The organism is Novosphingobium sediminicola (assembly GCF_014196525.1).
GTDB classification, from domain to species: domain Bacteria; phylum Pseudomonadota; class Alphaproteobacteria; order Sphingomonadales; family Sphingomonadaceae; genus Novosphingobium; species Novosphingobium sediminicola.
In genome coordinates this window covers 287,252-344,088 of the sequence record NZ_JACIDX010000002.1, presented here as the reverse complement: position 1 = coordinate 344,088, position 56,837 = coordinate 287,252, and the positions used below count along the sequence as shown (strand labels likewise).

The 56,837-nt window shown below is 63.2% G+C and carries 50 protein-coding genes (2 of these 50 running past the window's edge); 21 read left to right on the top strand and 29 right to left on the bottom strand.

What is annotated here, in order from left to right; genetic code table 11:
* From GGR38_RS03990 to GGR38_RS03960, 7 genes are all read right to left on the bottom strand, one after another.
* On the bottom strand, positions 1–1,320 hold the 5' portion of the coding sequence (locus GGR38_RS03990; RefSeq protein ID WP_183622878.1) for an alginate export family protein. The gene continues 39 nt to the left of window position 1, outside the view; only the first 1,320 of its 1,359 coding nucleotides appear in the window; it begins with the start codon at positions 1,318–1,320; the stop codon falls past the left edge of the window.
* Complete coding sequence (locus tag GGR38_RS03985) at positions 1,313–1,756, bottom strand: DoxX family protein (RefSeq protein ID WP_183622876.1); 444 nt, start codon at positions 1,754–1,756, stop codon at positions 1,313–1,315. The genes GGR38_RS03990 and GGR38_RS03985 overlap by 8 nt, the downstream gene beginning before the upstream one ends.
* A gap of 3 nt (positions 1,757–1,759) precedes the next feature.
* A complete protein-coding gene (locus tag GGR38_RS03980; RefSeq protein ID WP_183622874.1) occupies positions 1,760–2,635 on the bottom strand; it encodes a glyoxalase in 876 nt (291 codons plus the stop codon).
* A 31-nt stretch (positions 2,636–2,666) separates the two neighbouring features.
* Positions 2,667–4,514: an amidohydrolase gene (locus tag GGR38_RS03975; RefSeq protein WP_183622872.1), complete on the bottom strand. Its 1,848-nt coding sequence runs from the start codon at positions 4,512–4,514 to the stop codon at positions 2,667–2,669.
* A 23-nt stretch (positions 4,515–4,537) separates the two neighbouring features.
* Entirely contained in the window at positions 4,538–4,783 is a 246-nt protein-coding gene (locus tag GGR38_RS03970) for a XapX domain-containing protein (RefSeq protein WP_183622870.1), read from the bottom strand.
* A gap of 71 nt (positions 4,784–4,854) precedes the next feature.
* Complete coding sequence (locus GGR38_RS03965) at positions 4,855–5,514, bottom strand: hydrolase (RefSeq protein ID WP_183622868.1); 660 nt, start codon at positions 5,512–5,514, stop codon at positions 4,855–4,857.
* A gap of 147 nt (positions 5,515–5,661) precedes the next feature.
* Positions 5,662–6,585: a LysR family transcriptional regulator gene (locus GGR38_RS03960; RefSeq protein ID WP_183622866.1), complete on the bottom strand. Its 924-nt coding sequence runs from the start codon at positions 6,583–6,585 to the stop codon at positions 5,662–5,664.
* 129 nt (positions 6,586–6,714) lie between these two features.
* Here GGR38_RS03960 and GGR38_RS03955 point away from each other — a divergent pair, with 129 nt between their 5' ends.
* Together GGR38_RS03955 and GGR38_RS03950 are read left to right on the top strand one after the other, a co-directional pair.
* Positions 6,715–7,413 carry a pirin family protein gene (locus GGR38_RS03955; RefSeq protein ID WP_183622864.1) on the top strand — a complete coding sequence of 233 codons (699 nt, stop codon included), beginning with the start codon at positions 6,715–6,717 and terminating at the stop codon, positions 7,411–7,413.
* A gap of 88 nt (positions 7,414–7,501) precedes the next feature.
* Positions 7,502–8,353: an alpha/beta fold hydrolase gene (locus tag GGR38_RS03950; protein WP_183622862.1), complete on the top strand. Its 852-nt coding sequence runs from the start codon at positions 7,502–7,504 to the stop codon at positions 8,351–8,353.
* Between the two features lie 53 nt (positions 8,354–8,406).
* Here GGR38_RS03950 and GGR38_RS03945 read toward each other — a convergent pair whose 3' ends face one another.
* Complete coding sequence (locus GGR38_RS03945; protein WP_183622860.1) at positions 8,407–9,021, bottom strand: flavin reductase family protein; 615 nt, start codon at positions 9,019–9,021, stop codon at positions 8,407–8,409.
* Complete coding sequence (locus tag GGR38_RS03940; protein WP_183622858.1) at positions 9,021–9,962, bottom strand: carbon-nitrogen hydrolase family protein; 942 nt, start codon at positions 9,960–9,962, stop codon at positions 9,021–9,023. Before GGR38_RS03940 ends, GGR38_RS03945 begins: the two co-directional genes overlap by 1 nt.
* Before the next feature lie 139 nt (positions 9,963–10,101).
* On the opposite strand from GGR38_RS03940, the gene GGR38_RS03935 reads away from it, so the two are divergent.
* Both GGR38_RS03935 and GGR38_RS03930 read left to right on the top strand, forming a co-directional pair.
* The gene (locus GGR38_RS03935) at positions 10,102–11,226 is read left to right on the top strand and encodes a cupin domain-containing protein (RefSeq protein ID WP_183622856.1); all 1,125 of its coding nucleotides are present in this window, start codon (positions 10,102–10,104) and stop codon (positions 11,224–11,226) included.
* Between the two features lie 29 nt (positions 11,227–11,255).
* Positions 11,256–12,167 carry a fumarylacetoacetate hydrolase family protein gene (locus tag GGR38_RS03930; protein WP_183622854.1) on the top strand — a complete coding sequence of 304 codons (912 nt, stop codon included), beginning with the start codon at positions 11,256–11,258 and terminating at the stop codon, positions 12,165–12,167.
* Positions 12,168–12,216: 49 nt separating this feature from the next.
* Here GGR38_RS03930 and GGR38_RS03925 read toward each other — a convergent pair whose 3' ends face one another.
* The 4 genes from GGR38_RS03925 to GGR38_RS03910 all read right to left on the bottom strand — a co-directional run bounded on the left by GGR38_RS03925 (position 12,217) and on the right by GGR38_RS03910 (position 16,015).
* Complete coding sequence (locus GGR38_RS03925; RefSeq protein WP_183622852.1) at positions 12,217–12,669, bottom strand: MarR family winged helix-turn-helix transcriptional regulator; 453 nt, start codon at positions 12,667–12,669, stop codon at positions 12,217–12,219.
* Between the two features lie 85 nt (positions 12,670–12,754).
* Positions 12,755–13,159, bottom strand: a complete 405-nt coding sequence (locus tag GGR38_RS03920) for an acyl-CoA thioesterase (protein WP_183622850.1) — start codon at positions 13,157–13,159, stop codon at positions 12,755–12,757.
* A 12-nt stretch (positions 13,160–13,171) separates the two neighbouring features.
* Complete coding sequence (locus GGR38_RS03915) at positions 13,172–15,478, bottom strand: bifunctional salicylyl-CoA 5-hydroxylase/oxidoreductase (protein WP_246404211.1); 2,307 nt, start codon at positions 15,476–15,478, stop codon at positions 13,172–13,174.
* Positions 15,479–15,550: 72 nt separating this feature from the next.
* Positions 15,551–16,015, bottom strand: a complete 465-nt coding sequence (locus GGR38_RS03910) for a MarR family winged helix-turn-helix transcriptional regulator (protein WP_183622847.1) — start codon at positions 16,013–16,015, stop codon at positions 15,551–15,553.
* 319 nt (positions 16,016–16,334) lie between these two features.
* Here GGR38_RS03910 and GGR38_RS03905 point away from each other — a divergent pair, with 319 nt between their 5' ends.
* Both GGR38_RS03905 and GGR38_RS03900 read left to right on the top strand, forming a co-directional pair.
* Complete coding sequence (locus tag GGR38_RS03905) at positions 16,335–18,551, top strand: TonB-dependent receptor (RefSeq protein WP_183622845.1); 2,217 nt, start codon at positions 16,335–16,337, stop codon at positions 18,549–18,551.
* A 13-nt stretch (positions 18,552–18,564) separates the two neighbouring features.
* The gene (locus GGR38_RS03900) at positions 18,565–21,147 is read left to right on the top strand and encodes a glycoside hydrolase family 3 C-terminal domain-containing protein (RefSeq protein WP_183622843.1); all 2,583 of its coding nucleotides are present in this window, start codon (positions 18,565–18,567) and stop codon (positions 21,145–21,147) included.
* Positions 21,148–21,191: 44 nt separating this feature from the next.
* Here GGR38_RS03900 and GGR38_RS03895 read toward each other — a convergent pair whose 3' ends face one another.
* From GGR38_RS03895 to GGR38_RS03870, 6 genes are all read right to left on the bottom strand, one after another.
* A complete protein-coding gene (locus GGR38_RS03895; protein WP_183622841.1) occupies positions 21,192–21,602 on the bottom strand; it encodes a RidA family protein in 411 nt (136 codons plus the stop codon).
* Between the two features lie 12 nt (positions 21,603–21,614).
* On the bottom strand, positions 21,615–22,103 hold the full coding sequence (locus tag GGR38_RS03890; RefSeq protein WP_183622840.1) for a VOC family protein: 489 nt from the start codon (positions 22,101–22,103) through the stop codon (positions 21,615–21,617).
* Between the two features lie 101 nt (positions 22,104–22,204).
* A complete protein-coding gene (locus GGR38_RS03885) occupies positions 22,205–23,572 on the bottom strand; it encodes an FAD-dependent oxidoreductase (RefSeq protein ID WP_183622839.1) in 1,368 nt (455 codons plus the stop codon).
* Positions 23,569–23,862, bottom strand: coding sequence for a 2Fe-2S iron-sulfur cluster-binding protein (locus tag GGR38_RS03880; protein WP_183622838.1), 294 nt, complete (start codon positions 23,860–23,862; stop codon positions 23,569–23,571). The genes GGR38_RS03885 and GGR38_RS03880 overlap by 4 nt, the downstream gene beginning before the upstream one ends.
* Positions 23,859–25,052 (bottom strand): NAD(P)/FAD-dependent oxidoreductase, encoded by a 1,194-nt coding sequence (locus GGR38_RS03875; protein WP_183622836.1) that lies wholly within the window; start codon positions 25,050–25,052, stop codon positions 23,859–23,861. Before GGR38_RS03875 ends, GGR38_RS03880 begins: the two co-directional genes overlap by 4 nt.
* 3 nt (positions 25,053–25,055) lie before the next feature.
* Positions 25,056–25,982 carry a dihydrodipicolinate synthase family protein gene (locus tag GGR38_RS03870; RefSeq protein WP_183622834.1) on the bottom strand — a complete coding sequence of 309 codons (927 nt, stop codon included), beginning with the start codon at positions 25,980–25,982 and terminating at the stop codon, positions 25,056–25,058.
* 179 nt (positions 25,983–26,161) lie between these two features.
* Between GGR38_RS03870 and GGR38_RS03865 the strand changes: the two genes are divergently transcribed.
* The 6 genes from GGR38_RS03865 to GGR38_RS03840 all read left to right on the top strand — a co-directional run bounded on the left by GGR38_RS03865 (position 26,162) and on the right by GGR38_RS03840 (position 33,239).
* Positions 26,162–27,082, top strand: coding sequence for a LysR family transcriptional regulator (locus GGR38_RS03865; RefSeq protein WP_246404210.1), 921 nt, complete (start codon positions 26,162–26,164; stop codon positions 27,080–27,082).
* Positions 27,083–27,188: 106 nt separating this feature from the next.
* Positions 27,189–27,404 (top strand): DUF3311 domain-containing protein, encoded by a 216-nt coding sequence (locus tag GGR38_RS03860; protein WP_183622832.1) that lies wholly within the window; start codon positions 27,189–27,191, stop codon positions 27,402–27,404.
* The gene (locus tag GGR38_RS03855; protein WP_183622830.1) at positions 27,401–28,846 is read left to right on the top strand and encodes a sodium:solute symporter family protein; all 1,446 of its coding nucleotides are present in this window, start codon (positions 27,401–27,403) and stop codon (positions 28,844–28,846) included. Before GGR38_RS03860 ends, GGR38_RS03855 begins: the two co-directional genes overlap by 4 nt.
* Before the next feature lie 59 nt (positions 28,847–28,905).
* Complete coding sequence (locus GGR38_RS03850; protein WP_183622828.1) at positions 28,906–29,676, top strand: cyclase family protein; 771 nt, start codon at positions 28,906–28,908, stop codon at positions 29,674–29,676.
* 2 nt (positions 29,677–29,678) lie between these two features.
* Positions 29,679–31,811: a ferredoxin family protein gene (locus GGR38_RS03845; RefSeq protein WP_183622826.1), complete on the top strand. Its 2,133-nt coding sequence runs from the start codon at positions 29,679–29,681 to the stop codon at positions 31,809–31,811.
* 12 nt (positions 31,812–31,823) lie between these two features.
* On the top strand, positions 31,824–33,239 hold the full coding sequence (locus GGR38_RS03840; RefSeq protein WP_183622824.1) for an indolepyruvate oxidoreductase subunit beta family protein: 1,416 nt from the start codon (positions 31,824–31,826) through the stop codon (positions 33,237–33,239).
* Positions 33,240–33,280: 41 nt separating this feature from the next.
* Here GGR38_RS03840 and GGR38_RS03835 read toward each other — a convergent pair whose 3' ends face one another.
* On the bottom strand, positions 33,281–34,693 hold the full coding sequence (locus GGR38_RS03835) for an amidohydrolase family protein (protein ID WP_183622821.1): 1,413 nt from the start codon (positions 34,691–34,693) through the stop codon (positions 33,281–33,283).
* A 2-nt stretch (positions 34,694–34,695) separates the two neighbouring features.
* Positions 34,696–36,111, bottom strand: coding sequence for a metal-dependent hydrolase family protein (locus GGR38_RS03830; RefSeq protein WP_183622819.1), 1,416 nt, complete (start codon positions 36,109–36,111; stop codon positions 34,696–34,698).
* A gap of 187 nt (positions 36,112–36,298) precedes the next feature.
* Here GGR38_RS03830 and GGR38_RS03825 point away from each other — a divergent pair, with 187 nt between their 5' ends.
* From GGR38_RS03825 to GGR38_RS03815, 3 genes are all read left to right on the top strand, one after another.
* The gene (locus GGR38_RS03825; RefSeq protein ID WP_183622817.1) at positions 36,299–37,606 is read left to right on the top strand and encodes a metal-dependent hydrolase family protein; all 1,308 of its coding nucleotides are present in this window, start codon (positions 36,299–36,301) and stop codon (positions 37,604–37,606) included.
* On the top strand, positions 37,607–38,059 hold the full coding sequence (locus tag GGR38_RS03820) for an Lrp/AsnC family transcriptional regulator (RefSeq protein ID WP_183622815.1): 453 nt from the start codon (positions 37,607–37,609) through the stop codon (positions 38,057–38,059). It abuts the gene before it with no gap.
* Positions 38,060–38,189: 130 nt separating this feature from the next.
* Positions 38,190–39,359 carry a PrnB family protein gene (locus GGR38_RS03815; RefSeq protein ID WP_183622813.1) on the top strand — a complete coding sequence of 390 codons (1,170 nt, stop codon included), beginning with the start codon at positions 38,190–38,192 and terminating at the stop codon, positions 39,357–39,359.
* A gap of 56 nt (positions 39,360–39,415) precedes the next feature.
* Here the strand turns inward: GGR38_RS03815 and GGR38_RS03810 are convergent, their stop codons facing one another.
* On the bottom strand, positions 39,416–40,480 hold the full coding sequence (locus GGR38_RS03810; protein ID WP_183622811.1) for a cupin domain-containing protein: 1,065 nt from the start codon (positions 40,478–40,480) through the stop codon (positions 39,416–39,418).
* A gap of 40 nt (positions 40,481–40,520) precedes the next feature.
* Positions 40,521–40,817: a hypothetical protein gene (locus GGR38_RS03805; RefSeq protein ID WP_183622809.1), complete on the bottom strand. Its 297-nt coding sequence runs from the start codon at positions 40,815–40,817 to the stop codon at positions 40,521–40,523.
* A gap of 92 nt (positions 40,818–40,909) precedes the next feature.
* Here GGR38_RS03805 and GGR38_RS03800 point away from each other — a divergent pair, with 92 nt between their 5' ends.
* Positions 40,910–43,297, top strand: coding sequence for a TonB-dependent receptor (locus GGR38_RS03800; RefSeq protein ID WP_183622807.1), 2,388 nt, complete (start codon positions 40,910–40,912; stop codon positions 43,295–43,297).
* A 109-nt stretch (positions 43,298–43,406) separates the two neighbouring features.
* On the opposite strand, the gene GGR38_RS03795 is transcribed toward GGR38_RS03800, so the two are convergent.
* From GGR38_RS03795 to GGR38_RS03785, 3 genes are read right to left on the bottom strand one after another with little or no spacing between them, the layout of a single operon-like run.
* Positions 43,407–44,930, bottom strand: a complete 1,524-nt coding sequence (locus GGR38_RS03795; RefSeq protein ID WP_183622805.1) for a M20/M25/M40 family metallo-hydrolase — start codon at positions 44,928–44,930, stop codon at positions 43,407–43,409.
* A gap of 14 nt (positions 44,931–44,944) precedes the next feature.
* Positions 44,945–46,102, bottom strand: coding sequence for an aminotransferase class V-fold PLP-dependent enzyme (locus GGR38_RS03790; protein ID WP_183622803.1), 1,158 nt, complete (start codon positions 46,100–46,102; stop codon positions 44,945–44,947).
* 28 nt (positions 46,103–46,130) lie between these two features.
* Positions 46,131–47,501, bottom strand: a complete 1,371-nt coding sequence (locus GGR38_RS03785) for a sodium-dependent transporter (RefSeq protein ID WP_246404209.1) — start codon at positions 47,499–47,501, stop codon at positions 46,131–46,133.
* 140 nt (positions 47,502–47,641) lie between these two features.
* Between GGR38_RS03785 and GGR38_RS03780 the strand changes: the two genes are divergently transcribed.
* Both GGR38_RS03780 and GGR38_RS03775 read left to right on the top strand, forming a co-directional pair.
* Entirely contained in the window at positions 47,642–48,109 is a 468-nt protein-coding gene (locus GGR38_RS03780; protein ID WP_183622801.1) for a MarR family winged helix-turn-helix transcriptional regulator, read from the top strand.
* Positions 48,109–48,525 carry a VOC family protein gene (locus tag GGR38_RS03775; RefSeq protein WP_246404208.1) on the top strand — a complete coding sequence of 139 codons (417 nt, stop codon included), beginning with the start codon at positions 48,109–48,111 and terminating at the stop codon, positions 48,523–48,525. The genes GGR38_RS03780 and GGR38_RS03775 overlap by 1 nt, the downstream gene beginning before the upstream one ends.
* 11 nt (positions 48,526–48,536) lie before the next feature.
* Here the strand turns inward: GGR38_RS03775 and GGR38_RS03770 are convergent, their stop codons facing one another.
* A complete protein-coding gene (locus GGR38_RS03770; protein WP_183622799.1) occupies positions 48,537–49,433 on the bottom strand; it encodes a LysR family transcriptional regulator in 897 nt (298 codons plus the stop codon).
* Positions 49,434–49,566: 133 nt separating this feature from the next.
* Here GGR38_RS03770 and GGR38_RS03765 point away from each other — a divergent pair, with 133 nt between their 5' ends.
* Together GGR38_RS03765 and GGR38_RS03760 are read left to right on the top strand one after the other, a co-directional pair.
* The gene (locus tag GGR38_RS03765) at positions 49,567–51,909 is read left to right on the top strand and encodes a TonB-dependent receptor (RefSeq protein ID WP_183622797.1); all 2,343 of its coding nucleotides are present in this window, start codon (positions 49,567–49,569) and stop codon (positions 51,907–51,909) included.
* 23 nt (positions 51,910–51,932) lie between these two features.
* A complete protein-coding gene (locus GGR38_RS03760) occupies positions 51,933–53,366 on the top strand; it encodes a sulfatase family protein (RefSeq protein ID WP_183622795.1) in 1,434 nt (477 codons plus the stop codon).
* 19 nt (positions 53,367–53,385) lie between these two features.
* On the opposite strand, the gene GGR38_RS24530 is transcribed toward GGR38_RS03760, so the two are convergent.
* The gene (locus GGR38_RS24530; protein WP_183622793.1) at positions 53,386–54,759 is read right to left on the bottom strand and encodes an ATP-binding protein; all 1,374 of its coding nucleotides are present in this window, start codon (positions 54,757–54,759) and stop codon (positions 53,386–53,388) included.
* Positions 54,756–55,460, bottom strand: coding sequence for a response regulator transcription factor (locus tag GGR38_RS03750; RefSeq protein WP_183622791.1), 705 nt, complete (start codon positions 55,458–55,460; stop codon positions 54,756–54,758). Before GGR38_RS03750 ends, GGR38_RS24530 begins: the two co-directional genes overlap by 4 nt.
* Before the next feature lie 233 nt (positions 55,461–55,693).
* On the opposite strand from GGR38_RS03750, the gene GGR38_RS03745 reads away from it, so the two are divergent.
* Positions 55,694–56,837 carry the beginning of an efflux RND transporter permease subunit gene (locus tag GGR38_RS03745; protein ID WP_183622789.1) on the top strand. 1,982 nt of this gene lie beyond the right edge of the window, so the window shows 1,144 of its 3,126 coding nt (coding positions 1–1,144); its start codon is at positions 55,694–55,696; its stop codon lies off the right edge, out of view.

Genomic DNA, 56,837 nt, shown 5'->3' with positions numbered 1-56,837 from the left:
GGTGCGGCTCGATCCGGTTTCGCGCAGGAAAGCGCCGGGCGCAAATACCGAGAAGGAGGAGGACAATTCCAGTTCGGCGGTGGCCTGCCATGCCACCGTGGCCTCGCCGCCGCCGCCGACGAAGCGGGAATGGCCAAGGCCGGGGGCGCGGATCAGATTGCCCGGAATGTCATAGATCCCATCGCCGCGTGAATAGCGCCAGAAGGCCATGGCGGCCAGACTGGCCGAAACCTTGCGCGAGAGTTGGGCGCTGAGGCGTGGGTTGAGGTTGACGATGTTGGCGGGGCCTACGGGCGAGAGTTCGCCGAAATATTTGCCCTTGGGAAACAGGGCGTTGAAGGTGCCAAGATGGCTGTCTCCCGCTTTGCCGTCGCCGCTGATGATGTTGACGCGCATGGTTGCATCCATCGCATGGGGCAGGGTAAGGCCGACCTCGCTGCCCAAGGTCCATGCGCCGATGGATTGGCCCGCGAATTGGCCGAATTGGGCAATACCCTCGACATTCCAATGCAACCGGCCGTGCGCGCCATGGCTGCGCAAACCGATGGAATGGCGTAGTTCATGGCCCGTGATCCCGCCGAAACGGGCGTTGCGGTTGCGATAGGCCAGATAATAGACATCCCAGCCCGGCAGCACCGCATAGGCGCCCCACAGGGCCTTGGTAGAGGAGGTGTGGTCATCGAAATCGCGCAGGCCAGCCTGCACCGGATGCAGCGCCAGCAGGCTGACCGAGGCCGCGCCCACGTGCACCATCGCCCGCGCCCCGTCAAAGGCCAGCGGCGTGTTGGGGCCATAGCGCGTGCCGATCAGGCGTTCCGTGCCCAGCGAGACCATCTGTCGCCCGCCGCGCAGGGTGATGGGGCCAAGATCGGCTTCGGCAAAGGCCTGAAGCAGGTCGAGGCGGCTTTGGTCCGTGGGGCCGGACGCCGGTTCAACCCCGGCGGCGAATGTGGCCATCGGTTGCACAAAGGCGCGGAGGCGGCCAACATGCAGATCGGCATAAGGCAGGGCGCGTGCCCAGAGATAGGTCTGGTCGGGCGCGCCGCCCCATTGGTTGCCCGATAGGCTTTCGCTGCGCAGGCGCAATTCCGCGCCCGTGGACAGCCATACATCGTCGGCCACCGGGATATATTTGAACGGGCCGGTCCAATGATGGGCGCGCTTTTCGGCATCGGCCAGATCGGACCAGTCCTCGTCATAGCGGGTGATCGAAAGGGTGGGAGCCTGCCAAGCCTCACGCGCCGATTGGGCCGAGGCGGGGCTGGCACCCCATAAGGCAGTCGGCAGCGCGAAGAAGGCAAGGCCCCATGACTTACGCATGACGCGTCCCATCCCTGCGCTGGGCCCGTTCCGAAACCAGCGCGACCAGCACGAAGCCGCCGATCAGGCCGATATGTTCAAAAAAGGCATTGGTGGCCATGAAGCGGTCCTGACCCACGGGCATGGCCCAGAACGCATTGGCCACACAGGCCGCCAGCAGCGTGAACACGCCCAGCATCCCCGCCCCCAGCCAGACCAGACGGCCCGACAGCACCAGCAAAGGTCCGATCAGTTCGACCGCAATCGTGATCGCGGCCCAGAGCGAGGGTGGGGTCAGCCCGAAATGCGCCTGTTCGGCGGCTGCGGCGGGCAGGTTGGTCAGCTTGACCACCCCGCCCAGCAGATAAGGCCCGACCAGCGCGAGACGGGCGATGGTCCATGTCATCGGCCATTCGAGAATGGCGTCGATCATGGCGGGGTCGTGGCGGGTGTCCATGGTTTATGCACCCTGATGCACTTCGGCGATATAGCCGCCGGGGAAACGGACAATCGCGCTCTGGCGCGCGCCCACGGTAAAGGGCGCGATCAGCACTTCGGCGCCATTGGCCTTGGCCTTGTCCAGCGTGGCGGACAGATCCGTGACCTGATAGCCGGTCATGTCGCGGCCATAGGGCCAGGGCAACTGGCCGTCCGAGACAAAGACCACCATCTTGCCATAGTTGCTGGTCAGCGAAACGCGGCGGATGGTCTTTGTCGGCTGGCCCAGTTCGGTGCCGGGGGCTTTGCGGTCGTCGGCCGTGATGCGGGCATGAGCATAGCCGCTCCAGCTTTTCAGGAAAGCGCCCGCTGCGTCCGCGGTCAGATAGATGCGGTTTTCCGGCACGGTGGCGAGCGGCGCGTAATGCGGTGTGGCCGTGTGCCAATAGAGCTGCATATTCACCCCGCCCGGCCATTGGATGACCACATCGCGCCCGATGGGATCGGGGAAATCATTGAGACGGCGGATCGCGCCATGACGCCGTGCGGCCACCACGGCCTTATCCATATCGGTGACGAGATAGCCGGTGCGTTCATCGCCAAAGGGATAGGGGATGGGCGTTTTAAAGCCGAACACCGAGACAGTGCCCGCAGGCGTCAGCACCAGTTGCGATTTGGTGAGTGAAGGCGTGGGTGTGACCTGAAACGCGCCTTGCTTGCTGGTGGTGCCGCCGAAAGTGGCGGAAAAACTAGCCACGAAGCGGTCGAAATCGCCTTCGGGAACATAGACATGGGTGGTGTCATATTGCGGGGCGACGCCAACGTCCGGGGTGGCGACAGGCTTTGCGATGGCGGGGGTGGCCAGAACGAGGGCGATGGTAAAAGCGAGAGATTTCATGGCGGGGACTCCAGTGAAAAAGGGAAAAGGATCAGACGGCCCAGCAGCCGCAGCCAAGCGCGCCCCAGAAGCTTTGGGGATCACCGGCAGGGACGCTGGCGCCAAGGGCGGCGGCATGGTCATGGCCGTGGATGCCGCAGGAGGAATGGCACCCGCAGGCCGAGGCCAGTTTCGCGCGGGCCTCGCGGGTCTTGTGATATCCGCCAAAGGTGGCGACCGGCGACCAGTCGGGCATCGGGCGCGGCAATGCGGGGGCCAGCGGCTCATACTTGCCCTCGCCATGGACCACCTTGCCGCCCAGCAGGGTCAGGACAGAGCGGATATGGACGATCTCATGTTCGGGCACGGTGAAATAATCGTCGGACAGGATGGCAAGATCGGCGAGTTGGCCCGCCTTGATCTGGCCCTTCTTGCCCACTTCATTGGAAAACCATGTGTTTTCATGGGTCCACATGGCCAGAGCCTTGTCGCGCGAAACGCGGTTGGCCGAAGGATAGAGCCGCAATCCGCCCAGCGTGCGCCCCGTGACCAGCCATGACAGCGAGACCCATGGGTTATAGCTGGCCACGCGGGTGGCGTCGGTGCCGGCTCCCACCGGGATGCCCGCCGCGATCATTTTGTTGATCGGGGGGGTGCGTTCGGCGGCCTTGGCGCCATATTGTTCGACGAAATATTCGCCCTGAAACGCCATGCGGTGCTGTACCGCGATGCCGCCGCCAAGGGCCGCGATGCGGTCAATGTTGCGGTCGCTGATGGTTTCGGCATGGTCAAAGAACCAATTGATGCCGGTCAGCGGAATATCGCGGTTCACCTTTTCATAGACGTCCAGCGCGCGGCTGATCGTCTGGTCATAGGTGGCGTGCAGGCGCCATGGCCAGCGGTGTTCGGCCAGCAGGCGGATGACGGGTTCGAGATCGCCTTCCATGCTGGGGGGCATGTCGGGGCGGGGCGCGCGGAAATCCTCGAAATCGGCGGCGGAATAGACCAGCATCTCGCCCGCACCATTGTGGCGATAGGTGTCATCGCCTTGCCCCGGCGTCACCTGCTTCGCCCAGCCGGAGAAATCGGCCAGTTCCTCTTTCGGCTTTTGCGTGAAGAGGTTGTAGCTGATGCGGACCGTCAGTTGGTCGTCCTGATGCAGCTTTTCGATGATCTCGTAATCGTCGGGATAGTTCTGCGATCCGCCACCGGCATCGATCACACCCGTCACGCCCAAGGCATTGACATCCCGCATGAAATGACGGGTCGAATTGAGCTGATAATCCTGCGGCAGCTTCGGTCCCTTGGCCAGCGTCGAATAGAGGATCGTCGCATTGGGCTGGGCCAAAAGAAGCCCGGTGGGGTTGCCCATGCTGTCGCGCACGATCTCGCCGCCCGGAGGGTTGGGCGTGTCCTTGGTATAGCCCACCACCCGCAGCGCGGCGGCATTGAGCAGGGCGCGGTCATACAGGTGCAGGATGAACACCGGCGTATCGGGCGCCACGGCGTTCAGCTCGGCCAGCGTGGGCAAGCGCTTTTCGGCAAATTGATGCTCGGTAAAGCCGCCCACCACGCGCACCCATTGCGGGGCGGGGGTGCGGTCGACCTGAGCCTTAAGCATTGCCATGGCTTCCGACAGCGAGGGCACGCCGTCCCAGCGCAGCTCCATGTTGAAATTCAGCCCACCGCGGATGATGTGCATATGGCTGTCGATCAGGCCGGGGATCACGCGGCGGCGGCCTGCGTCGATCACATCGGCATCGGGCAGAGCGGCGGCGCGCACGTCCTTTTCGCTGCCCACGGCCAGAAATTTGCCGTCGCGGATGGCGATGGCTTCGGCTTCGGGGTTTTCGCGGTCAAGAGTGGAAACCTTGGCATTGGTGATGATCAGGTCGGCCATGGGGGGAGGCTCCGGTTAAGGGTTCAGTTTTTGTCAGGATTTCCGGGCAATTGGCCCAGCACATGATCGGCGCAATTGCCGCGAAGATAGCAGGCCACATCCTGCCCTTGCATGGCGCGACGGGCGATGGGAACCACCTGTTCACCGGCCAGAATGCCCAGCAGGCCAACCAGCGCGATGATCGGAGGAGCAGGAGAGCGCACGCCCAGCAGGCTGTAAACCACGCCCACCAGCAGACCTGCGCCCAGCGAGAGAAGATAGAGTTTCATGGTGAAATCCCTGTTTTCGGGCGAATGGGGGGCCGATCTGCGAGAAATCGTCGAATTCGGCCCCGGTCGGCTTAGTGACCGCCTTCGGATGCGCCGAACATGGTCTTGGCATAGGTGATGCCCAGGCCATAGGCGCCGCCCCACTGGCGGGCGATGCCGGTGGTGGTGTCATAGGTTTCGCCGCGCGCCCAGTCGCGCTGGAGTTCGAGCAGGTATTGCAGCGAGGTCATCGGCTTGGCGCCAAGCTGGATCATGCGCTGGACGGCGCGTTCGTGGGCCTCGACCGAGATGTCGCCGCAGGCGTCGGCGATGAAATAGACGTCAAAGCCCTGATCAATGGCCGAGGCCACCGGGCCGACGATGCAGACGCTGGTCCACAGGCCAGCAAAGATGATGCGCTCTTTGCCGATGCGGTTCACTTCATCGATGACGGCGGCGTCTTCCCATGTGTTCATGCTGGTGCGGTCGAGCAGGGGCTGGCCGGGGAAGGCGTCGGTGATTTCGGTGAACATCGGGCCGGAGAAGCTCTTTTCGGCCACGGTGGTCAGGATGGTGGAGACGCCGAAGGATGCGGCGGCATTGCTGACGAGGGCGGCGTTGCTGCGCAGCACTTCGGTGGCGATCGACTTGGTGGCAAAGGCCATCTGCGATTGGAAGTCGATCAGGACAAGCGTATGATCCTTGGGCGAAATCAGGCTCTTGCCGGGGGTCGGGGTGGCGGTGATGGTCATCGGGGGTGTCCTTGTCTGATAGTGCGTCGGGTTCAGCATCGCTTGCTGTGAGGGCAAGTTATGGCGGGATGACGTTTCAGGTAAGTGATATAAGATAGGACAAGATGTTCGATTTTTTCGAATAGGTGGGCCCCGCAAGATTCCACCTCAAATATCGGGCAGCATGTCCTCCCCATGCTCTGCGGTGGCAACGAATTGTTCGATCAGCCAGGCTGCCGCAGGACCCGGGGGGGTATCGCGTCGCCAGATCCCGGCAAAGCGATAGGTGCCGCCCGGATGATCGGGCATGATAAGGCGGCTGAGAGTGCCTGTCGTCAGATCGTCCTCGATCATCGGCAGGGGCATGTTGCCCCACCCGATCCCTTCGCGCAGCAGCGCATGTTTGGCGCCAAGGTCGGCCAGACGCCATGTGCGCGGGGAAAGCACCGAGAAATCCTGCCCCTCGGTAAAGCGCGAACGGTCGGTCAGCACGAGCTGGATATAATCGCGCCCCGCGCCGGGAAGAATCGGGTCCATCTGCGCCAACGGATGATCGGGCGCGGCCACGGGCACCATCGGCACAGACCCGGCATTGACGCTTTCCAGCCCCTCCACCCCGGCGAACAGCGGGCCGGACAGGCCGATCACCGCCTTGCCATCCAGCACCAGCGCCGTGATCGCACCCAGCGCCTCGACATGCAGGCGCAATTGCACGGTGGGGAATTGCGCACGAAAGGCGCGCAGGATCCGCCCCAGCCGATGCGTGGGCAGCATCACGTCCACCGCCAGATCGACCTCGGCCTCCAGCCCGTCGAGCAGCCCTTTGACCTTGGCGCGCAGCGCGTCGATCCCCTGCGCCACCCCGCGCGCTTCGGAGAGCAGCGCCCGCCCGGCCACGGTCAAGGTCGGTTTGCGCGTGCCTTCGCGGTCGAACAGGGTCAGGCCGAGCTGGGCCTCCAGATTGGCGATGCCATAGGAAATGACCGAAACCGCGCGGTTGAGTTTGCGCGCCGCACCTGCGAAACTGCCTGTGTCCACAATGGTCAGAAAGATCCGCAACTGGTCAAAGGTGGGCGTGCCGGGATTGTTCATGCGCGGATCTCGCTTTTCAATTTTCTCGAACGTTATCGTCCATTTTATCCATCTGAACAGAATGATCCGCAAGGCCTAAATCGGTTTTCAGCAAGGGCGCTCCCTGAAGCGCCCCACAGGAGAAAACCCATGATCGAACATCGCCCCTTTGAAACCCTTGGCGCGGCCAACCATGGCTGGCTGGATGCGCATCACCATTTTTCCTTTGCCGAATATCACGATCCGGCCCGCGTCCACTGGGGCAATCTGCGCGTGTGGAACGATGATACGATTGCGCCGGGCACGGGTTTCCCGCCCCATCCGCACCGTGACATGGAAATCATCACCTATGTCCGCGAAGGCGCGATCACCCATCAGGACAATCTGGGCAACAAGGGCCGCACCGAGGCAGGCGACGTTCAGGTGATGAGCGCAGGCACCGGCATCCGCCATTCGGAATATAATCTGGAGGATATCACGACCAAGATCTTCCAGATCTGGATCATCCCGACCCATCAGGGCGATGCGCCGCAATGGGGCGCCAAGCCTTTCCCCAAGGGCGAACGTTCGGGCCATTTCGTAACGCTGGCCAGCGGTTATGCGCAAGACACTGACGCTCTGCCGATCCGCACCAATGCCCGCGTGGTGGGTGCTACGCTCAAGGCAGGCCAAACGGCCGATTATCCGCTGGGCGGAACCCGCAAGGCCTATCTGGTCCCCGCCACCGGCTCGGTGCGGATCGACGAGCAGACGATCAAGGCCCGCGACGGTGTGGCGATCAGCGATGTCGAAGTGCTGCGCGTGACGGCTATTGAGGACAGCGAGATCGTGCTGGTCGATGCGGCCTGATCCGGTCGGGCGGAGTGCGAACTCCGCCCGGCACCCCTGAAATTCCCCCTAACCCTTCCTTCCCCCCTTCCTTCCCCCGAGGTGTATCATGACTCAATCTGTTCAAAATCGTTCCGGTGATGGCTTTGTGACCACGTCCGACGGCGCGCGGCTTTATTATAAGGACTGGGGCGCGGGCCAGCCCATCGTGTTCCATCATGGCTGGCCGCTGACCGCCGATGATTGGGACGCGCAGATGATGTTCTTCCTGGCGCAGGGCTATCGCGTCATCGCCTTCGACCGGCGCGGCCATGGCCGGTCCACCCAGACGCAGGACGGCAATGACATGGACACCTATGCCAGCGATACGGCGGCGCTGGTGCGCCATCTGGATCTGCATGATGCGATCCACATCGGCCATTCGACCGGCGGCGGCGTGGTGGCGCGCTATGTGGCGCGCTATGCCGAAGGCCGCGTGGCCAAGGCGGTGCTGGTGGGCGCGGTGCCGCCGATCATGGTTCAGACGCCGAATAATCCCGGTGGCCTGCCTTTGACGGTGTTCGATGGGTTCCGCGATGCGCTGGTGGCCAATCGGGCGGATTTCTTCTGGAATGTGCCGGTGCCCTTCTATGGCTTCAATCGGCCGGGCCAGAGCGTGAATGAGGCGATCCGCCAGAACTGGTGGCGCCAGGGCATGATGGGCGGGGCCAAGGCCCAGTATGACAGCATCAAGGCCTTTTCCGAAACCGACCAGACCGAAGATCTCAAGGCCATCAAGGTGCCCGTGCTGATCCAGCATGGCGATGATGATCAGATCGTGCCGGTGGCGGATTCGGCGCTGTTGCAGGCCAAGCTGATCCCCGACAACACCCTCAAGATCTATCCCGGCTATCCCCATGGCATGTTGACCGTCCATGCCGAGGTGCTGAACAAGGACATTCTGGCCTTTATCAAGGGTTGATGGCGGCCTGATCGGGGCGGCGGCATGAGATGCATGCCGCCGCCTTTCCTGTTTTAACGGTCAGCCCAGCTTGGTCGGGCCATCTGCAACAGGTCGGTGCTGCGCGTGTACCAGCCCGCGCCATGCATGCGCGCGATGAGGCCCATCGCCAGCGTATCGACATGCAATTTCTGCGTGTCGATAAAGCGGTCCTGAATATGGAAGCGCAAAACCTCGCCCAGCACGATGGTCGATAGCCCTGCGTCCATGCTGTTATACAGGCGGCATTCCATGCTGACGGGCGCGGTGGCGATGCGGGGCGGGGCGATGGCGGTGGAGGGCGCTGTCTCGATGCCTGCCAGCGCGATTTCATCCTCACCCGGCGGGGCGTCGATGCAGGTCAGGTTCATCGCCTCCGCATCATGTTCGGCCACGAGATTGACGACAAATTCGCCGGTTTCAAGGATATTGGCCGCGCTGTCCTTATAAGTGCCGTCCGGGCGGCGCATCAGGCCGATGGCCACCAGCGGCGGCTCGGCGCTCATCATCGCGAAAAAGCTGTAGGGCGCGGCATTGCGCCCGCCCTGTGCCGATTGCGATGTGATCCATGCGATGGGGCGCGGGGTGATCGAGGCGGCCATCAGCTTATAACGATCAGGCCCGGCCACTTGCGAGAAGTCGAACTCCATCAGCCTGCGTCTCCGATGCGGGCGACGGGGCGCTTGGGGGCGACATCGACCTTCAACTGAAACACATCCGGGCGGGCATAATGACCCGCCACGTCGAAATCATACTTGCCACGGATCACTTCTGCCGGGTCGATCTGCGCATAAAGGATCGTTTCGCCCGCATAATCCGGCCCGGCCAGCACATTGCCCAGCGGATCGACTATCATCGACCCGCCGCGCATCAGCACCGTTTCCGGATCATCGCCCAGCGCGCAGTCATAGTCCGCCGGATAGGCCCCCCGCGTGATATGCTGACATGCCGACAGCACGAAGCATCGCCCCTCCAGCGCGACATGGCGCATCGTGCTGGCCCAGCCGTCGCGGTCGTCGGCGGTGGGGGCGCAGTAGAGCGTGACGCCTTGATCATACATCGCCATGCGCAGCATCGGCATATAGTTTTCCCAGCAGATCACCGCCCCGATTCGCCCCAGCTGCGTGTCGATCACCGGCATGGTCGAGCCATCGCCAAAGCCCCAGATCAGCCGTTCCGCGCCGGTCGGCATCAGCTTGCGATGCTTGGCGATCAGGCCCTTTTCGCCATCGAAGAACAGCGCGGTGCAATAGACCGTGGCGCCGTCGCGCTCTATCACGCCCATCACGACGAAGGCTCCGGTGGCCGCCGTGGCCTCGGCAATCGTGGCCACTTCCGACCCGTTCAGGTCGATGGCGGCTTCATGATAGGCGCGGAAATCCTCGCGCCCCTGGGGTTTGCGCATGCCCACCGGCGTGCCGAAGGACGCGCCCTTGGGATAGCCGCCCAGGAACGCTTCGGGGAACACGATGATCTTCGCGCCATTGGCGCTGGCCTGCGCAATAAGCCCTGCGGCCTTGGCGGCGGCGGCAACCGAGTCGGTGGGCAGGGAGGCGGCCTGAACGACAGCGGCGGTAAAGGCTTGGGTCATGATTTTCCTCAGCTTTTGCACGAGTGAGAAGGGAAAGCCGGAGAGAGGCTGAAAGGCAAGTTACTTGCATTTGACAGTTTCGCCAAGATATTTTAGACCTATACTATCGCATCGCCCAACGCCCTTCAGGAGCCTGCCCATGGCCAGCACGTATGACCAGTATCGCGAAGAGATGATCGGTCGCGCCAATGTTGCCGATACGCCCGAACTTGTCGCCTATTATCAGCGATTGCAATCACTTGGCACGGGCGCGCTGTGGACGGTGGCGAACAAGATCGAGCCGTGGGAGCCGGCCTCGACCTCAGTGCCCTACCTGTGGCGCTATCGCGATCTGCGCGAGGATGTGCTGCGCTCGCTCGAACTGGTGACGCCCGAGCAGGCAGGGCGGCGCGTGGTTTATCTGGAAAATCCGGGCCGGGCCGATGTGGTGGCGGCCGTGGGCTGGCTCTATTCCGGGCTTCAGGTGATGGGGCCGGGCGAATGCGCGTCGAGCCACCGCCATTCGGCCTCGGCGCTGCGCTTCATCATGGAGGGCAGCGGCGCCTTCACCAATGTCGATGGGCACAAGATGACGCTGGGCGCCAATGACTTTGTGCTGACGCCCAATGGCACATGGCATGAGCATGGCGTTTCCGAAGACGGCACGGTCTGCATCTGGCAGGATGGTCTGGACATTCCGCTGATGAACGCGCTGGACGCCAATTTTTACGAGGTCCACCCCGAACTTCAGCAGGCGATTTCCTTTCCGGTCAATGACTCGCTGGGCATGTGGGCCGGTTCGGCATTGCGCCCGGCGGGCGTGACTTGGACCAAGCCCTATTCGCCGCTGCTGAAATATGAGTGGGGACCGACCTATGAGGCGCTGCTGCGCTATGCCAGCGTGTCGGAAGGTTCGCCCTATGACGGCTTGCTGATGGAATATGTGAACCCGCATACCGGCGGGCCGGTGATGCCCACCATCGGCGCCTCGATGCAGATGCTGCGCGCCGGACAGCACACCAAGGCCCACCGCCACACCGGCAGCTTCGTCTATCAATGCGCCAAGGGGCGCGGATATTCGATCATCAATGGCCAGCGTTTCGATTGGCAGGAACGCGACATTTTCGTGGTGCCGAGCTGGTGCTGGCATGAACATGTCAACCTGTCGGAGGGCGAAGACGCCTGCCTGTTCACCTTCAACGATCTGCCGGTGATGCGCTCTTTGGGCATCTATCGCGAAGAAGCCTTTGGCGAAAATGGCGGTCATCAGCCCATTCTCGCCTGAATCCCTGACACTTAGCCTGAGGAATCCCCATGCGTCTTGTTACCTATCGTTCTCACGTCGAGGCCGAAGCGCGCCTTGGCGCTCTGGTCGGGGATCTGGTCCTCGATCTGGAAATGTTTGGCGAGGAATGCGGCGTGCCGCTGCCCTCGACCATGCTGGAATTCATCGACCTTGGCCCGCAGGCCGTGGCGATCACGTCGAAGCTGATTGAAGAGGCCGAGGGCATCTTCCCCATCGGCACCGCCCAGCCTGTCGCCAATGTAAAGCTGCTGGCCCCGATCCCGCGCCCGCGCAAGAACATCTTCGGCATCGGCCTGAACTATACCGAACACGTGGCCGAAAGCGCCAAGTCGCTGGATACGTCCGCCGAATTGCCGCGTCAGCCGGTGATCTTCTCCAAGCCGCCGACCTCGGTCATCGGCCCGGATGACGCCATCGTTCATAATGCCGCGATCACCCAGCAGCTTGACTGGGAAGTCGAACTGGCCGCGATCATCGGCACGCGAGCCAAGGGCGTTTCGCGCGAAAAGGCGCTGAACTATGTGTTCGGCTATACCGTCTGCATCGACATGAGCGCGCGCGATTGCCGCCGCGCGGGCCAGTGGATCTATTCCAAGGGTCAGGACACGTTTGCGCCGATGGGGCCTTGCGTCGTCACGGCCGATGAAATCCCCGATCCCCAGACGCTCGACCTGTGGCTGACCGTCAATGGCGTGGAAAAGCAGCGCAGCAACACCGCCTATATGCTGTTCAAGGTCGATGAACTGGTGGCCGATATTTCGCAGGGCATCACGCTGGAGCCGGGCGACATCATCGCAACCGGCACGCCCGCCGGCGTTGGCGCCGGCATGGACCCGCAGGAATGGGTCTGGCCCGGCGACATCATCGTGGCCAGCGTCGAAGGCATCGGTACGCTGCGCCATCCGGTCGTCGCGGGCTGATCGGAGAACCTCCTCTCCCACTGGGGGGCCGTGTAAACGGTCCCCCTTTTTATTGGGCGCGGATGGACGTCTTGAGCTGATCGAGCAGGGTGAGCAGATGCGCCTGATGGTCGGCGGGAAAGCAGGACAGCGCCTCATGCACCCAGCGGCTGTGCGCATCGGCCAGCGTTTTGAAATATTCGCGCCCCTGCGCCGTCATGCTGACAATCGCGGCGCGGCGGTCATTGGGATCGGGGCGGGAGTCGATGATGCCCTGTTCGCTCAATTGCCGCACGATCGAGGTCACATTGCCGTTTGACACCAGCAGCGCGCGCGAAATCTCGCCCATGGTCAGCCCATCGGGCGCGCGATCCAGCGCGGCCAGCACGTCAAATCGGGGCAGGGTGGTGTCGAACTGATCCTGAAAATTGCGGCGCAGCTGCTTTTCCACCAGCTTTGCGCAATCGAGCAGGCGTATCCACACCCGCAGTTCCAGCCGCCTTTCGGCTCCTTCTTCCATCATACCCTCGCCATAACAAACGGCCCGCCCGATGGGGGCGAGCCGTCTTGTCGCGTTTAGGTGGCATGGGGCCGGGCGGCAAGTCCGTTCAGGCGAGATAGGCATGCATCCCCTCGCGCAGGCTTTCGGGCCAAGGCATCGATTGCCGCGCGCCCAGATCCATGCAGACCAGCACCACCAGCGCCTTCAACCGCACCTGTCCCTCGCAGGCAAAATCGATCGCCAATTGGCAACTGCTCTTGCCCAGCTTCGTGATCTCCAGCGACAGGTCAAGGCTCTCGCCCAATTCGCTGGGCGCGATGAAATCCACTTCCAGCCGGACCGTGGGCACGCCCATCTTGCCTTCCATATGGATCAGCTTGAAGGGAAAACCCAAAGAGGCGAACCAGTCCTCGACCAGCGCGTTGAGCATTTCGAAATAGCGCGGATAGAAGACGATCCCCGCCGGATCTACATCCGCAAACCGCACCGGCAGGGTCAGGGTGAAAGGCATATCGGCTTCTCCTTATGCGCGCTGGGCGCTGTCGCGGGCCTGTCCGGCCAATTGCCGCGCCTGCACTTGCCCCAACGCGTAAGGCCCGGGAACGAATTGCCCCTCTTCGCCCGCCTGTGCCGCCGCGTGCAAGGTCCATGATGGATCGACCAGATGGGGCCGCCCCACCGCCACCAGATCGGCGCGACCCGCCATCAGGATCGAATTGACCTGATCGGGCTGGGTGATGTTGCCCACGGCCATGGTCGGCATATGGGCCTCGTTGCGGATCTGGTCGGCAAAGGGGGTCTGGAACATGCGGCCATAGGTGGGGCGGGCGCGGGGCGCGGTTTCCCCGGCCGATACGTCGATGATGTCCGCGCCCACCGCCTTGAAGGCTTCGGCAATGGCCACCGCCTCGGCAGGCGTCACGCCAGCCTCGCCCACCCAGTCGTTGGCCGAGATGCGCACGGCCATTGGCTTGCCCGCAGGCCATACCGCGCGCACGGCGGCGGCCACGCGCAGCGGGAAGCGCAGGCGGCTTTCCAGCGATCCGCCATAGGCGTCCGTGCGACGGTTCATCACCGGGGTAATAAAGCTGGAGAGCAGGAAGCCGTGGCCCGCCTGAAGCTCGATCATGTCGAAACCGGCGGCGTCAGCCCGGCGCGCGGCGGCGGTGAAGTCGGCAAGGATGCGGTCCATATCGGTCTCGGTCAGGGCGGCGGGGGTCAGGCCGCCCTCGCGCCATGCCTGCGCGCTGGCCGAGAGGATCGGCCAGGGATCGGCCAGCGGCACATCATAGCCTTCATGCCCCGGACGGCACGAGGCCCGCGCGCCGGCATGGCCCAGTTGGGCGCAGGTCTTGGTGGCGGTGTGCTGATGGGCAAAGGTGTTGATCGCGCGCCAGCGGTCGATCTGGCCATCTTCCCACATTCCGGGACAGGCCGAGGTGGCGCGCCCCTCGGGCGAGACGGCCAGCATTTCGGTGATGACCAGCCCGGCCCCACCCAGCGCGCGGGCGCCGTAATGCACCTCGTGGAACATGGTCGCATGGCCGTCCGGCTCCGCGCTATAGGTCAGCATCGGGGGCACCACCACGCGATTGGCCAACGTCAGATCGCGCAGGGCAAAGGGCGTGAACATCGGCTGGACCGGCGTATTACGTCCTTCGTTCCCCGCCCAGAACCAGCGTTCGAGGCTTTCCAGCCATGCTTTGTCGCGCAGGCGCAGGTTTTCATGGGCGACGCGCTGCGAACGCGTCATCAGCGAATAGGCGAATTGCGGTAGGTCGAAATCGAGATAGCGGTCGAGCGTCTCGAACCAGTCGGTCGAATTGCGCGCGCTGTTCTGGATTTTGAGCACCTCGACATGGCGCTCGGCCTCATATTCGGCCAGAGCCTCGCGCAGATTGGCCGGATCGGCCATGCCGGGGCGGCTGAGCACCTGCGCCAGCTTGATCGCATCCTCCAGCGCCAGTTTCGTGCCGGACCCGATCGAGAAATGCGCGGTATGGGCCGCATCGCCCAACAGCACGACATTGTCGAAGGACCATTTATCGCACAGAATCCGGCGGAAATTGATCCATGCGGCTGATCCGCGCAAATGGCTCGCATTGGTGATCAGCGCATGGCCATCCAGATGGCGCGCGAAGAGCTTTTCGCAAAAAGCGATGCTTTCGGCCTGCTCCATCTTGTCGAGGCCCAGCCCTTCCCATGTTTCGGGCGAGCATTCGACGATGAAGGTCGAATGGGTGGCGTCGAACTTATACGCGTGCGCCCAGACCCAGCCATGCTCGGTTTTTTCAAACAGGAACGCAAAGGCGTCGAACAAGCGCGTCGTGCCCAGCCAGCAGAACTTGTTGCGGCGGGTCTGAATATCGACGCCGAATTTGTCCTCATTCTGCGTGCGGATCGCGCTGTTGATGCCGTCCGCCGCCACGATCAGATCATAATCGCCATAGGCCGACAGATCGGCGGAAAATTCGGTTTCAAAGCGTACATTGACGCCCAATTCCAGCGCCCGCTGGGTCAGGATTTGCAGCAGGCGTTTGCGCCCGATGCCGATGAAGCCATGGCCCGAGGAGGTGATCGCATCCTCGCCTATCGCTACGGTGATATCGTCCCAATGGGCGAAATTATCCGCGATGATGGCCGCACTGACGGGATCATTGGCGGTCAGGTTCTCGACCGTCTGGTCGGAAAAGACCACGCCCCAGCCGAAAGTGTCGCCCGCACGATTGCGTTCGAAAACGTCAATCTGGTGCGAGGGGTCTCGCAATTTCATCGAAATGGCAAAATAAAGACCGGCGGGACCGCCGCCCAGACAGGCAACACGCATCATGCACCTCCAAATATGCTTTAGGTCTAAAACATATTGGTTGCATGTGCAAGTTGATTCGATGCGACCCCGCGCTTACTCCAGATTGTCGTGCAAACGCCCCAGCAAATCGAGCAATTGGCCAAACTCGCCCGCGCTGATCCCGCGGATAACCTTGTGATAGACCGGCGAGGTCGCCTCGCGCGCCGCCGCCAGTTTCTCGCGGCCCAGATCGCTCATCACCAGTTCGGTCACGCGGCCATCGGTCTCGCTGGGCTGGGTGGTGATCAATTCGGCCTTGGTCATGCGCTCGACGATGCGCATCATGGTCGAAATGTTGATGACCGCCGATTTGGCCACCTGCGCAATCGGCAGTGGCTCATGCTCGCCCAGAATCATCAGCACGCGCCATGTGGGGATGTCGATGCCGATGGGGCGCAATTGCGATTCGATGACCACATTGTAGCGGCTTGCCGCGCGGTTCAGCAGATAGAAGGGATAGGCCTCGACCCGGAATTCCCCCGATCCGGGATCGCCAAGCCTGCGTAAATCCTCGCTCATCTGCGCATTCCTTCATCAGCGGTCATTCGGGACGGACTATATCCCCTTCCGCGCCTTTAATGCCAATCACCTGCACATCAAGAGCGATGGCGCTGGCCTGCTCTTGCGCGCTTCGCGTATTGAAGTGCTGGAGCATTTCCCTGTCAGAGGACCGCCCGGCCCCTTCGCATATGTTGCGCACAGGGCAACGAAAGTGAACAATATTATGCATTGAGCGCAGCGACTGCTTCTATGACATTTCCGTGGCTATCCGGCGGATCAACAGCCGGAGGCTCGCAGGCGGCAAGAGTCCTCCACTTAAACCAAGGCAGGGAATAATATGCGCTACTCCAAGCAGATCGGCTTTCGTCTAGCCGCGACCAGCAGTCTTATGATTTTTGCTCTGCCCGCCTATGCCCAACAGGCCCCGCAGGCGAGCAACGTGGCAAGCGACGGCATTGTCGTGACCGCAACCAAGCGCACGGCCTCGACCATTCAGGCCACCCCGATTGCCGTGCAGGCGATTGGCGGGGCCGATCTTCAGGCCAAGGGCGCGATCGATTTTGCCGATTTCTATCGCACCGTGCCGGGCCTGTCGGTTCAGGACGAAGGTCCGGGCGACAAGCGCTATGTCGTGCGCGGCATCAACGCCAGCGGTGCGGGCACGGTCGGGCTTTATCTCGATGAAGTCGTCATCACCGGCGAAAACTCGCAGGATGGCGGCGGTCAGGCCCCCGACATCAAGCTGTTCGACATCGACCGCGTTGAAGTGCTCAAAGGTCCGCAAGGCACCACCTTTGGCGCCAGTTCGATGGCGGGCACTATGCGCTACATCACCGCCAAGCCCGATCTGGATAAGGTGACCGGCTATGTTCAGGGCGGATTGCGCACCACCAAGGGTGCGGATCTGGGCATGCAGACCGATGGCGCGATCAATATTCCCGTCATTCCGGGCCGTTTCGCAGTGCGCGCTTCGGGTTTCTATGCTGATCTGCCGGGCTGGATCAACAACCGCTTTGAAAAGGGCGCCAATGGGGAAAAGAGCAAGGCCGCGCGCCTCTCGACCCGCCTGAAGGCCACCGACGATCTGACCATCGACACGATGATGATGATCCAAAAGGTGCATCAGGACGCCAAGAACTATTACAACCTTCAGGATTTCGGCGGGGCCAAGCTGCCCGCCAATTATCAGGCCGATGTGGTCCGCTCGCCCTATGATGACAAGAGCGAGATCTATAACGTCACCGCCAATTACAAGCGCAGCTTCGGTACGGTGACGGCAACGGGCTCGCGCTTTATCCGCGACACCGGCTTTGTGCGCGATGCCTCGCTGGCGGCGCAGGCATTCTTCGGCCTGCCCTATGATACCACCGGACGCAGCGCCCTGGTGCAGAACAAGCATCGCAAGGTGGACAGCGCCGAATTGCGCTTCGCCTCGGACTTCAAGGGCCCGGTGCAGATGTTGGTTGGCGCCTTCATGCAGAATGAGGACCGCTATTACCGCTCGTCATGGCCCAAGGCCGATACGACCGGCAATATCCCGGCCAATGCTGCCCTGTTGCTCGACCGCGCCGTGAACACCCAGATCCGCGAACGCGCGCTCTTTGGTGAACTCAGCTACAAGATCCTGCCCGACCTGACCTTTACGGCCGGTGCGCGCTGGTTCGATTTCAAGCTGGATCAGCAATCGGTGGCGCTGGTTGCGGCGGGCGGCGGCGCGGGCGCGGGCGCAGGCCCGGTGCTGAAGACCAAGGATCAGGGCGTGATCGGCCGCTTCAACCTTGCGTATAAGGTCAGCAGCCACACCAACGCCTATGTTCAGGTCGCGCAGGGCTATCGTTCGGGCGGCACCAATGACCAGACGGCGGCTGCGCTGGCCAATGTGGTCATCCCCGACGGCTACGGTTCGGATCAGCTGTGGTCCTATGAATTTGGCCTCAAAAACACGCTGCTCGACCGCAAGCTCTATCTGAACGGGGCGGTCTATTACATCGACTGGTCGAACATTCAGGTCTCGCAGCAGGCCTCGAACGGCACGGTATCCTTTGGCTATACCGGCAATGGCGGCAAGGCCAGCGTGACCGGTTTCGAAGCCGAAGTGGACGCGCGTCCGATCCCGGGCCTGCGCCTGACGGGCAGCCTGAACTACAGCAATGCCAAGCTGGACCGCGACAATCCGGTGCCTGCGACCGGACGCAAGGGCGACCGCATCCCCTATGTGCCGACATGGTCGGGCGCCACGGGGATCAGCTATTCGGCGCCTCTGGGTTCGAACGGGCTGATGGGAACGATCGGCGCGGATGCCACTTATCAGGGGCCGATGGATACCAAGTTCAACTCGACCATCTCGAACTGGCAGCATCTCAATGGCTACTGGCTGATCGGCCTGCGCGCCGGGATCAGCAAGGATGCGTGGGCGGTCAATCTGAACGCCACCAACCTGTCGAACAATCAGACGGTCATCAATTTCAACGAAATCGTGCCGGGTGTCTATCCGCTGGGCTATTATGTCAGCCGTCCGCGCACGATCACCCTGTCGGGTTCGGTGAAGTTCTAAAAGAGTAATGCCTATGTTCCCCCGCTCTGCTGTTTCGTCTTTTCGTCTTGCCCTGTTTGCCGGGGCGGCGCTTTGTGGAACAGCGGGGTGGGGGGGCGTTTCGGCCCAAACGCCGCATAAGGCGCGCCCGTGGATGGAGGCGAGCCGAACCCCGGCGCAGCGGGCAGAGCTGCTGATTTCCGCCATGACGCTGGATGAAAAGCTGGGCCTGCTTCAGGGTGATACGGTGCTGGACGGTAATGGCACCGGGGTGAACCCCTGCGTCGGCCATATTTCGGGCCTGCCCCGGCTGGGTCTGCCCGCGCTGTGCATGGGCGATGGCCCGGCGGGTGTGGGCAACGGCATGGTGGGGGTGACGCAATTTCCCGCCCCCTTGATGACCGCCAGCACGTGGGATGCGGGGCTGATGCGGGAATTTGGCGCGGCGCTGGGGCGCGAACATGCGGCCAAGGGGCGCAATGTCGTGCTGGCCCCCACGATCAACATCATCCGAACGCCCAAATGGGGCCGCATTGCTGAAACGCTCAGCGAGGACCCCTATCTGACCGCCATTGGCGGCACCGCGATCACGGCAGGCATTCAGGCGCAGGGCGTGCTGGCCACGCCCAAGCATTTTGCGGCCAACAATCAGGAATGGCTGCGCCTTGGCGATGCGCCCGCCTATGAGGCCATTGATGCGCGCGTCAGCGAACGCGCCCTGAACGAGATCTATTTCCCCGCCTTTGAGGCCGTGGTGCGGCGCGCGGGGGCTGGGTCGGTGATGTGCGCCTATAATCGTTTCAACGGCACCTATGCCTGCGAAAACAAGGCGGCGCTGGACCGGCTGCGCGGCTGGGGCTTTGACGGCTTTGTCGTCTCCGACTGGTATTTCGCCCATCGCAGCACCGTGGCCAGCGTGAAAGCCGGGATGGACATTTCCATGCCCGGCGGTCCCAGCCCGTTTGGTTTCGCTGAATTCTACGGCCCGCCTTTGCGCAAGGCGCTGGCCAAGGGCGAGGTGACGGGCGGCGATATTGACACTCTGTTGCGGCACATCCTGACGCCGATGTTCCGGCTGGGCGTGATCGACCGCCCGGTCAAGGGCGATGCCAATGCGCAGGCCCGCTCGCCCGCCCATCTCGCGCTCTCACAACGCATTGCCGAGGAGGGCAGCGTGCTGCTGCGCAATCAGGGCGGCGTGCTTCCGCTCGGCCCCGGTCTGGCCCGCGTGGCGATCATCGGCGATGATGCGGGCGAGCATGTCCAGACCACCGAGCGCTATGGCGGCTTCGTTAAAAATGACGAGATCAAGCCCATGGCACCATTGGCCGCGATTCGCGCGGCGCTGCCTGAAAACGTTCAGGTCGATTATGCCCCCGGCACGCTGGGCATTGCGCCTTTGCCCGCGATCCCCGCCTCGGCCCTGCGCGATCTGACGGCCAACTATTACGCCTCGCCTGATTTTTCCGGCAAGCCCGCGCTGACCCGCGCCGAAGCCACGATTGATTATGAGCAGGCCGGGACCAAGGAGTTGGGCAGCATCTTTTCCGCCCGCTGGCGCGGCACGTTGGTGCCTCCGGTGAGCGGGACCTATCGCTTCTCGCTCAATGGCGGGGGCGAAATCCGCCTGCGTATTGATGGGCGCGAGGTGGCCTATACGCCCAAGCAGAATTTCCGCCTGACCACCCATGGCACGATTGCGCTGGAGGCGGGCAAGCCCGTCTCGTTCGAACTGGATTATTCGACCGCGCCTACCCTCTCGCCGCCCGAATTGCGCGTGGGCTGGCAGGCGCCTGACGCTCGCCTGATCGCGGACGCTGTGGCGGCGGCGGCCAAGGCCGATGTCGCGGTGGTTTTCGTGGCCGATCATGTTTCCGAAGGCGCCGACCGTACCGATCTGCGCTTGCCCGGCGATCAGGACGCACTGATCGAGGCGGTGGCCAAGGCCAATCCGCGCACCGTGGTGGTGATGCACACCGCTGGCCCGGTCTTGATGCCATGGCGCGACAAGGTGGCAGGCATCATCGCGGGCTGGTATCCGGGCGAGGTGGCGGCTCCGGCTATCGCTCGCCTGTTGACCGGGGCGGCCAATCCTTCGGGCAAGCTGACCGTGACCTTCCCCGCCGACGAGGTGCATGGGCCTGCCGATGGCTCCGCGCGCTATCCGGGCAAGGGCACGAGGGCTGACTATAGCGAGGGCCTGCTGGTGGGCTATCGCTGGTATGATGCCAAAGGGCTGACCCCGCTTTATCCCTTTGGCTTTGGCCTGTCCTATACGAACTTCGGCTTTTCCGGGATCAAGACCACGCGTCGGGGCGATGGCTGGCAGGTGCGCGCGCAGGTCCGCAATCTTGGCGCGCGGGCGGGGGCCGAGGTGGCTCAGCTCTATCTGGCCATGCCCGCCGCGGCCGGCGAACCACCGCGTCAACTCAAGGGCTTTGCCCGCGTCGATCTGGCGCCGGGCGAGGCGCGTGAGGTCAGCTTTGCCCTGAACCGCCGCGATCTGTCGGTGTGGGATGACAAGGCCCATACATGGAAGGTTCCGGCCGGAACCATGCGGGTGTTTGTCGGCAACAGTTCGCGCGACCTGCCTTTGTCGGCAAACCTGTCGCGCTAAAACGGGAAGGGCCGCTCTCCACCCGGAGCGGCCCTTCTTTCGGTTCAGCCCTTGGGCAGCACCGCGACCGCCTCGATCTCGATCAGGAAATCGGGCAGGGCCAGCGCCTGAACCCCGACAATCGTGTTGGGCGCAGGCAGAACATCGCCGTAAAACGCGGCCAGCTCGCCGCCCACGGCCTCCAGCTTGGACATATCGTAATTGACGATCAGCGTGCGCAGGCGCAGCAGATCGCCCACCCCCGCGCCCGTCTCGTCCAGAACGGTCTTGATATTGGCCAGCGCCTGACGGGTCTGCGCGGCCAGATCATCGCCGCCCACAACATTGTAATCCTTGTCCCACGCCACCTGTCCGGCCAGATGGAGCGTGCCGGTGGCTTCGTCCAGCGCGGCATGGGAAAAGCCGAAGCGGGTGCTTTCATAAAGGGATGCGGGATTGATACGCTTTGCGGTCATCTTTGTTTCCTTTCAGTCCACGATTTCAAGCTGATGACCCCATGGGTCGAACAGATAGAGGTTCTTCTTGCCCGCCAGCGGCCCTTCGGAAATTTCGATGATCTCCATCGCGGTGCAGCCATGCGCGGTCAGATAAGTGGCGGCGGCCGGAACATCATCGACCCGCAGCCCCAGATGATGCCCGCCCGCATCGCAATTGCGGGGCAGGGTGGCGCCGCGATCGTCGGGCTTGTCATATTGCACCAGTTGAAAATTGAGCGTTTCGGTAAGGCGCAGCATGATGAGCGTGAGGCGCGCGCCCGGCACATTGACATGCGCCGCCATCCAGTCGCGCCCGTCGGGCATGGGGGGAATGTCGGCGGCGTCGATCGGCCCCATGCGGAACAATTCGGATGCGCCGAACACGTCGATGTAAAAGCGCGCCACCGCATCGGCATCGGCCACGGTCCATGACACGTGATCGGCGGCGAAAATGGGGCGGGGAGGGATGGCCTCGGTCATGCAGACGGCTCCTGTGAATGGTGCAGGAGGCGAGGATGACAAGGGGTTTGCGCCGCAGCAATGACATCGCCGGGACGTCCTTGTTGCGGCGGGCGCAACGTTTAGTCGATGATTTCATCCACGGGCAAGGGCCGCGCGGGAAAGCGCACACGGAACGGGGCGACCGCATCGGGATCACATCCCCGCGCGGCGGCAATGCGGCGCACCAGCGCATGTTCGCAGGACCGTCCCTGACACAGGCCCATGCCGATCCGACAGCGATGCTTGACCGCCGAAGCGTCAGCCATGGGCGAGAGCCGGGCCATCGTCGCCTCGACCTGCGCCACGGAAATATCCTCGCATCGGCACAGCAGTGTTTCAGGCGTCGCCTGCGGCCAGACATCGCCCGGATCGGCCACCGCGCGCAGCAGGTCAATAAAGGGTTGCATCCTTGCGCGCCTTGCCTGCGCGCGGGCGATGCCGGAACCGGCTGCGGCGCCGGCATCGCGGGCCATGGTGATCCCGGCGATCTCGCCCTCGGCCATGGCGGCATCGGCGCCCGCAACGCCGGTGGTTTCGCCCGCGACATAGAGGCCGGGGATAGAGGAGCGCATTGCCCCGTCGCAAACCGTTTCCCACCCGCCCGCAGGCCGTGCCCAGCGCACCGCCGCGCCGATCTGACGCGGCAAATCCGATTGTGGCAGGAAGCCGTATGACACCGCCGCCGCCTGCGCTGCGATCCGGTGGGTCTGGCCGCGCCATGTATAATCGACCGCCTCCAGCCGTCCATCGCCGGTAAAGCCGAGAGGGCGAGCGCCCATCATCATCGGCACGCCCGCGCGGCGAAGGCGCGCCATCGCTGCCCCCGCCGCGATCAGCGGGCCAGGGCTGAATATCGCCCCCGCCAGATAGGGCAGGGCCGCCCGCGCTATCTGCCCATAGGTCTGCGGCATCAGCACCGCCGCGATATCGGCCCCGGCATCCAGCAATTGCGTGGCCAGCACCAGCAGCAAGGGATGGCTGCCCAGCAGGACGATAGGTTGGCCCGCCACGACCTGCTGCGATTTCAGCAGGGTCTGCACCGCGCCCGCGCTCATCACGCCGGGCAGGGGCCAGCCGGGCATCGCCACCGGCATGTCATAACACCCCGCCGCGATCAGCACCCGCCGCGCCAGCAGCGTGCCGCCATGCGCGCCCGAAAGCGTCAGGCGGAAATGGGTATCGATCCGCTCGATCCCGGCCACGCTGGTCTCCCCGCGCCAATCGAGCCGCGTGTCCGCCTCGGTCTGGGCGAGCAGGCGGCGCAGCGGGCGATAGAGGCGGCCATTCATCCACCCTTTCACGGCGAATGTGGCGGGAGGCTGGCGCAGGATTTGACCGCCGGGACGGGCCTGCTCGTCGATCATCGTGGTGGACAGGCCCGCAGCCAGCGTCTGTTGCGCGGCGGCCTGTCCGGCGGGACCGCCGCCAATGATGGCAATGTCGATCATGGCTGGCCCTCGTGGGTGGCGATGCGCAGACGCTCGGAGACCGGGGTCAGACAGGCGCGGCGACGGCGCCAGGCGCCATCCATGGCGATCCAGACGAAACATTCACTGCATGTCCCCATGTTGCACAACAGGCCGCGCGGGGCGCCCGAACGGTCGTCGCGCATCCGATAGGCTCCGGCGGCGACAATGGCGGCGGCCAGCGTTTCTCCCGGATGGGCCTGGATCATCGCGCCGTCGATTTCGATGGTGATGGGGGCGGGGCGGGTTACGCCATCCACGATCCGGCTCATGGCTGCACCACAAAGGCGTTGAGATGGGCAAAACGGGCGGCGCTGAACAGGGCGATCTCGTCGGGCATGGCGCGCTCGATAATGCTGCGCGCCAGCATTCGTGCGAGCAACGGCCCCAGCGTGAACATCGACCCGCCCGCCGCGACATAGAGGCCCGGCGCGGCGGGCACTTCGCCCACGATGGGCAATTGATCGGCGGAAATGCACGTCATGCCGGTCCAACTGCGGATCAGGCTGCGTGCGCGAAGACAGGGCAAAACGCCCGCCGCCACCGTCAGATTGGCGCGCAGATTGTCGGGCACCAGATGGGGCGGGGCGTCCAGATCGGGCAGGCCATCGACCATCCTCTGCGGAGCCGAGGCCCAGCCGCCGCCGATCACCATATTGCCGTCATCGGTCTGCTTCATCGACAGCCGTTTGCCGACATGCTGGATCAGATAGGGCAGGAAAGGCGCGGTGCGATCTGTCACGCTCATCATCAGGGGGGCCAGATAGAGCGGGATGTTCAGCCCCATGCACGCCGCAATTCGCGCCGTCCAATGGCCGGAGGCCAGGATAACATGGCGCGCGCTGGCGGTGGTGATCTGGCCGGATTGCTCGATGGTGGCCTGCCAATCATCGCCAACGCGGCGCAGGTCGAGCAGGCGACTTTGCGTTTCGATGGTGGCGCCTGAGGCCCGCGCGGCATCGGCGAAGGCATCGGCCAGAATGCGCGGATTGGCGTGACCTTCCTTCGCCAGCCATGCCGCGCCGCAGATATGGGACGCAAGGCGCGGCACCAGATCGCGCGCCTCTGCGCCCGACAGCAATTGCGTGGGCAGGCCCAGTTCGTTTTCCCGCGCCACCTTGAGGGAAAGCAGCGCCAGATCAGCCTCATTCTCGGCCAGCATCAGCCCGCCATGCATGTGAATATCCAGCGGACGTCCAAGCTGATCCTCCAGCCCCGCCCATTCCTCAATGGCCAGACGGTTGAGCCGGACGATATCGCCGCCCTGCGCGTGGCCCGTGCCGCCTGGCTCCAGAAAACGCCGCTCGATCTGAAAATGCAGCGAGCCTGCGTTTTGGCCGGACGCGCCCGCATTGATGCCCCGCGCCTCGATCAGGCGCGGGGTCAAGCCGGCGCGGGCCAGATGCCACGCCGCCGCACAGCCCAGCAGGCCGCCGCCAATGATCAGGACTTCATGTGTCATGCGTCACAGGATTTGCAGCTTTCGCAGCGTTTGGGCAATCTCTTCGCGCGCGGCATCGCTGACGGGCAGCAAAGGCGCCCGCACCGGCCCGCCGGGCAGACCCTGCGCATCGAGCGCGGCTTTGAGGATCGCCGGGCCGGAGCCGAAGCGCCCCACCAGTTCGGGCGTGTACCATTCGCGCATCAACACGCGATCCTTGGCCCCGCAGGCGCGCGCGCCATCCAGATCGCCCGCCCAGAAGGCATCGTAAAAGCCCGGCTGATAGCGGCCCAGCACGCCGCCCGCGCCCATCGTGCCATCGCCGCCATGCACGCGCAGCATGGTCAGCCCGATCTCGTTCATGGGGAAACCGAACACGCGCACCTGATCTTTGAGCGCAAAGAAGGTTTCGACAAAGCGATCGAAGGAGGAAGAGGATTGCTTGATCGCCACCACGCCATCAATGTCGGCAAGGCGCGAGAGCAGGCCCAGATCCATGTCGATGCCCGTGCCCGGCGGCCAGTTATAGATGCAGATGGGCAGATCGATGGCGGCGGCCACCGTTTCGTAAAAGCCGACGATTTCATCGGCGCGCGGGCGGATATAGGGCGGGGGCGTCATCAGCACGCCGTCAAACCCGGCCTGCGCCGCGTGGCCAGCAAAGGCGATGCTCTCGGCCGCGGTAAAGCTGGAGCAACCCGCGATCAGGGGCAGCTTGCCCTTCATCTGGGCGCCGGTCAGGGCAAACAGGCGGGCACGTTCGGCCGCGCTCATGCTGGTCCATTCGCCAGTGGTGCCGGCCAGAACCAGCCCATGCATGCCTTCGCTATGCAGCCATTCCAGCAGGCGGCCAAGGCCCGCCTCATCCAGCCCGCCATCGGCGGAAAAAGGAGTTGTGATGGCGGGAAGATAGCCCTGCCAGTTCACGCGATCACGTTTGATACTTGCCATTCATGCCTCGTTTTCATCCGGAAAAGCGATGTGAATGACCGCTTTGCCCGACGGGGGACGGCCTGATCTGGCATCCCCCATATGCGCAGGCAATGGCGCTCTTTTGTCAAAGTTGTTGCGCTGGACGCAAACTTGGGCAAGTTGATGCCGGGTTTGCAAAGAACAAGGGGGCTTGTCGAATGTCGGAAACGGGTTTGCGCTATCTGCTCGAAGCGCTCAACGCAGGCTCGATGCGCGCGGCCAGCGATAGGCTCAATGTCGCGGCCTCCTCTATCAGCCGTCAGATCGCTCAGTTGGAGGAAAGCTATGGGTTGGCCCTGATCGAGAAGGGGCGGCGCGGGGTGCGGCTGACTCATGCGGGCGAGATTGTAATCGCTCATTACCGCAACCAGGTGGCTGACCGCGAGGCTTTGCGCGCCAAGCTGGAGGAATTACGCTCGGTGAAAAGCGGCCATGCCGTGCTGGCGGTGGGCGAAGGCTTTTTGGGCAGCGGTTTTACCGATATGATCGCCAGCTTCACCGCCGCCAATCCCCAGATCCATCTCGACCTCTCGGTCAATTCATCGCAGCAGATTGTGCGGCAGGTGCTGGATGATGAAGCCCATCTGGGGCTGGTGTTTCAGACGCCGCATGACATCAAGATTCATGTGCGCTCGGTCATTGCCCAGCCTCTGATGGCGATTGTCGCGGCGGATCATCCGCTGGCGGGGCAAAGCAGCGTGTCGCTGGCCGATCTGGGGCGCCATCCTTTATGCCTCTCGCCGCGCCATTTCGGGTTGCGCCAGATTTTGGCCGGGGCGGAGCTGCGCCACAACACCTATCTTGAGCCGGTCATCACCACCAATTCGATCCATATGATGCGCGAAACCGTGCGGCGCGGGGCGGCGGTGACGATCCTGCCGCAATTGTCGGTGTGGAGCGAATTGGAAAGCGGCGAATTGGCCAGCATCGCGATTGCCGATGATGCGATGGAGGACGCCACGATCAGCCTGATCCTGCGCGCGGGGCGGCAGTTGGAGGGCGCGCCTGCGCGCCTGCTCAAAATGGTCGAGGCGCAGTTGCGCCAATGGAACCGTCCGTTGCGCGTGGCTGAGGTTTAATCGTTGCGTTCATGGCAACATAATCCCGCATTACCTTGCATTGAACGCAGCGTTGAATGCGGCAAATTCTGTCATCCCCACGCAATTGCCACAGGCTGGATAAACCATGGATGATCCCGAAGGCGTCGAGGTCGCGGCTTTCCGCCCGGCCGATGCGCTGCTTTTTCTGCCCTTTGTCTGGCAATTGGGCCTTGCGCCATGGGCCAATGGCGTCACGTGGCGTCCGCTGGACCTGCCTTTCCCGATGGTCTGGCAAATGGCGGGGATTGTGTTCGCCACCTTCGTGCTGGCCCTGCGCTACTGGCTGGATCGCAAGTCATGATCCGCATGATGATCCTGCTGATCGTGCTGGGCACGACCTTGGGCGCGATGGCTTATGGCCGAGCCAAAACGCGCAGCAAGTCGCTGGAGGACTGGGCGCTGGGCGGGCGGAAAATGGGCACGCTGGTGTTCTGGTTCCTCAATGCCGGTGAGATTTACACGACCTTTGCGGTGCTTGGCATTTCCGGCTTTGCCTGGGCCTATGGCGCGCCGGCCTATCTGGCGTTCACCTCGGTGTCGTTGTCGGCGGCGGTGGGTTATTGGCTGACGCCGCGCATTCATGCCTATGGGCGGCGGCATGGGCTGATTACGCAGGCCGATTTCTTTGCCCATCGCTATCAATCGCGCTGGCTGGGGATGGTGGTGGCCTGCGCGGGGCTGATCGCGCTGACGGTCTATATCCAGATTCAGGTGACGGCGTTGACCTTTATCGTGCGTCTGGTGGCCGGGCCGGTGATCGGGGGCACATGGGCGGCGGTGATTGCGGTGGCGGTGATGCTGGCCTTTGTGTTTCTGGCGGGTCTGCGCTCGGCGGCGTTTGCGGCCGGGGTCAAGGATGTGCTGATGCTGATCGTGGTGGCTGTGCTGGCCTTTGGCGTGGCCGGGATGGTGGGCGCCTCCTCAATGCTGGACGTGTTTGCGCGGGTTCAGGATCTCTATCCCGCCGCCACCCGTTTTCCGGGGCTGCAACCCCATGCCGGGCTCAGTCTGGTGTGGCTCAGCACCTCGGCGATCAATGTGGCCATCGGCACTTATATCTTCCCGCATATGTTCCAATTGTGTTTTTCGGCGGGCAGCAGCGAGACGATCAAGCGCAATACGGTGCTTCAGCCGATCTATTCGCTGTCCTATTTCTTCATCATCCTGCTCGGTTTCGCCGCCTTGCTGGCCGGGACGAGGCCAGAGGGCGGGGATCTCAACGCGCTGCTGCTGACCTTTGTGGTCCAGCATTGCCCGGTCTGGCTGATCGGCCTGTTTGCCGGCACGGCCAGTCTGCTGGCGCTGGTGCCCGGTTCGGTGCTGATGCTGACCTGCGGGTCGATCTTTGCGCGCAATATCGTGCGGCCGGTATGGCGGGATATGGATGATCGGCGCGAATTGCTGGTCTCGCGCTGCTCGATGGTGGGCTTTGCGGCGGCGGCGCTGTGGCTGGCGCTGGGGGCCAGCGCATCGTTGGTCGAGGTTGGGCTGTCGGCCTATGCGGCCATCGGGATGCTGGTGCCGGGGGTGTATCTTGCCTTTATCACGCGGCGGGTTTCGGGGCTGGCGGTGATGGCCGGTTTGATCGCGGGTTATGCCGTTTTGTGGGTGCCTATGATCGGCAAGGCGCTGGGCGCGATCTTCGTCGAATGGGAAATCGGGCTGGTGGCTGTGCTGTGCAATCTGGTGGTGACGCTGGTGGCAATGCTGCTTTTGCCTGCGGCGGATCGCGGGGCAAAATAATACTTGCATCTGCAAGTTTATACGATAGGCTCCCGATCATAATCTTTCCGGGAGCCTTTATGTCCACACTCAACATGCTTGCTCAATCCCTTGCCTCTGGCGCGGTGCGGGTTGTCGATCTGACCCAGACGCTCTCGGAAGATACGCCGCTGCTGATCCTGCCCGAACCCTTTGGGCAAACGGCGGCTTTCTCGCGCCAGGAAATCTCGCGCTATGATGATCGCGGCGTGGCATGGCACTGGAACAATTTCACCGTGGGCGAGCATACCGGCACCCACTTTGACGCCCCGGTGCATTGGGTGACGGGCAAGGATCTGGCGGACAACACGGTGGATCGTCTGCCGGTTCAACCGCTGATCGCGCCCGCCGTGGTGCTGGATTTTTCGGCGGAATGCGCCGCCGATGCTGACTTCCTGCTGACGGTGGAACATATCGAGCGTTGGGAATCGCAACATGGTCCGATCCCCGCCGGGGCTTGGGTGCTTTTCCGCACCGATTGGTCGAAGCGCGATGTCGATGCCTATACCAACCGCGCCGCCGATGGGCCGCATACGCCCGGGCCGTCGACGGCGGCGGTTGAGGCGCTGATCGCGCGCGATGTGATCGGCTTTGGCGTCGAAACTATCGGCACCGATGCAGGCCAGGCCTTCGCGCTGACCCCGGCCTATCCGGCGCATACTTTGTTCCATGGCGCGGGAAAATATGGGCTGCAATGCCTTGAAAACCTCGATCAATTGCCCGCCACCGGCGCCATCGTGATCGCCGCCCCGCTCAAAATCCGTGACGGTTCGGGCAGCCCCTTGCGCGTTCTGGCGCTGGTCGAGGGCTGAACATGGCCGAGCGTTCGTTTAAATCCGAAGTCAAGAAGCTGACCGCTGGTGAGGGCGAGACCTTCACCGGCGAGGGCATTCTGGCCGTTACCAAGGGCTTGCTGCAATCGGGCGTCGCCTATGTCGGCGGCTATCAGGGCTCGCCCATCAGCCACCTGATGGATGTGTTTGCGGATGCCAATGATCTGCTCGCCAGCCTTGGCGTGCATTTCGAGGCCAGCGCTTCGGAGGCGACGGCGGCGGCCATGCTGGCGGCCAGCGTCAATTATCCCCTGCGCGGGGCGGTGACGTGGAAATCGGTGGTGGGCACCAATGTCGCCTCCGATGCTTTGTCCAATGTAGCCAGCGGCGGGGTGACGGGCGGCGCGCTCATCATCGTGGGCGAGGATTATGGCGAAGGCTCCTCGATCATGCAGGAGCGCACCCATGCCTTTGCCATGAAGTCACAGATGTGGCTCCTCGACCCGCGCCCGAACCTGACCAGTCTGGTCGATGCGGTGGAGCAGGGTTTCCGCCTGTCCGAAGCCTCGAACACGCCGGTCATGCTGCAAATGCGGGTGCGCTCGTGCCATATGACCGGCAGCTTTATCGCCAAGGACAATGTGCGTCCGGCCATGACCGTGGGCGAGGCCGCAGCGGCCCCAGTGCGCGATACGCAGCGTATCGTGCTGCCCCCGGCCAACTTCCTGCATGAGGTCGAAAAGATCGAGCAGCGCTGGCCCGCCGGTATTGCCTATGTACGCGATAATAAGCTCAACGAATGGTTCGGACAGGACAGCGAAACGCCCGAGATCGGCATCATCGTTCAGGGCGGCCTGTATAATAACCTCAACCGCGCGATGGAATTGCTGGGCCTTGCCGATGCCTATGGCAGCAGCAAGATTGCGGTCTATTGCCTCAATGTTGCCTATCCGCTGATCCCGGAGGAGGTTTCGGCCTTCTGCGCTGGGAAACAGGCTGTGCTGGTGGTCGAGGAAGGCCAGCCCGAATTTATCGAGCATGAGCTGAACACTCTGGTCCGTCGCGCCGATTTGCAGACGCGGATTGTGGGTAAGGACATGCTGCCGCGCTCGGGCGAATATTCCGCCGCCGTGATCCGCGATGGTCTGGGCAAGTTCCTGCGCGCCCATGCGCCGCATCTGGCCCCGGCGGAGGTCAAGCCCGATCCCCTGCCGCGCGACGTGGCGATGGAAATCCCCCAGCGCCCCGCCGGTTTCTGCACCGGATGCCCGGAGCGCCCGGTATTCGCCGCGATGAAGCTGGTGGAAAAGGAACTGGGGCCGACCCATGTTTCGGCGGATATCGGCTGCCACCTGTTCTCGATCCTGCCGCCGTTTGACATTGGCAATACGACGATGGGCTATGGCCTTGGCACGGCGGGCGCTTCGGCCTTTAAGCCCAAGGACAAGCGCGCGATTGCGGTGATGGGCGACGGCGGTTTCTGGCACAATGGGTTGACCAGCGGCATCGGCAATGCGGTGTTCAACAAGGATGATACCGTCACCCTGATCATCGACAATGGCTATTCGGCGGCCACGGGGGGGCAGGATATTCTCTCGTCCCGCGCCGACAACCCGGAACGCGTGACCAAAAACCCCATTGCCAAGGCGGTGCAGGGCGTGGGCGCGAAATGGGTCAAGCTGGTCGAGCGGACCTATGACGTGGCCAAGATGCGCGATCTGCTGCGCGAGGCGATGACCAGCCCGGAAAAGGGGCCGAAAGTCATCGTCGCCCAATCGGAATGCATGCTCAACAAGCAGCGCAGAGTGAAGCGCGAACAGGGCAAGGTACTGGCTAATGGTGGGCGCGTGGTGCGTGAACGTTTCGGCGTCGACAGCGACACCTGCACGGGCGACCATGCCTGCATCCGCCTGTCGGGCTGCCCCTCGTTGACCATCAAATCGAACCCCGACCCGCTGCGTCAGGACCCGGTGACGCATGTGGAGAACAGTTGCGTGGGCTGCGGTCTGTGCGGCGAGAATGCCCATGCCGCGATCCTGTGCCCCAGTTTCTACCGCGCGCGGATCGTCAGCAATCCGACGGGCTGGGAAAAGTTCCGGCAGGGCTGGCGCGCGCGGATCGTCGGCTGGATGCAGGCGCGCGATGATCGCGCCCGTATGGCTCGCGCGTTTTAAGGATTACCGCAGATGACCGAGAAGAACCGTATCGCCATTGCTATTCTGGCGCTGGGTGGACAGGGAGGCGGGGTGCTGGCCGAATGGATTCAGCATGTCGCGCGCGAGGCGGGCTGGCTGGCGCAGGGCACATCGGTGCCGGGTGTGGCGCAGCGGACCGGATCGACCGTCTATTACGTTGAACTGGCGCGTGCCGGGGCCGATGGCCGCATGCCGATCATGGCGCAAATGCCGATGCCGGGCGATGTCGATGTCGTGGTGGCGTCTGAACTGATGGAAACGGGCCGCGCGGTGCTGCGCGGATTTTCCACCGCGGGCAAGACCACGCTGATTGGATCGACCCACCGCATCTATGCCATTTCCGAAAAGCAGGTGGCGGGCGACGGGCGCGGCAATGGCGAGAAGATCCTTGCCGCGGCCCGCGAACGCTCGGCCCGCTTCATCGGTTTCGATATGGAGGCCGCCACCGAGCGCACCCATAGCGTGATCAGCGTGATCATGTTCGGCGCGCTGGCGGGCAGCGGCGCCTTGCCTTTCCCGCGGGAAGCCTTTGAAGCCGCGATCCATCACAGCGGCAAGGCGGTCAAAAGCAACCTTGCCGGTTTTGCCGAGGGCTTTGCCCGCGCGCAGGGCGAGATCGCCATGCCGCAGGAGGAGGGGCTCGAGATCCCCACGCCGACCACCACGATGGGTAAGGTGCTGGCCGCGCGGGCGCGGGCGGGCCTTCCCGATGCGGCGCTGGCCAATGCGCTGCACGGGCTGGCCAAGCTGATGGATTATCAGGATGGCGACTATGCCGCGCTCTATCTGGATCGACTGGAACGGATCGCCGCCCTGGACCGCGCGCCTTTCGACCTGACGCAGGAGGCCGCGCGCCATCTCGCCCTTTGGATGGCCTATGAGGACACGATCCGCGTGGCCGATCTGAAAGTGCGCGCCGCCCGGTTTGAACGGGTGCGCGATGAGGTCAAGGTGAAGGACGGACAGGTCCTGACCGTCACCGAATTCATGCATCCCCGGCTTCAGGAAGTGGCCGAGAGCCTGCCGGCATGGCTGGGGCGGCGGGTGATGGGGTCGGCATGGCTGGACCGGGCACTGTCCAAGGGGCGGCATGTGGAAACCACCTCGCTGCGCTGGTTCATCGCGCTGCGTCTGGTGGCGATGGGCCGGGGCTGGCGGCGCAGCACCTTGCGCTATGCCGAGGAACAGGGCCGGATCGAGGCATGGCTGGATCGCGCCCAAAAAGCAGCCCGCACCGACCTTGCCCGCGCCGCCGAGATCATCCGCGCGCAACGCCTGATCAAGGGCTATGGCGATACGTTCGAGCGCTCTCTGGAACGCTTTGCCGCGATCATGGCGCAGGCCGATGGCGGAGCGGGGGCCGAGGCTCTGCGCGATGCGCGCGAAACCCTGCTCAAGGCGGCCTGAAAAGCAGGGGAGGGGCCGCTTTGGCGCCCTCCCCTATTCCCCTATCGTTGTTGACGCCGCAGGCCCCGCTTGCCGCCGGGCAGAGGCAGCTTGTCCTCATCGACCAGCGCGCCCTGTTTGATCACCGCCACGATGGCCTTGGCATTGTTGATGTCGCGCGCCGGATCGGCCGAGAGCAGCACTGCATCGGCGATCTTACCGCTTTCCACGCTGCCCAGATCCGCCGCCCGGCCCAGCAGCATCGCGCCATTGAGTGTGGCCATCCTGATAATCGCGGCGGGCGCGATGCCCTGCTGCTGCAACAATTCCATTTCCCGATGCACCGCCGGGCCCAGCGACTGATCTGTGCCGATCGCCACCACGCCGCCCGCATCATGGACCTTGCGAATATTCTCGGCCGCCACCGGCGTCATCAGCTTCATCCACCATGTCCACCCCCGCGCCTTCCACGCGGGCAGGGTTTCCTTGCGCAGGGTCTCGATTTCCTGCGGGGAAAGCGCGGCCTGATAAAGTGGCTGATCGAGATATTCGGGATGTTCGACCAAGCGGCTATAGCCATCGCCAATCGTCAGCGTGGTGGCAAAGGGCGTCTTTTTCGCACCCATTTCTCGGGCAAAACCCTCGCTGATCGGTGCCTGGATTACCGGATGGGCCAGCGCATCGGCCCCGACCGACAGCGCCTCGACCGTGCGGATTTCGTTGGAGGTGTGAACCACGGTGCGAATGCCGTGGCGATTGGCCTCGATGATGATCTGCTGCATCAACGGCAAAGGCATCAGGGACACCATCGGGCGCGTGCCCCAGCCATGTTCCTCATAGGTGATCTTGACGATATCGGGCTTCTGCTCGCGCAGATAGGCGAGGAATTTGGGCCGATCCGCAGGCCAGTCGGCGATCCGCACCGCCACCGCATCGCCATGGCTGCCGGGATAGGTGACCAGATTGCCGGTGGCCAGAATATGGGGCGCGGCGATCTTGCCCGCCCGCTCCTCGGCGCGCAGGCGCAGGACATAGGGCGCATAATTGCCAGCATCGAACAAGGTGGTCACGCCGGAATAGAGATAGCCTGCCAGCACGCCCACGCCCATCTCATGGGCCTTTTCAAGCTCGGCGGCGGAATAGGTCGGCTGAATGGGCAGATCATCATCATCGAGCGGCGCCTCGGCCGCCGGATTGGCATTGGCGGGCAGGCGCAAATGGGCATGCGTTTCGATCAGGCCGGGGATCAGGAATTGCCCCGTGGCATCGATATGCCGCCCGCTCGCACGCGGAGCCGAGGCGGTAGGCGCTACAAAGGTAAAGCGGCCCTTGTCGACCCCCACGCTCATATCGGCGCGGGCGGGGGCGCCGGTGCCGTCCAGCAAGGTCACATGATCGATGATCAGATCCTCGGCGCGCGCCGAGTTTGCGGCCAATGCGGAGGCCAAGGCCATGACGGATAGAAACGCACGCATATTCACTCTCCCTGCGCGATGCCTGATTGTTTGAAAATGATGCCGTCGCGCATCACGAAACGGACATTGAGAACCTGCGCAATATCGCGGATCGGATCGCCGCCCAGCGCAATCACATCGGCCAGCATACCCGGCGCAATCCGCCCGCGATCCTTCAGACCCATGGCGGCGGCGGCATTGACCGTGCCGGTTTTCAGCGCCTCCATCGGGCTCATTCCGGCGGCGACATATTCGATCATCTCGCGCCCGTTGGTGCCATGGGGTGAAATGCCCGAATCCGTGCCCAGCGCGATGGGTACCCCCAGCCGCACCGCCATGCGCGCCAGCTTCTTCGGCTGATCGCCCAGCAGCAGCATCTTGGCCATGGAGTTTTCGTTGAGATTGCGGAACGGTCCGGCGCGCACCTTGTCGGGCGTATCGCCCACCCAATCGATGGGCCAGACCGTGGGCACCAGCCATGTGCCCCGTGCCTTCATCGCTTTGAGGCTTTCCTCATCCGCCCACATCGCATGTTCGATACTGTCATAGCCCGCGCGCACGGCGGCATCGATGCCTTCCTTGCCATGGGCATGGGTGGTGACTTTGCGGCCCATCGAATGCGCGGTCCAGGCGATGGCCTGCAATTCGGCGTCGGTGAATTGCTGGCCGGTGCCGGTGTCCGAACTGTCGGTGACGCCGCCGGTTACGTGGACCTTGATGACATCGGCCCCGGCGCGGATCGCCTCGCGGGTGGCGCGCATGCAATCGTCAGCCCCGTTGCAGGTGTTGCCGCGATCCGATGCCGCCAGCAGCGCCTTGCGCAAGCCATGGACATCGGCATGGCCGTTGGTGGGGCTGATCCCGGCGCCTGCGGCAAGGATATGCGGCCCGGCCACGATTCCGGCCCGCACCGCATCGCGCAAAGGATAGATCGCCCCGTCCGGCGCGCCCAGATCGCGTACCGTAGTGAAACCCGCCATTAGCGTGGAGCGCGCATTGCGCGCGCCATTGAGGGCGAAGAACCCATCCTCCTCGCGCAGAGCCGCATCAGGTATTCGCCCTGCGATGCCGCCGCTGGTCAGATGGACATGGACATCCATGAAGCCCGGCATCACAAATTGATCCTTGAGATCAATGACCTCAGTATCGGCGGGCAGGCCCAGAGCGGCGGGTTCCGGCCATCCGGGGTGGATCGCGGTAATCCGGCCATCGGCCCCGATCACCAGCGTGCTTTGCCCTCGCGCCGCCTCGCCCGGAACGGCCAGCAGGGCCCCGGCGCGCAGCAGGCGCAGGCGGCTATGTTCGGCGTCGGGCTGAGCGGGGGAGCCCGGTGTTTCCAGGGCGGCCCGTGCGGCGGGCGACAGGGCATTTTGCGCCTGAACCAGCGCCGGGGCGCAAAGCAGGCCGGACATCAACGCCCATCGCAGCAGGTGTGGCATAGAGGACCTCATAAAATGGGAGTGGCGGATGGAGGGCGGAAAGGAGCACGGAGCAATTCGCTCTTTAACGTATGCAAAATCATATGATATAATTCATGCTGACGCAAGTTTCAGCAATAGCTTCCGATCAAAATTGCGCTATCATCACGATGAAGGCAGGCCATCGCCGCCGGGGGAAAGGGAATTTATGCGTAAACTGGCATGTCTGGCTCTGGCTGCAACGATGTTGGCCTCGGTTCCGGCCTATGCGGGCGATGTGGTGGTCCATGCCGGGCGGCTGATCGACGGGGCGGGCGATGCGGTGCGCGAGAAAGTCTCGATCCTGATCCATGATGATCGCATCACCGGGATTGAGGCAGGCTTCGTCACGCGCCCCGGCGCGGCGGTGGTCGATCTGTCGGACAAGACGGTGCTGCCCGGCCTCATCGACACCCATGACCATATCACCCATGGTTTCCATCCCGGCGATCCCATTCGCAACGCCGTGACGCGCAGTGATTTTCAGCATGCCATTGATGCGACCGCCTATGCCCGTGCCACCTTGCTGGCGGGCTTTACCTCGGTGCGCGACTGCGGGGGCGAGACGGCGGTGGTCGTGGCCCTGAAGCGCGAGATTGCCGATGGGGCAGTGCCGGGGCCGCGCCTGTGGGTGGCGGGTTCGCCGCTGGGACCGACGGGCGGGCATGGCGATGCGGCCAATGGGCTGAACGCCGAGATCGCAGAAGTCCCTTATATTGCTGACAATCTGGTCGATGGGGCCGATGATGCGCGCCGCATCGTGCGCCGCCTGCACCGCGAAGGGGTGGATCTGATAAAGATCATGCCTTCGGGCGGGGTGATGTCGATTGGCGACAATCCCGACTGGCAATTGATGACGGATGAGGAAATCAAGGCGGTGGTGGAAACCGCTCATGCGCTGGGGATGAAGGTGGCGGCGCACGCGCATGGCAAGCAGGCGATTGACCATGCCATCACGCTGGGCGTCGATTCGATCGAGCATGGATCGTTTGGCGATGCGGGCAGCTATAAGCTGTATAAGCAATATGGCACCTATCTGGTGCCCACGATGCTGGTGGGCGACAAGGTTTATCAGCGGGCCAAGACTCATCCCGAACAGTTGAACCCTTCGACCGCCGACAAGGCTTTGCATGTCGCCCCGGTGCTGCGCAAAAACCTGCATGACGCCTATCTGGCGGGGGTGAAGATCGCCTTTGGCACCGACACGTTCGGCATGTCGGCGCATGGTGAGAATGCGCAGGAATTCGCGCTGATGGTGGATGCAGGGATGAAGCCGATGGATGCGATCCGGGCCGCCACGGGTGTTGCCGCCGAATTGCTGGGCAGCAAGGACGTGGGCCGCATCGAGGCGGGCCGCTTTGCCGATCTGGTGGCGGTCGATGGCGATCCGTTGCAGGATGTGCGGCGGCTGGAAAAGATGTCCTTCGTGATGAAGGGCGGGGTCGTGGTGAAGCAATCGGGCAAGAGCGCGCTGTAAATGAACAAGTTCGACCGCGCCATCCTGCGCGCGCTGGAGCGCGATGCCCGCCAGTCCTTTGCCGATCTGGCCGAGGAGGTGGGCATGTCCAAGACACCTTGCTGGAACCGGGTGCAGGGGCTGGAGGCATCGGGTGCGATCCTTGGCTATCGCGCGATGGTCGAGCCGGAAGCGGTGGGGCTGACGCTGGACGCCTTTGTGCAGGTGTCGGTCAGCTTTGCCGATCATGCCGCGTTCGAGGCGGCGGCTTGCGAGCATCCCAGTGTGATTGCCTGTTATACTACGGCGGGCGATGCGGATTATCTGCTGCATGTGATGGCGCGCGATGTGGCGCATCTGGACGGATTGCTGCGCGGGCAATTGCGCCGGATGCCGGGGGTGGAGCGGTTCAACACCACCATTGGCATGAAGCGGATCAAGCGGGCAGGGGCGGTGATGGCGGCGGTGGAATAGGGTTCCTTGCGGTGACATACGAATTGCGATCTGTTCTCTAACAGGCCCTTTCTACGGGAAATCAGGAACCCTTTTCCAGTAGAGCTGGAATAGGATCTTGCGGATCACCTCTTGCCGGAGCCTATGCGCCATGTCCCCTGATGCCGCCCTCAACCGATGGATTCGCCACGATTTCGCCGCGATCAACACCGCGCTGGAGGAACTCTATTTCGCGCAAGGCGACCGCGCGCAGGTTGAGGGTATCGGGACGGATCTGAAGGCCGAACTGGTGCGCCGGGGCGAGGAATTGCTCGCGCCCCTGCTGGCCGAGGGGCGCACGCATGACGGGTTTGACAGCGCGCTCGAATTGCTGGGCGATGTGGGCATGTATCTGGGGGCGCTGCGCCGCCATGAACTGACCAACCCGGATCGTGAGACCACCTCGCCCTTTGCCACGGCCAGCGCGCTGGCGCTGCATGTGGGCGTGTCGATCGGCATGGCGCCGCGTTTCGCCACCGCGCATCTGGCCACGCATAATCGCGCGGTGGGCGGATTGCGGCGCAGTTTCACAACATTGCACGATGAATTCCTGTTCATCGACGAAAACACGCGGGGTATTTTCGGCCTGCAAAGCGCGGCCTATGCGTTGACCCGTCTGGTGCCGCTGGGGGCGAGCAGCCCGGTGGCCGACGTGTTGTTTGCCGAGGCCGAGGGGGCATTAAAGGGCGTGGCGGCGTGCAATGCGCGCTTGTTTGAAACGCTTGACATCGATCGGTTTTTCTATTGCGTTCGGCCCTATTATAAACCCTATCGCGTGGGGCGGCAGGTCTATCGCGGGGCCAATGCGGGCGATTTTGCCGGGATCAACGAGATCGACCTGATGCTGGGCCTGTGCCGGGCCAGCGATCCCTATTATGCGCAATTGCTGCATGAAAAGCTGCCCTATATGCTTCCGGCCGAACAGTTGCGCCTGCGTGAGAGCATGAGCCGCCGATCGATCCTCGATCAACTGCTCGACCATGTGGAGACAGACCGCGATGCGCCTTGGTTTGTGGCCAATGTGCGGGCCTTTCTGGGCGTATGCGATGCGTTTGGCGCGATTGCGGCCCAGCATCACGATCAGCTTGTCAGCCGTTTCGTGGCCGGTCCGGCCCAGACGATGGCGCCGGGCCATATGCAGGGCATCACCGCGAGCGGGCCGCCGCTCGAGGCTCTCTTGCGCTCGCTCGAAATCCTGCGTGATCTGCGCATGGCCGCGCCGCGCGGCGATATTGCCAGCCGCCATGACGATATGGCCCGCCTGCGCGCTGCCATCGCCTAAAAGAGAAGGGGAGCCCTCAAGCTCCCCTTGCTCCTCCTGCGAACGCCCTTTGCGGGTTATTCGTAATTGATACCCGGATTGGTGCCGGGATGGATCAGGCCCAGCACGTCGAGCCCTTCATCGCAGGTGCATTGCAGCGAATGGCGGATCTTGCGCGGGAAGAAGATGACGTCACCCGCCTTGACCGGGGCGCGGAAATCATCGTTCCAGATGACCCCGGTGCCTGAGATGATGATGAGCGCCTCCTCGTAAAGGTGGCGGTGCATCTCGGCCTTGGAGCGCGGGATATGGCCGATGAATTGCGCGGTGTTGCGCAAGCCGTGGCGATCGTCGAGCAGCACCTGGAAATAGCGCGGGCCCATGGCCTGCCGGGCATCCTCGTCGATTTTGGCGATGCGTTCGGGCCACGCCTCGTCAAAATTCGCGCCCATTTCCGCGCGTTCGGACAGGTTGTTGCCGCCGGGGCATTCCGAGACATAGACCGCCAGCGGGCTCGAGGCGGTCAGGCGAAAGCCCTCGCCGCGCCGGATATAGACGCCGCAGGAGCCATCGAAGGGAAAGCTGCGCCCCTCGATTTCGACCACGCCCGCGCCGTGCCGCACCCACAGCACCACATCACCCACATCCGAGGCCAGCACCGGCGAAGAACCGGCAGGCAGTGTCAGATAGAATTGCGACTGAAATTGCGCGCCCGTTTCCGGCGCGACCAGCCGAGCCAGCGCATAGGCATCGCTCATCGCAGGCGGTGACACCACATAGCAGGGCGTGTTGAGGCGGGCGAAACCATCGGCATCGGCCTCGACCAGCGTGGTGTTCTGCGGCTCTTCCTCGTCCTTGTATCCGCCCGGCAGGTTCGAATGTTCACCATCGCAGAAGGGGCCGGTTTTCGTCTGCTTGCATCCGCACAGCAGCACTTCCTCGGCCTCCTTGGCGACATATTCGATGGGTTCAAACCCGGTGCCTTCGTGCGAAACGCTGTCGCAGAAAGGCTGGCGCTTGGACAGGCCGCAGGCGCACCATTTGATCTTCTGACCGGCGCGCAATTCGCGGTAATAGGGCTTGCGACTGGCGATATGAGCCTTGCGGGCGGAACAGGTGTCGGCGGCTTTGCACTCGGTCACAGCAGACTTCCTCGATTGATGCGGGTGGGGGATACCGCGCCTAAAACATGAAAACGGATATATATCCTGATGCAAATTGCGGCAAGTCCGAATCGCTATCGCCCCCGGCTTTCCGCCATTTTTCGATGCTGCGGCGCAGCGAAACGGCCAAAATCATGGCAAGGGGCAAAATTGCGTAGGCGATGCAAAATAGTGTCATATGCAAGTTAAATGGCGGAATTGCGCGCCTTTGCCCGCCCCGCCAATCCTGCAAAAGCGGGCAATTTGCCAAGCTGGTAAAATGCTGCATCATGCGCCAGTTGATTTCATATGATTTTGCATTCAATGATTGTGTCACATCCCGGCAAGACCCCGATTGGCGCCATACAGCACAAGCCATCTGCCAAAAGGGCCGGGCCAGACCAATCCATAACCCATTAAGGGGGGAACATGAGACCTGCCACTTTCTCGCGTCTGACCGCTCTGCTCTGCACCTCCGCCAGCCTTCTGGCGCTTGCCCCGATGAGCGCCCATGCGCAAAGCGCCGAAGCTGCCTCGGCCCCCGGCGAAATCGTGGTCAGCGCCCAGCGCCGCAATGAATCGCTCTCCAAGGTTCCCATCAGCATCGCCGCCTTTACCGGCAAGGATCTGGAAAAGACCGGCATCACCGACGTCTCGGAACTCTCCAAGGCGACCCCCGGTTTCCATGTCAGCCCCGGCGCGACCATCGGTGGCGGCAACAACATCTCGATCCGCGGCGTTTCCACCACGCAGGGCGCGGCCACGGTCGGCATCTATATTGACGACGTGCCCACCCAAAGCCGCGCCAACAACTGGACCCAGCCGGTCAGCCCCAGCCTGTTCGACCTTGAACGCGTCGAAGTGCTGCGCGGCCCGCAGGGCACGCTTTACGGCGCCAGCTCGGAAGGCGGCACGGTTCGCTTCATCACCACCGCACCCAGCCTCAGCCAGTGGAGCGGCAAGGCGGTTGGCGAGGTCAACACCAATGCGAATGGCGGCATCGGCTATGAAACCGGCGTTGCCATGGGCGGCCCGCTGATCGCCGACAAGTTGGGTATCCGCGTCTCGGTCGACAATCGCCGCGATGGCGGCTTCATTGACCAGATGTCGCGCACCGTGGCGGGCAAGGTGTTGAACAGCAACATCAACAGCACCGACAACACTTCTGTCCGCGTGGCGCTGACCTATGCGCCCAATGACAAGCTGACCATCACGCCCTTCTTCAATTATCAGCGCCTGCATGGCAATGACAATGGCTTGATCTGGTCGGGCATCTGGCCCACCTCGGGCAAGTATCAAAGCTTTGAGCAGACCAGCACGCCCTATACTGACGAGATCAAGATCGGCAGTCTGAAGATGGCCTATAACTTCGGCGGGGCCACGCTGACGTCGATCACCTCGGGCAACTGGCGCGATCTGTCGCGCGTGGATGATTACACGCAGGTGGCCGCCTATAACATCTTTGGCGCTGGCGGCACGCGGGCCTTCATGGCCAACAACCCCAATTTCGGCTCGCCCCAATCGACCGCCACCAAGCAGACCCTGTTTACGCAGGAAATCCGCCTGACCACCAATGACCAGACCGCGCCGGTTTACGGCACGGTGGGTGTGTTCCTTTCCACCTCCAAGCAATCGCTGCTTCAGGTCGAATGGGGCGACGCCAATGCGTCCTATCCCTCGGCGGTCTATTTCCTTCAGAGCGGCAATCTGGTGCCCAGCAACGCCTTCAACTATACGGTCAACGGTGGCCCCTATTCGGCAGGCGGCATTCTGGCCAGCAAGTATCAGGTGGAAATCGACCGTCAGGCCTCGGCCTTTGCCGATGCGACATGGAACGTGACCAGCAAGCTGAAGTTCAACGCGGGCGTTCGCGTGGCGCGCCAGAGCTATTCGTTCCAATATATCGGCAATGGCTATTTCCAGGGCGGGGTCCAGATCCTGCCGCTGACCTCGACCAAATCAACGCCGATAAACCCCAAGTTCAACATCTCGTGGCAGGCCAACCCCAACCTGCTGCTCTATGCCACCGCGGCCAAGGGCAACCGTGCGGGCGGGGCCAACCGCCCTATCCCATCGGCACGCTGCGCGGCTGATATTGCCCAGAACGGCAGCATCCCCCAGACCTATGGCGATGACAGCGTGTGGAGCTTTGAAGGCGGCATGAAGGGCCGCTTCCTTGGCGGCAAACTGTCGGTTTCGGGCAGCGGCTTCTATCTGAAGTGGCACAATGTTCAGCAGAACCTGTCGCTCTCGAATTGCTCGTTCAGCTATGTCGGCAATTTCGGGGATGCGACCAGCAAGGGCTTCGACCTGTCGGTTTCCGCCCGACCGACCAGCTGGGCCACGATCAGCGGCAATGTTGGCTATACGAAGGCGACGCTGGACCAGAACGTGACCGGCACCGCGAACGCCACCACCGGCATCGCCCCGGTTCTGGCCACCAAGGGCAGCGCTTTGTCCTTCGTGCCGGATTGGACGGCGGATGTGGCGCTTGACCTCAACCATGCGCTGCCGTGGTATGGGCTGAACGGCTCGCTGCGCGTCGATTATCAGTATGCGGGCCAATATACGCGCACCCCGGCGCTGGGTTCGACCCTGTATAATGCCATCAATTTTCAGGGCGATGCCTATGAACTGGTCAATCTGCGCGCGGGCGTGGCGAAGGACGCATGGACCTTCTCGGTGTTCGCCAAGAACCTGACCAATGCCTATCCCACGCTGTACAAAAGCTCGCAGTCGGGGGCGGCCAACATCTTCCTGATGACCTCGACGCTGGCGCCGCGCACGATTGGCGCCAATTTCACCTATCGCTGGTAATGATAAGGGGGAAGGCGGCCTTTCGCCTCCTTCCCCTCGGCCCAAAGCGGGCATTAAAAAAGGGCGAGGAGGACATATCCCGCTCGCCCTCTTTGTTGTTCCGGCGCGATTACGGTTTGCGCGAAATCAGCGAAACGAGGCTGTGAACGCCCTGCGCATAATTGCCCAGCCGCAGGTTTTCATTGGCGGCATGTTGGTTGTCGTCCAGATTGACCAGCGGCAGGATCACCACCGGGGCCTTCAATTCGCGCACCAAAGGCTCGGTCGGCACGCCGCCGCCCATCAGCGGGATCACCACCGGATCGCCGCCGAAACTGTCCTTTAACCCCCCGATCAGCCAGCGCCCCATCGGCTGTGCCGGATCGGTGAACAAGGCCTTGGAAAAGCTGCCGCCCTTGATCGTGGCCAGCAGGGGATAACGGGCGCGTTCCTCGGCGCTGGGCGGGCCGTCGGTCAGGTGAAAGCCTATGGCCTCGGCCTGCGCGCGGATGAGGGCGAATTCATGGTCGAAGCTGACGCCGGGCACCGTGCGCAGATCGAGCGCCGCGCTGGCGTCCGCCGGGATGATCGAACGGTCCAGCACGCCCCCGGAACCGGCAAACAGGCCCACCAGATTGAGCGTGGGCACCGCCATCGCCTCGCGGTAATTGGGCACAAAGCCTTCCGCCTTGGCCACGCCCGCGCGCTTCAACAGGCCCGCCTCGTCATCCTCGACCGGATAGGCTTTGACCGCCGCCTTGAACGCCGGGTCGATGCCATCGTAATAGCCCGGCAATGTCACCTTGCCGTCGGCATCCTTGAAACTTGCGATCAGGCGCGTCAGGTTCTGCGCCGGATTGGGCACGACATTGCCGTAATGGCCCGAATGCATCGCCTCGGACGGGCCATAGACCTTGATGGTCAGCCCGCCCCCGCCGCGATGGCCAAAGACCACCGTGGGCTTGTTGCTGGCATGCATCGGCCCGTCCAGCATCACCACGACATCACCCGCCAGATCGGCGCGATTGTCGGCCACCACCTTGGCCAGCGTGGGCGGGCCGCCTTCCTCATGCGAATCCGCGATAAAGCGGATGTTGACCGCAGGCTTGCGCCCAGACGCCTTCATGGCATCGACCGCCGCGATCAGCATCATGATCGGCGCCTTGTCATCGGCGGCGGAGCGGGCAAACAGGCGCGCGTCCGATTGCGGCCCGGCTTGCGCGCTCAGTTGGTCGAGCGGCAGCGTGGCGCATGTGTCCATGTTCGCGCATGCGCGCAACACGGGCGTAAAGGGATCGGCCTGTTTCCACTCCTTGGGATTGACCGGTTGCCCGTCCATATGGGCATAGAACAGGACTGTTGGCGCCTTGGGACCAGCTCCGGCCCATTCGCCCCACACCATCGGCGTATCGCCATCCGGCAGTTGCCGGGCCTTCCAGCCATGGGCCTTCAATTTCGCCTCCAGCCATGCGGCATTGACGCGAATATCGGCGCTGGACTTGGGCGTGACATTGGGCAGGCGCAGAAATTCCACCAATTCGCCAAGCGTGGCGACGGTGGCCTTGGTTTCCGCAGGCGTGATCGGGCCAGCCAAGGCGCTGCCCGCGATCAGGGCGAGCGGGACGGCAAGAAGCGAGCGATGAAATTTGATCATTTTCAGCAATTTCCTCAAGCCAATAGGGCGCGGTTGGCGATCAGAGCATCCAAAAAGCGGTCCACATCGGCAAGCGTATTGTAGAAATGGAACCCTGCGCGCAGCCGCCCGTCGCGGCATGAGGTGATGACATCCTGCTCGGCAAGGGCGGCGACCAGCGCATTGTCATCCCGCGCCACCACGGTCAGCAAAGGCCCGCGCCGCGCCGGATCGGTGGGCGAACCGGGGGCGATGCCTTCCTGCGCCAGGCGCTCGATCGTCAGCGCGGTCAATTGCCCGATCCAGTCGCCCACGGCGGGCAGGCCGACCTCGCCCAGAACCTTCAGTCCCGCCGCGCAGGCAATCGCGCTGGGGACAGGAGGCGTTCCGGCCTCGAAACGGCGGGCGGTAGGGCTGGGGCTGTTGGCGAAGATGTCCATCGCGTTGATATCGGCCTGCGCAAACCAACCGCTGGTGCGCGGGGTGATCTGTTCCACCACGCGGGCGCTGGCATAGAGAAAACCTGCGCCCGCCGTGCCCAGCAGATATTTGAGGAAGCCGCCGACATAGAAATCGACGCCCAGATCGGCGGGGCGGATCTCTTGCGTGCCGATGATCTGATAGCCGTCCAGAATGACCAGAGCGCCCAATTCATGCGCGCGTGCCACCACGGCGCGAATATCCGCGTCGGGAATGCGTCCGCCATGGCGATAGCAGACATGCGAGAGCGCCACGATGGCGGTCTGCTCGTCAATGGCCGAAAGCAGCGCGTCGAGCGGGATCAGGCCGTCTTCCGTCTCGGCCACATGGACGACCTGCGCGCCCGCCTGTGCCTGCGCGTGCCAGATCTGGGCGCTGGTGGGGAAATCGAAATTGGTGACCACGATCTTGGGCCGCGCCGCATAATCGAGCGAAGAGGCCACCGCATTGATCCCCGCCGAGGCCGAGGCGGTGATCGCCACCTCATCGCCCGAAACGCCCAGCAGCGCGGCCACTTGCCCACGCAGCCCTTCATTGGCCATTACCCATCCGCCCCAATCGGCGCCGACCTCTTCGCGCCGGTCGAGATAGGAATCGAAAGCGGCCCGCACCCCGCGCGCCAGCAGGCCATAGGAGCCGGAATTGAAATAGGCGAGGCGCGGCAGCGAGGGGAACTGGCTGCGCAGGGCGTCAAGATCAAAGGAAGGGGTCACGCGATAGTCTCCGAATAAAGGGGGCGGATCAGCGGCTAAGCTGCGAGATCATCAGCACCAGAATGGACAGCGGCACGATGACCGCGGTGAACAGCCGCCACACTTTGTGCAGCGCCGGGGGAAGGGTGGTTTCGGACGCGCTGAGGCGACGGCGCAGCGCGTAACCGGCAAAGAGTGCGATCAGCAGCGCGTTGATCGGCAGAAGAAACTCGCTGATCCCATGGTCGAGCGCGTCAAAGAAAGTCTTGCCGCCAAAGCCGGGGATGAAGGCGAGGGGATGGACATCCTTGAGCGTGCTGAACGACAGCAGCGAGGGCAGGCCCACCATCCAGATCGCAAGACCCGTGCCATAGGCCACCAGCGGGCGCGACCATTGCTTACGCTCCAGCCAATAGGCCGCGACCGGTTCGAGCATGCCCACCGCCGTGGTGAACGCCCCCAGCGTAATCAGCGCAAAGAACAGCGCGGCGATGAATTGCCCGCCCGGCATCGCGCCAAAGGCGACCGGCAGCGTCACGAAAATCAGGTTCGGCCCCTCAGCGGGGGTGAGGCCATGGGCCAGCACGATGGGAAAAATCGCCAGCCCCGCCAGCAGCGACACCGCCACCACCGATCCGGCCACCACGCCCGCCGATTTGGGCACCGAAACCCCGGCAGGAAGATAGGCGGCATAGGTCATCAGCACGCCCGCGCCGATGGCGGTGGAAAACAGCGCCTGCCCCATGGCGGTCAGCAGGCTGGCGGGCGTCAGGCGGGCAAAATCGGGCGCGATCAGGAAATCGACCGCAGGCCCCAGACCCACCGTGATTGCATTATACAAAACCAGCCCGATCAGCACGGTGAACATCGCCACCATTTTGATGCGCGAGACGATCTCGATCCCGCGCTGGACGCCAAGGGCGACCACCGTGGCGGTGCCCATGATGAAGGTGAACTGCATCGCCCCCTGTCGCCACGGCGATCCGATCAGCGTTTCGAACAGATGGTGCGAGGAATCGGCATCGGTTCCGGCAAAACCCTGGGTGATGGCGACGCGCGTGTAGTCGAGCGACCAGCCCGCCACCACGCTGTAATAGCTCAGCCCAAAGAAGGGGACGGCAAGGCTGAGCCAGCCCACCACACGCCAGAAAGACGAGGCGTTCTCCTCGGCCACCAGCCGCCGGACCGATCCGACCACGCTGCCCATGCCCGCTTTGCCAAGGCTCATTTCGGCGATCATCAAAGGCACGCACAGCGCCGCGATGAACAGCACATAGACCAGCACAAAGGCCCCGCCGCCATTGGCCCCGGCCACATAGGGAAAGCGCCAGAGGCTGCCCAGCCCGATGGCCGCCGCCGCCGTCGCCAGCACGAATCCAAGGTTGGAGGTCCACAGGTCCTTGTTATTTTGGCTGCTCATCATTGTCCCCATGGCGCTTTGCGGGGGCTGCGCCATTCATATTCATAATCATATACATTCTGAAATGAATTGTGCAATATGGAGTCACCGGATGGAAATCCTCGCCAAATTGCGTAAAGGAGCCAGGGGGAGCCAGATCTATGAACCCTGATATGACCAATGACACGGACGCCGATGGCAATGGCTGGCTGGGAGATTTCCTGCCTTATCAGATCTATCGCGTCAGCAGCCTGATGAACATCCGTCTGAGCGGGCGGTTGAAGGCCAGCGGGATCAACCTGTCGCAATGGCGCGTGCTGTCGGTTTTGCGATCGCAGGGACAGATGTCGATGTCGCAGATTGTCGACCGCACTCTGATGGAACAGCCCACGATCAGTCGAGTCATCAGCCAGTTGCACAATGACGGCATGGTCGAGCGCGAGATTTCGCCCGAGGATTCGCGCGTGGCGCTGGTGTCTCTCAGCGAGCGAGGGCGCGAATTGTTCGATGAGATCGCGGTTTCGGCGGTGCGCCATCAGAAAATTGCGCTCGACGGGGTCAGCAAGGCCGATATTGCCGCGCTGCGCCGCGCCCTGTCGCAGATCGAGGCGAATATCAGCGAGGTTTGATGATGGATGCCCCCCGCGCCCAGCCCGACCAGCCCGAACCGCATCCCCATATCGGCGGGGGCTATACGATCTTCTATTATGACGATCTGGCGAGCGCGGCGGATTGGTACGCGAGCGTGCTGGGCCTGACGCGGATGCTGTCGGCGCCGGGGCTGGAGATTTTTCGCCTGGGCGGTTCGTCCTGCGTGGCGCTGGTGGGCGCGGGCTATGGCAGCCAGATGCCGGTGCGCGAGACGAACAAGGGCGTGATCCTCTCGCTGGAAACCGAGGATCTGGAAGGCTGGCATGCGCGCCTGTTCCGCATGGGCGTGGCGGGGGTTGGCGAAGGGTTGCAGACCGGGGTGGACGGGCGCACTCTGGAGTTCAAGGTGCGCGATCCGGGCGGCTATTGCGTCGAATTTTTCGAATGGATCTGATGCGTCCGGCGTCAATCCTCTGACGATGCGGTCAGGCCCACCGCTACTGTGGTGAAGAATTCGCGTAAGGCCTGCGCATGATCGGGCCGCAGATGGGGGGAAAGATAGAGCCTCGTGTGCCAGGTGCCCAGATTTTGCACCCGCTCCAGCAGGCCCGCAGGCGCCAGCGAGGTGACGATGCTGGAGAGCACCACCAGCGCGCCTGCCCCTTCGGCCGCCATGCGAATGCCGACATCGTGAAAGGGATAGTGCCCCGCGATGCGGAAATGGACCCCGGCATGGCGCAAATATTTGATCTGGGCCGCCGCATCGGGATGCTCGCTGTTGGGCAGCAGCAGGTCGATCGGCAGCGCCGGATTGGCCCTGATCCGCGCCGCGATTGTCGGACAGGCGAAGAGGGCCATCTCGGTTTGCGCCAGCAGATCGGAATGCGGCAATTCGTCCGCCGCCTTAACATTCAGCAGGGCGCCCTGAACCTTGTCGGTAAGGATGGCCTGCTTGAGCCAGCGGCGGGCCTTGGGTAGGACCAGATTGAGGTTGATATCGGGATGCCGCCGCAGAAAATCCGGCAGCGCCGGACGCAGGGCATCTTCCAGCAGATGCGGCCCGGTATGGATGGTGATGCTGGTGGGAAGGGGGGCGGCAGGGGCCAGCCTTTGGCCCAGCGCCAGACCTTGGCGGACGAACAGGATCGCGGCCTCGCGAAATTCCTCGCCCTCGGGCAGCAATTGGATGGCCGCGCCCCGGCGGCGGCGAAACAGCGCTCCGCCCAATTGTTCTTCGAGCAGGCAGATCTGATGGCTGATCGCCGCCTCGGAAATGCCCAGCGCTTCCGACGCCCGGCGAAAGCCTTCCGCCTCGCAGACTTTCAGGAATATTTCGATCTGGCGGATGGTGAAGCGGAACATGCATGCAAGATAACCGATAAGTTCTGCCTTGTCACTTATGACAAGGCCGGCCCCCTTTGCATGGGCGCGGCGGCCCGCCCTAGGTTCCGCCTAACGCACCGGCGACAAGCCGGGCGAGCAGGGGGAGAGGACAATGCGCAAATCTGCAAGAATGCATTATGCCCTATTGGCGTCGGGCGCGCTGATGATGGTTCAGGCCCAAGGCGCCTTGGCGCAGGAGGCCCAAAAGCCCGAGGCAACCATCGGCGAAATTGTGGTCACGGCCCAGTTCCAGTCGCAGAAATTGCAGGACACGCCGCTGGCGATCACCGCCATCAACGCCTCGGGGCTGGAGGCGCGCTCGATCAACCAGATTGCCGACATCAGCAACAGCGCGCCGGGCGTGCTGCTCAAGCCTTCCGCCGCCGCTTTTGGTCCTGCGGTCACGGTCTTCGTGCGCGGTCTGGGGCAAAGCGACAGCAGCATCGCGATGGAACCGGGCGTGGGCATGTATGTCGATGATGTCTATTACGGATCGCTGTTCGGCGCCAATTTCGACCTGCTCGATCTGGAACGGGTGGAAATCCTGCGCGGGCCGCAAGGGACGCTGGCGGGCAAGAATTCCATCGGCGGGGCGGTCAAACTCTACAGCCGCAAGCCGGACGGGCGCGGCGCGAATTACCTTGAGGCCAGCTATGGCTCGCGCAATCTGCTCAGCTTTCGCGGCGGCGGCGATTTCACCATCGTGCCGGACAAGCTCTATGCCCGCGCCTCAGGCGTCTATACGAGGCAGGACGGCTATGTGACACGGTATGATTATGGCTGTATCCATCCGTCATCGGGGGTTCCGGCCGCGGGCATTTCCACCAATTGCGTGCTGGGCCACGAAGGCGACAAGAATTACGGCGGCGGGCGTCTGGCCCTGCGCTATACGCCCAATCCGCAATGGACGGTCGATCTGTCGGCCACGGTGATCAAGGACAATTCGGAGGTTGCCCCCACGGTCCTGCTGGCCGCGAACAGCACTTCGACGGCCTATTTTGCGCCCTATAATCCTGCGCTCTTTGTCGTGCCCGCCGGGGCCAATTACAATTACGCCACCTATGCCACGCCCGCCTTCACCGATCCTGCGATCTATAATGGCAAAGTGGGCGCAGGCAGCCATCCTGCGATCAGCGTGCCCACTCATAATGACCTGCTGCAAAGCTCGTTCAACGGGACGATCACATGGCATCCGGGCGAGCATCTGACCCTGACCTCGATCACCGGTTATAGCCGCAGCAACATCGGCTATGGCATTGACGGCGACGCCAGCCCGATCACCACGCAAACCGCGCTCTATCAGGCGCGCAGCCGCCAGTTCAGCCAGGAATTGCGCCTCAATGGTCGCGCTCTGGGCACCTTGCTCGATTGGACCGTGGGGGGCTATTATTACCGGGCGAACAACAATTTTGCCGGCTCGAACATCCTCTATCCCGGCAAGCCGTTCGAAAACCTCAACGCGCCCGATGATGATGCGATTTCCACCAACAAAAGCCTCTTCGGTCAGGCGATCCTGCATCCGCTTTCGGGCCTGAACCTGACCGGCGGCATCCGCTATACCGGGGACGCCAAGGATTACACCTATCGCCGGTATAACCCGTTCCTGTCCGGCGTGCCGACCTTTACGGCGGCGGGCGTGCTGACCGGGGTGCAGAGCCATTACAGCGCCAACAAACTCGATTACAGGGTCAATCTGGATTACCGCTGGAACGATCAGTTGATGACCTATGCGCAGGTTTCCACCGGTTTTCGCGGCGGCGGCACCAACCCACGGCCCTTTGTCCCGGAACAGGCGGTGCCTTTCTATCCCGAAACCATCACCGCCTATGAGCTTGGTTTCAAGAGCGATTTGTGGTCGCGGCGGTTGCGGGTGAATGGCTCGTTGTTCCTCAACGATTATGCAAACATCATCTTTGCCAATACCGCGCCCACGGCCAACAGCGCGCTCAACGCCACGCCCACCAATGTCGGATCGGCCCAATATAAGGGCGCCGAATTGGAAGTGACCGCGCGGCCCGTGGGCGGCATGCTGATCGACGCCAGCGTCAGCTATCTGCATTTCCGCCTGACCTCAATCAGCGCGGCGGGCGTGGTCATTCAGGGCGTGACGCTGGCCAATGCCGCGCCTTTTGCCCCGGCGTGGAAGGCCTCGATCGGCGCGCAATATGGGCTGGAGACGAAGATCGGCACTTTCACCCCGCGCGTGGATTACAGCTATCAGTCGTCCTATTTCACCGCCATCGCCAACAATCCCGAAGGGCAGGTGGGCGCTTACGGCGTGGCCAATGCGCGGCTGACCTTCGATTCTCCGGCCAAGGACTGGCGCCTGTCGCTGGCGGTGCGCAACCTGTTCGATGCGACCTATTACAACAATAAATTCTTCAATCTGGGCATGACCCTTGCCCAACCGGCGGCGCCGCGCGAAGTGTCGGTGACGCTGCGCCGCAATTTCTGATCATTCCTTTAAGGACAAATTTCATGGCTTCGTTATCGCGACGTTCGCTGATTGCCGGATCGACGGCTATGATGGGGGCGGGCCTGATGCCCGAACTGGCCAGAGCCGCCACGGGCAAGGAGCAGCGCCCGCCCAATATCCTGTTCATTCTAGCCGATGACATGGGTTTTGCGGATCTCAGTTGCTATGGGCGGCGTGATTACGCCACCCCGGCGCTCGATGCTCTGGCCGCGCAAGGGGTGCGCTTCACACAGGCCTATGCCAATTCGGCGGTCTGTTCGGCCACGCGCACGGCGCTGATCACCGGGCGTTATCAAAACCGGCTGACCGTGGGACTGGAGGAACCCTTGGGCCAGCGCCCGGTCGGGCTGCCCGCCAGCCACCCCACTTTGCCCTCGCTGCTGCGTAAGGCGGGCTATGGCACGATGCTGATCGGCAAATGGCATCTGGGGGCGCTGCCCGATTATGGGCCGCAGCAAAGCGGCTATGACCATTTTTGGGGCTTTCGCGGCGGCGGTCTGGACTATTTCACCCACAAGGCTTTCGGCAAGGCGGACCTGTGGGATGACGCGCGCCAGATCGACCAGCAGGGCTATCTGACCGACCTGCTGGGCGCCAAGGCGCGCGAGGTGATCACCGACTATGCGCGGCAGAATAAGCCTTTCTTTATGTCGCTGCATTTCAACGCGCCGCATTGGCCGTGGGAAGGGCCTGAGGACGTGGCCGAAGCTCGCCGTCTGGACGAGAGCGGCAAGCCGATGGCCATGTTCCATTTCGACGGGGGCAGCGCCAAGATCTATGCGCAGATGGTCACGCGGATGGATTATCAGATCGGCCTGACGCTCAAGCACCTGAAAGAACTGGGGATGGAGGACAATACGATTGTCGTCTTCACCAGCGACAACGGCGGCGAACGTTTCTCCGACACCGGCCCCTTCACCGGGCGCAAGACCGAGCTGCTGGAAGGCGGCCTACGCGTGCCTGCCATCGTCCGCTGGCCCGGCGTTGCGCGTCCGGGCGCGGTCAGCGCGCAACCGATCATGACGATGGACTGGCTGCCCACCTTGCTGGCGGCGGCGGGGACGACGCCCGATCCGGCCTTCCCCTCCGATGGCGAAAATTTGCTGCCCGCCCTGCGCCGTCCCGATCAGGCGCATGAGCGCAGTTTCTCATGGCGCTATCTTAATCTCAATCAGGAAGCTTGCCGCAAAGGTGACTGGAAATATCTGAAAATCCTGAACAACACTTTCCTGTTCCACGTGGTGGACGATCCGCAGGAGCGCGCGAACCTGAAGGATCGGATGCCGGAAAAATTCCGCGAAATGCAGGCGGAGTGGCAGAGGTGGAACGCGCAAATGCTCCCCCTCGATTATGACGCGGGGACCAGCGGCTTTACCGGAGGCCAATTGGCCGATCATTTCGGCATCGAAAAGGCCCAGACATTTGTTCGGCCCTAATCCTAGGGACACGTGAGCCTTAGGGCCATTGATGTGGAAAATCGAAGCGGATGGTCAGCCCGCCCTCGGGCCGGTTGACCGCCGCCACGCTGCCGTCATGCAGCGCGGTAATCCGCGCCGTGATCGCCAGCCCCAGCCCGGCCCCACCGCTTTGCGCGCCGCGCGCCTTGTCCACCCGATAGAAGGCTTCAAAGATCCGTTCGAGCGCCTCATCCGGCACGCCCTCGCCCCGGTCGGCAATCGAGATGGAGAGCCGGTCGGGGCCGGTTTCGAGCGTGACGGCAATCTGTTCGCCTGCGGGCGAATGGCGGATCGCATTGCGCAGCACATTGTCAAAGGCGCGGCGCAGAAGGTCGGGATCGCATGGCATTCCGACACCATCGGGTGCATTCAGGCTCAGCGCGATCCGGCGCTGATCGGCCTCGATCCGCGCATCATCCACCGCCTCGCCCAGCAATTCCGCCAGATCGACCACCTGCCTGTCCAGTTGCCGTCCCGGCGTACTCATTGCCGAAAAGCGTAAAGTGTCACCGATGATTCGGTCCAGCCGGTCAATGTCGCGCTCGACCCGCGCCAGATGGGTTTCCAGATCCCCTGCATTCTGCCGGGCCAGCGCCGCCGCCACCCGCAGCCGCGTCAGGGGAGAACGCAATTCATGGCTGATATCGCGCAGCAATTCATCCTTGCTGTCGAGCTGTTGCCGCAACCTTTGCGCCATCGTGGTGAATTCGCCCGCCAGACTGCCCAATTCGTCCCGCCGCGCCATCAGCCAGTCTTCGGGCCGCGCGCCCAGATCGCCCTCGGCCAACCTGCGCGCGCTGGCCTGCAGTGCCACCACGGGGTGGCTGATCTGGCGCGCCAGCCACCATGCCATCGCCCCGCTGACCCCCAGCGCCAGCAGACCCATCGCGATCCAGACATCATAGGAGCCCAGCACATCAAAAGCTGTGGCCCCGGGCCATCCAGCCACCAGCCGCCATTGCCCGCCCGGCAAGGGGGAGGAGAGCAGCATATGGTCGCGCCGCCGCATAAAGCCGGGGGTGGCATTGCCAGATGACGGGGCGCCCGGTGGCGGGCTTTTCGTTGATGCCTGATCGAGATGCAATTGCGCCGGCACCGTGCGCCCCAGCATGTCGCGCCCCTGCGCATCCAGCACAAAGACCATGATATTGTCGGCCCGGCGCGCCTCGCCCGTCAGCCATTGGCGCAATTGCGTATCGCCGCCCTCGCGCCACGCCTGCGATGCGCCGCGCAGCAAGGCGCCCGGATCGAAGGCTTCCAGCGCCTCGGCCCGCGCCCATGCCACGGCCACCGTCACCCCCACCGCCGAGGCCGCAATCAACGCCATGGCCAGCCAGAAGCTGAGGAAAATACGCGAAAAAATCGATCTCACGCGGCGGCCTTGCCGCCCAGCGCGACCAGCACATAGCCCTGGCCGCGAATGGCCTTGATATCGACCATGCCCGGCGCGGCGGCGGACAATTTGCGGCGGATGTTGCTGATATGGGTATCGATGCTGCGATCCTGATTGAGCAGCCGCCGCCCCAGCACGGCCTGCGTCAGCGCATCGCGGCGGTGGATTTGCTGTGCCTCGCCCGCCAGCATTTCCAGAATGCGGAACTCTGTGCCCGTCAGGCCCAACGGCACGCCCGCCAGGCGAGCGACGAAGCGCGTGGCATCGACCTCCAGCCCGGCAAAACCGGCGGGCGCGGGGCGCGGCGGCTCACGGGTTTCAAACCGGCGCAGGATCGCGCGCATCCGCGCCACTAATTCGCGCGGGTTGAACGGCTTGGGCATATAATCATCCGCGCCCAGCTCCAACCCGACGATGCGGTCCAGATCGCTGCCCCGCGCGGTCAGCATCAGCACCGGCATCATTGAGGTCTGGCGGAGTTGGCGCAGCACCTCCAGCCCGCCAAGGCCGGGCAGCATAATATCCAGCACCGCCAGCGCATAATGCCCTTGCCCCGCCACGTGCAGCGCCTCCAGCCCATCATGCACCGCGCTCACGACAAAACCCTCGGCGCCCAGATATTCGCCAAGCATATCCGTCAGTTCGGCATCATCATCAATGATCAGCACCGGGCAGTTCATGCCTGCGCCTCTCCCATCTGGCTTTCACCCTGCCTAGCCATGTGGCGCGGCCTTGTCACGCGCGGCGCCTGAACGATGGCGAGCCTTCACATTTCTTGACATTTCCCCACAAGACTTAACGCCGAAACGCAGGCATGCTCTGCTAACACGCAGGATAACAGGCTGTTCTTGCGGCCATAAAGGATGCGCCCGCGCCATGCGGCGGGGGGCAGGGGAAAAGGTCCAAGGCGCCGATGAATCTGGTCAATCAATCGCTGCGCCGTCCGTGGACGGTGGTGGTTCTGGTTCTGGCCATGGCGCTGTCGGCCTTTTTCGGTCTGTCGCGCATGCCGCGCGATGTGTTCCCCAATCTCAACGTGCCCACGATCTATGTCGCCCAGCCCTATGGCGGGCTGGACCCGGCCCAGATGGAAGGGCTGGTCACCTATTATTACGAATATCACTTTCTCTACATCACCGGCCTTGAACATGTTGAATCGAAATCGATTCAGGGCGCCACGGTGCTCAAACTGCAATTCCATCCCGGCACCGACATGTCGCAGGCCATGTCCGAGACGATTTCTTATGTGAACCGTGCCCGCGCCTTTATGCCGCCCGGCACCGTGCCGCCCTTTGCCATGCGCTTTGATGCGGGCAGCGTGCCGGTGGGCAATCTGGTTTTCTCCAGCGCGGCGCGGCCCGTGGGACAGATGCAGGATCTGGCGCTCAACACGATCCGGCCGATGTTCGCCACGCTGCCGGGCGTGTCCGCGCCGCCGCCCTTTGGCGGGGCGCCGCGCACGATTGTGCTCAACACCGATCCGGCTAAGCTGGCCTCGTATAATCTTTCGCTCGACGATGTGGTCAATGCCGTGGCCCGCTCTCAGGTCATCAGCCCATCGGGCAATATCGCGCTGGACGGCAAATATCCGATCGTGCCCACCAATGCGATGGTGACCGACGCCAAGGAACTGGAGAGCGTGCCGCTGAGGCCCGGTTCCTTCCCCGCCGTGCATGTGGGCGATGTGGCCAAGGTGGTTGATGGATCGGATATCGTCACCAGCTATGCGCTCTCGAACGGGCGGCGCACGGTCTATATTCCCGTAACCAAGCGGGCGGACGCTTCGACGCTGGCGGTGGTCGATGCGGTCAAGGCCAATCTGGGCAAGTTTCAGGCCGCGCTGCCCGAGGATGTGACGGTCAGCTATGAATTCGACCAGTCGGGCTTTGTCACCCGCGCAATGGCCAGCCTGACGCTGGAGGCGGCGCTGGGGGCCTTGCTGACGGGCGTGATGGTGCTGCTGTTTCTGCGCGATGCGCGTGCGGCGCTGGTGGTGGTGGTCAATATCCCGCTGGCCCTGCTTGCGGCCAGTCTGGCGCTGTGGCTGACGGGGGCGA

What these genes read in the sequence shown, in the direction of transcription:
- GGR38_RS03875 (WP_183622836.1), bottom strand. Translation starts at nt 25,052, where the DNA reads ATGACACATGAAGTCCTGATCATTGGCGGCGGCCTGCTGGGCTGTGCG.
- GGR38_RS03820 (WP_183622815.1), top strand. Translation starts at nt 37,607, where the DNA reads ATGAACAAGTTCGACCGCGCCATCCTGCGCGCGCTGGAGCGCGATGCC.
- GGR38_RS03960 (WP_183622866.1), bottom strand. Translation starts at nt 6,585, where the DNA reads ATGAACAATCCCGGCACGCCCACCTTTGACCAGTTGCGGATCTTTCTG.
- GGR38_RS03985 (WP_183622876.1), bottom strand. Translation starts at nt 1,756, where the DNA reads ATGGACACCCGCCACGACCCCGCCATGATCGACGCCATTCTCGAATGG.
- GGR38_RS03980 (WP_183622874.1), bottom strand. Translation starts at nt 2,635, where the DNA reads ATGAAATCTCTCGCTTTTACCATCGCCCTCGTTCTGGCCACCCCCGCC.
- GGR38_RS03770 (WP_183622799.1), bottom strand. Translation starts at nt 49,433, where the DNA reads ATGTTCCGCTTCACCATCCGCCAGATCGAAATATTCCTGAAAGTCTGC.
- GGR38_RS03895 (WP_183622841.1), bottom strand. Translation starts at nt 21,602, where the DNA reads ATGACCGCAAAGCGTATCAATCCCGCATCCCTTTATGAAAGCACCCGC.
- GGR38_RS03780 (WP_183622801.1), top strand. Translation starts at nt 47,642, where the DNA reads ATGAACCCTGATATGACCAATGACACGGACGCCGATGGCAATGGCTGG.
- GGR38_RS03750 (WP_183622791.1), bottom strand. Translation starts at nt 55,460, where the DNA reads ATGAACTGCCCGGTGCTGATCATTGATGATGATGCCGAACTGACGGAT.
- GGR38_RS03935 (WP_183622856.1), top strand. Translation starts at nt 10,102, where the DNA reads ATGGCCAGCACGTATGACCAGTATCGCGAAGAGATGATCGGTCGCGCC.
- GGR38_RS03970 (WP_183622870.1), bottom strand. Translation starts at nt 4,783, where the DNA reads ATGAAACTCTATCTTCTCTCGCTGGGCGCAGGTCTGCTGGTGGGCGTG.
- GGR38_RS03850 (WP_183622828.1), top strand. Translation starts at nt 28,906, where the DNA reads ATGTCCACACTCAACATGCTTGCTCAATCCCTTGCCTCTGGCGCGGTG.
- GGR38_RS03890 (WP_183622840.1), bottom strand. Translation starts at nt 22,103, where the DNA reads ATGACCGAGGCCATCCCTCCCCGCCCCATTTTCGCCGCCGATCACGTG.
- GGR38_RS03975 (WP_183622872.1), bottom strand. Translation starts at nt 4,514, where the DNA reads ATGGCCGACCTGATCATCACCAATGCCAAGGTTTCCACTCTTGACCGC.
- GGR38_RS03815 (WP_183622813.1), top strand. Translation starts at nt 38,190, where the DNA reads ATGTCCCCTGATGCCGCCCTCAACCGATGGATTCGCCACGATTTCGCC.
- GGR38_RS03915 (WP_246404211.1), bottom strand. Translation starts at nt 15,478, where the DNA reads ATGATGCGTGTTGCCTGTCTGGGCGGCGGTCCCGCCGGTCTTTATTTT.
- GGR38_RS03865 (WP_246404210.1), top strand. Translation starts at nt 26,162, where the DNA reads ATGTCGGAAACGGGTTTGCGCTATCTGCTCGAAGCGCTCAACGCAGGC.
- GGR38_RS03860 (WP_183622832.1), top strand. Translation starts at nt 27,189, where the DNA reads ATGGATGATCCCGAAGGCGTCGAGGTCGCGGCTTTCCGCCCGGCCGAT.
- GGR38_RS03775 (WP_246404208.1), top strand. Translation starts at nt 48,109, where the DNA reads ATGATGGATGCCCCCCGCGCCCAGCCCGACCAGCCCGAACCGCATCCC.
- GGR38_RS03965 (WP_183622868.1), bottom strand. Translation starts at nt 5,514, where the DNA reads ATGACCATCACCGCCACCCCGACCCCCGGCAAGAGCCTGATTTCGCCC.
- GGR38_RS03835 (WP_183622821.1), bottom strand. Translation starts at nt 34,693, where the DNA reads ATGCGTGCGTTTCTATCCGTCATGGCCTTGGCCTCCGCATTGGCCGCA.
- GGR38_RS03785 (WP_246404209.1), bottom strand. Translation starts at nt 47,501, where the DNA reads ATGAGCAGCCAAAATAACAAGGACCTGTGGACCTCCAACCTTGGATTC.
- GGR38_RS03930 (WP_183622854.1), top strand. Translation starts at nt 11,256, where the DNA reads ATGCGTCTTGTTACCTATCGTTCTCACGTCGAGGCCGAAGCGCGCCTT.
- GGR38_RS03765 (WP_183622797.1), top strand. Translation starts at nt 49,567, where the DNA reads ATGCGCAAATCTGCAAGAATGCATTATGCCCTATTGGCGTCGGGCGCG.
- GGR38_RS03910 (WP_183622847.1), bottom strand. Translation starts at nt 16,015, where the DNA reads ATGAGCGAGGATTTACGCAGGCTTGGCGATCCCGGATCGGGGGAATTC.
- GGR38_RS03945 (WP_183622860.1), bottom strand. Translation starts at nt 9,021, where the DNA reads ATGGAGTTCGACTTCTCGCAAGTGGCCGGGCCTGATCGTTATAAGCTG.
- GGR38_RS03920 (WP_183622850.1), bottom strand. Translation starts at nt 13,159, where the DNA reads ATGCCTTTCACCCTGACCCTGCCGGTGCGGTTTGCGGATGTAGATCCG.
- GGR38_RS03925 (WP_183622852.1), bottom strand. Translation starts at nt 12,669, where the DNA reads ATGATGGAAGAAGGAGCCGAAAGGCGGCTGGAACTGCGGGTGTGGATA.
- GGR38_RS03870 (WP_183622834.1), bottom strand. Translation starts at nt 25,982, where the DNA reads ATGGCAAGTATCAAACGTGATCGCGTGAACTGGCAGGGCTATCTTCCC.
- GGR38_RS03885 (WP_183622839.1), bottom strand. Translation starts at nt 23,572, where the DNA reads ATGATCGACATTGCCATCATTGGCGGCGGTCCCGCCGGACAGGCCGCC.
- GGR38_RS03840 (WP_183622824.1), top strand. Translation starts at nt 31,824, where the DNA reads ATGACCGAGAAGAACCGTATCGCCATTGCTATTCTGGCGCTGGGTGGA.
- GGR38_RS03825 (WP_183622817.1), top strand. Translation starts at nt 36,299, where the DNA reads ATGCGTAAACTGGCATGTCTGGCTCTGGCTGCAACGATGTTGGCCTCG.
- GGR38_RS03940 (WP_183622858.1), bottom strand. Translation starts at nt 9,962, where the DNA reads ATGACCCAAGCCTTTACCGCCGCTGTCGTTCAGGCCGCCTCCCTGCCC.
- GGR38_RS03955 (WP_183622864.1), top strand. Translation starts at nt 6,715, where the DNA reads ATGATCGAACATCGCCCCTTTGAAACCCTTGGCGCGGCCAACCATGGC.
- GGR38_RS03795 (WP_183622805.1), bottom strand. Translation starts at nt 44,930, where the DNA reads ATGATCAAATTTCATCGCTCGCTTCTTGCCGTCCCGCTCGCCCTGATC.
- GGR38_RS03845 (WP_183622826.1), top strand. Translation starts at nt 29,679, where the DNA reads ATGGCCGAGCGTTCGTTTAAATCCGAAGTCAAGAAGCTGACCGCTGGT.
- GGR38_RS03900 (WP_183622843.1), top strand. Translation starts at nt 18,565, where the DNA reads ATGTTCCCCCGCTCTGCTGTTTCGTCTTTTCGTCTTGCCCTGTTTGCC.
- GGR38_RS03800 (WP_183622807.1), top strand. Translation starts at nt 40,910, where the DNA reads ATGAGACCTGCCACTTTCTCGCGTCTGACCGCTCTGCTCTGCACCTCC.
- GGR38_RS03855 (WP_183622830.1), top strand. Translation starts at nt 27,401, where the DNA reads ATGATCCGCATGATGATCCTGCTGATCGTGCTGGGCACGACCTTGGGC.
- GGR38_RS03760 (WP_183622795.1), top strand. Translation starts at nt 51,933, where the DNA reads ATGGCTTCGTTATCGCGACGTTCGCTGATTGCCGGATCGACGGCTATG.
- GGR38_RS03950 (WP_183622862.1), top strand. Translation starts at nt 7,502, where the DNA reads ATGACTCAATCTGTTCAAAATCGTTCCGGTGATGGCTTTGTGACCACG.
- GGR38_RS03880 (WP_183622838.1), bottom strand. Translation starts at nt 23,862, where the DNA reads ATGAGCCGGATCGTGGATGGCGTAACCCGCCCCGCCCCCATCACCATC.
- GGR38_RS03905 (WP_183622845.1), top strand. Translation starts at nt 16,335, where the DNA reads ATGCGCTACTCCAAGCAGATCGGCTTTCGTCTAGCCGCGACCAGCAGT.
- GGR38_RS03830 (WP_183622819.1), bottom strand. Translation starts at nt 36,111, where the DNA reads ATGCCACACCTGCTGCGATGGGCGTTGATGTCCGGCCTGCTTTGCGCC.